The sequence below is a fragment of the Apibacter sp. wkB309 genome, from assembly GCF_002964915.1.
Taxonomy (GTDB): Bacteria; Bacteroidota; Bacteroidia; order Flavobacteriales; family Weeksellaceae; genus Apibacter.
Genome location: NZ_PSZL01000005.1, coordinates 57,672 through 115,342 on the forward strand (window position 1 = coordinate 57,672; position 57,671 = coordinate 115,342).

The 57,671-nt window shown below is 31.1% G+C and carries 48 protein-coding genes and 2 tRNA genes (2 of these 50 cut by a window edge); 13 read left to right on the forward strand and 37 right to left on the reverse strand.

What is annotated here, in order from left to right:
- Positions 1 to 947 carry the 3' portion of a YeiH family protein gene (locus C4S75_RS04555; protein ID WP_105297144.1) on the forward strand. The gene continues 40 nt to the left of window position 1, outside the view, so the window shows 947 of its 987 coding nt (coding positions 41–987); its start codon lies beyond the left edge, outside the window; its stop codon occupies positions 945 to 947.
- Here the strand turns inward: C4S75_RS04555 and argH are convergent.
- The 9 genes from argH to C4S75_RS04600 all read right to left on the reverse strand — a co-directional run bounded on the left by argH (position 944) and on the right by C4S75_RS04600 (position 10,256).
- Positions 944 to 2,230 (reverse strand): argininosuccinate lyase, encoded by a 1,287-nt coding sequence (gene argH, locus C4S75_RS04560; RefSeq protein ID WP_105297145.1) that lies wholly within the window; start codon positions 2,228 to 2,230, stop codon positions 944 to 946. The two genes, C4S75_RS04555 and argH, sit on opposite strands and share 4 nt — an antisense overlap.
- 30 nt (positions 2,231 to 2,260) lie before the next feature.
- A complete protein-coding gene (locus tag C4S75_RS04565; protein ID WP_105297146.1) occupies positions 2,261 to 3,337 on the reverse strand; it encodes a M20 family metallo-hydrolase in 1,077 nt (358 codons plus the stop codon).
- A 9-nt stretch (positions 3,338 to 3,346) separates the two neighbouring features.
- Positions 3,347 to 4,129, reverse strand: a complete 783-nt coding sequence (gene argB / locus C4S75_RS04570) for an acetylglutamate kinase (protein ID WP_105297147.1) — start codon at positions 4,127 to 4,129, stop codon at positions 3,347 to 3,349.
- A gap of 73 nt (positions 4,130 to 4,202) precedes the next feature.
- Positions 4,203 to 5,153, reverse strand: a complete 951-nt coding sequence (locus C4S75_RS04575; protein WP_105297148.1) for an N-acetylornithine carbamoyltransferase — start codon at positions 5,151 to 5,153, stop codon at positions 4,203 to 4,205.
- A 22-nt stretch (positions 5,154 to 5,175) separates the two neighbouring features.
- The gene (locus C4S75_RS04580; RefSeq protein WP_105297149.1) at positions 5,176 to 6,300 is read right to left on the reverse strand and encodes an aspartate aminotransferase family protein; all 1,125 of its coding nucleotides are present in this window, start codon (positions 6,298 to 6,300) and stop codon (positions 5,176 to 5,178) included.
- Positions 6,301 to 6,363: 63 nt separating this feature from the next.
- Entirely contained in the window at positions 6,364 to 7,158 is a 795-nt protein-coding gene (gene proC / locus C4S75_RS04585; protein WP_105297150.1) for a pyrroline-5-carboxylate reductase, read from the reverse strand.
- Between the two features lie 189 nt (positions 7,159 to 7,347).
- On the reverse strand, positions 7,348 to 8,328 hold the full coding sequence (gene argC, locus C4S75_RS04590; protein ID WP_105297151.1) for an N-acetyl-gamma-glutamyl-phosphate reductase: 981 nt from the start codon (positions 8,326 to 8,328) through the stop codon (positions 7,348 to 7,350).
- A 65-nt stretch (positions 8,329 to 8,393) separates the two neighbouring features.
- A complete protein-coding gene (argG, locus tag C4S75_RS04595) occupies positions 8,394 to 9,581 on the reverse strand; it encodes an argininosuccinate synthase (protein WP_185116736.1) in 1,188 nt (395 codons plus the stop codon).
- Between the two features lie 12 nt (positions 9,582 to 9,593).
- Positions 9,594 to 10,256, reverse strand: a complete 663-nt coding sequence (locus C4S75_RS04600) for a GNAT family N-acetyltransferase (RefSeq protein WP_105297152.1) — start codon at positions 10,254 to 10,256, stop codon at positions 9,594 to 9,596.
- Between the two features lie 432 nt (positions 10,257 to 10,688).
- Here C4S75_RS04600 and C4S75_RS04605 point away from each other — a divergent pair, with 432 nt between their 5' ends.
- Complete coding sequence (locus C4S75_RS04605) at positions 10,689 to 11,396, forward strand: histidine phosphatase family protein (protein ID WP_105297153.1); 708 nt, start codon at positions 10,689 to 10,691, stop codon at positions 11,394 to 11,396.
- A gap of 240 nt (positions 11,397 to 11,636) precedes the next feature.
- Positions 11,637 to 12,704, forward strand: coding sequence for a helix-hairpin-helix domain-containing protein (locus tag C4S75_RS04610; RefSeq protein WP_105297154.1), 1,068 nt, complete (start codon positions 11,637 to 11,639; stop codon positions 12,702 to 12,704).
- A gap of 47 nt (positions 12,705 to 12,751) precedes the next feature.
- Here C4S75_RS04610 and ribB read toward each other — a convergent pair whose 3' ends face one another.
- The 18 genes from ribB to C4S75_RS04700 all read right to left on the reverse strand — a co-directional run bounded on the left by ribB (position 12,752) and on the right by C4S75_RS04700 (position 36,147).
- Positions 12,752 to 13,876, reverse strand: a complete 1,125-nt coding sequence (gene ribB / locus C4S75_RS04615; protein WP_105297191.1) for a 3,4-dihydroxy-2-butanone-4-phosphate synthase — start codon at positions 13,874 to 13,876, stop codon at positions 12,752 to 12,754.
- Between the two features lie 2 nt (positions 13,877 to 13,878).
- Complete coding sequence (locus tag C4S75_RS04620) at positions 13,879 to 15,342, reverse strand: LptF/LptG family permease (RefSeq protein ID WP_105297155.1); 1,464 nt, start codon at positions 15,340 to 15,342, stop codon at positions 13,879 to 13,881.
- Between the two features lie 3 nt (positions 15,343 to 15,345).
- Positions 15,346 to 15,969 carry a hypothetical protein gene (locus C4S75_RS04625; protein ID WP_105297156.1) on the reverse strand — a complete coding sequence of 208 codons (624 nt, stop codon included), beginning with the start codon at positions 15,967 to 15,969 and terminating at the stop codon, positions 15,346 to 15,348.
- An 18-nt stretch (positions 15,970 to 15,987) separates the two neighbouring features.
- Positions 15,988 to 18,468 (reverse strand): DNA translocase FtsK, encoded by a 2,481-nt coding sequence (locus C4S75_RS04630; protein WP_105297157.1) that lies wholly within the window; start codon positions 18,466 to 18,468, stop codon positions 15,988 to 15,990.
- 149 nt (positions 18,469 to 18,617) lie between these two features.
- A complete protein-coding gene (locus tag C4S75_RS04635) occupies positions 18,618 to 19,349 on the reverse strand; it encodes a Bax inhibitor-1/YccA family protein (protein WP_105297158.1) in 732 nt (243 codons plus the stop codon).
- 109 nt (positions 19,350 to 19,458) lie between these two features.
- Positions 19,459 to 19,890, reverse strand: a complete 432-nt coding sequence (rpiB, locus tag C4S75_RS04640; protein WP_105297159.1) for a ribose 5-phosphate isomerase B — start codon at positions 19,888 to 19,890, stop codon at positions 19,459 to 19,461.
- Between the two features lie 12 nt (positions 19,891 to 19,902).
- Positions 19,903 to 21,411 carry a glutamate--tRNA ligase gene (gene gltX / locus C4S75_RS04645; protein WP_105297160.1) on the reverse strand — a complete coding sequence of 503 codons (1,509 nt, stop codon included), beginning with the start codon at positions 21,409 to 21,411 and terminating at the stop codon, positions 19,903 to 19,905.
- 68 nt (positions 21,412 to 21,479) lie between these two features.
- Positions 21,480 to 23,210 carry a hypothetical protein gene (locus C4S75_RS04650; protein WP_105297161.1) on the reverse strand — a complete coding sequence of 577 codons (1,731 nt, stop codon included), beginning with the start codon at positions 23,208 to 23,210 and terminating at the stop codon, positions 21,480 to 21,482.
- A 74-nt stretch (positions 23,211 to 23,284) separates the two neighbouring features.
- Positions 23,285 to 24,331 carry a ketol-acid reductoisomerase gene (gene ilvC / locus C4S75_RS04655; protein WP_105297162.1) on the reverse strand — a complete coding sequence of 349 codons (1,047 nt, stop codon included), beginning with the start codon at positions 24,329 to 24,331 and terminating at the stop codon, positions 23,285 to 23,287.
- A gap of 13 nt (positions 24,332 to 24,344) precedes the next feature.
- Entirely contained in the window at positions 24,345 to 24,899 is a 555-nt protein-coding gene (gene ilvN, locus C4S75_RS04660) for an acetolactate synthase small subunit (RefSeq protein WP_105297163.1), read from the reverse strand.
- 8 nt (positions 24,900 to 24,907) lie between these two features.
- Entirely contained in the window at positions 24,908 to 25,579 is a 672-nt protein-coding gene (locus C4S75_RS04665) for a class I SAM-dependent methyltransferase (RefSeq protein WP_105297164.1), read from the reverse strand.
- Positions 25,580 to 25,588: 9 nt separating this feature from the next.
- On the reverse strand, positions 25,589 to 27,295 hold the full coding sequence (gene ilvB, locus C4S75_RS04670; protein WP_105297165.1) for a biosynthetic-type acetolactate synthase large subunit: 1,707 nt from the start codon (positions 27,293 to 27,295) through the stop codon (positions 25,589 to 25,591).
- A gap of 26 nt (positions 27,296 to 27,321) precedes the next feature.
- A complete protein-coding gene (ilvD, locus tag C4S75_RS04675) occupies positions 27,322 to 29,151 on the reverse strand; it encodes a dihydroxy-acid dehydratase (RefSeq protein WP_105297166.1) in 1,830 nt (609 codons plus the stop codon).
- Between the two features lie 585 nt (positions 29,152 to 29,736).
- Complete coding sequence (leuB, locus tag C4S75_RS04680) at positions 29,737 to 30,807, reverse strand: 3-isopropylmalate dehydrogenase (protein WP_105297167.1); 1,071 nt, start codon at positions 30,805 to 30,807, stop codon at positions 29,737 to 29,739.
- A 210-nt stretch (positions 30,808 to 31,017) separates the two neighbouring features.
- Positions 31,018 to 32,529, reverse strand: coding sequence for an alpha-isopropylmalate synthase regulatory domain-containing protein (locus C4S75_RS04685; protein ID WP_105297168.1), 1,512 nt, complete (start codon positions 32,527 to 32,529; stop codon positions 31,018 to 31,020).
- Between the two features lie 81 nt (positions 32,530 to 32,610).
- Positions 32,611 to 33,207 carry a 3-isopropylmalate dehydratase small subunit gene (gene leuD, locus C4S75_RS04690; protein WP_105297169.1) on the reverse strand — a complete coding sequence of 199 codons (597 nt, stop codon included), beginning with the start codon at positions 33,205 to 33,207 and terminating at the stop codon, positions 32,611 to 32,613.
- A gap of 17 nt (positions 33,208 to 33,224) precedes the next feature.
- The gene (leuC, locus tag C4S75_RS04695) at positions 33,225 to 34,619 is read right to left on the reverse strand and encodes a 3-isopropylmalate dehydratase large subunit (protein ID WP_105297170.1); all 1,395 of its coding nucleotides are present in this window, start codon (positions 34,617 to 34,619) and stop codon (positions 33,225 to 33,227) included.
- Positions 34,620 to 34,656: 37 nt separating this feature from the next.
- The gene (locus tag C4S75_RS04700; protein ID WP_105297171.1) at positions 34,657 to 36,147 is read right to left on the reverse strand and encodes a 2-isopropylmalate synthase; all 1,491 of its coding nucleotides are present in this window, start codon (positions 36,145 to 36,147) and stop codon (positions 34,657 to 34,659) included.
- 520 nt (positions 36,148 to 36,667) lie between these two features.
- Here C4S75_RS04700 and C4S75_RS04705 point away from each other — a divergent pair.
- Positions 36,668 to 37,819, forward strand: a complete 1,152-nt coding sequence (locus C4S75_RS04705; protein ID WP_146105562.1) for a hypothetical protein — start codon at positions 36,668 to 36,670, stop codon at positions 37,817 to 37,819.
- Here the strand turns inward: C4S75_RS04705 and C4S75_RS04710 are convergent.
- On the reverse strand, positions 37,802 to 39,247 hold the full coding sequence (locus C4S75_RS04710; protein WP_105297173.1) for an ATP-binding cassette domain-containing protein: 1,446 nt from the start codon (positions 39,245 to 39,247) through the stop codon (positions 37,802 to 37,804). The genes C4S75_RS04705 and C4S75_RS04710 overlap by 18 nt on opposite strands.
- A 155-nt stretch (positions 39,248 to 39,402) precedes the next feature.
- Here C4S75_RS04710 and C4S75_RS04715 point away from each other — a divergent pair, with 155 nt between their 5' ends.
- The 4 genes from C4S75_RS04715 to C4S75_RS04730 are packed head-to-tail and all read left to right on the forward strand — an operon-like array spanning position 39,403 to position 43,192.
- Positions 39,403 to 40,374, forward strand: coding sequence for a polyprenyl synthetase family protein (locus tag C4S75_RS04715; protein ID WP_105297174.1), 972 nt, complete (start codon positions 39,403 to 39,405; stop codon positions 40,372 to 40,374).
- Between the two features lie 5 nt (positions 40,375 to 40,379).
- Complete coding sequence (locus C4S75_RS04720; RefSeq protein WP_105297175.1) at positions 40,380 to 41,375, forward strand: GSCFA domain-containing protein; 996 nt, start codon at positions 40,380 to 40,382, stop codon at positions 41,373 to 41,375.
- A gap of 29 nt (positions 41,376 to 41,404) precedes the next feature.
- The gene (locus C4S75_RS04725) at positions 41,405 to 42,175 is read left to right on the forward strand and encodes a TatD family hydrolase (protein ID WP_105297176.1); all 771 of its coding nucleotides are present in this window, start codon (positions 41,405 to 41,407) and stop codon (positions 42,173 to 42,175) included.
- A gap of 57 nt (positions 42,176 to 42,232) precedes the next feature.
- The gene (locus C4S75_RS04730; protein WP_146105563.1) at positions 42,233 to 43,192 is read left to right on the forward strand and encodes an acyltransferase family protein; all 960 of its coding nucleotides are present in this window, start codon (positions 42,233 to 42,235) and stop codon (positions 43,190 to 43,192) included.
- A 146-nt stretch (positions 43,193 to 43,338) separates the two neighbouring features.
- Here C4S75_RS04730 and rpmA read toward each other — a convergent pair whose 3' ends face one another.
- Entirely contained in the window at positions 43,339 to 43,608 is a 270-nt protein-coding gene (rpmA, locus tag C4S75_RS04735) for a 50S ribosomal protein L27 (RefSeq protein WP_105297178.1), read from the reverse strand.
- A 20-nt stretch (positions 43,609 to 43,628) separates the two neighbouring features.
- Complete coding sequence (rplU, locus tag C4S75_RS04740; RefSeq protein WP_105297179.1) at positions 43,629 to 44,021, reverse strand: 50S ribosomal protein L21; 393 nt, start codon at positions 44,019 to 44,021, stop codon at positions 43,629 to 43,631.
- Positions 44,022 to 44,169: 148 nt separating this feature from the next.
- Between rplU and fmt the strand changes: the two genes are divergently transcribed.
- From fmt to C4S75_RS04755, 3 genes are all read left to right on the forward strand, one after another.
- Positions 44,170 to 45,132, forward strand: coding sequence for a methionyl-tRNA formyltransferase (fmt, locus tag C4S75_RS04745; protein WP_105297180.1), 963 nt, complete (start codon positions 44,170 to 44,172; stop codon positions 45,130 to 45,132).
- Between the two features lie 8 nt (positions 45,133 to 45,140).
- On the forward strand, positions 45,141 to 45,950 hold the full coding sequence (locus C4S75_RS04750; RefSeq protein ID WP_105297181.1) for an HAD family hydrolase: 810 nt from the start codon (positions 45,141 to 45,143) through the stop codon (positions 45,948 to 45,950).
- Positions 45,951 to 46,142: 192 nt separating this feature from the next.
- Positions 46,143 to 46,862, forward strand: a complete 720-nt coding sequence (locus C4S75_RS04755; protein WP_105297182.1) for a hypothetical protein — start codon at positions 46,143 to 46,145, stop codon at positions 46,860 to 46,862.
- A 52-nt stretch (positions 46,863 to 46,914) separates the two neighbouring features.
- Here C4S75_RS04755 and C4S75_RS04760 read toward each other — a convergent pair whose 3' ends face one another.
- The 4 genes from C4S75_RS04760 to C4S75_RS04775 all read right to left on the reverse strand — a co-directional run bounded on the left by C4S75_RS04760 (position 46,915) and on the right by C4S75_RS04775 (position 52,140).
- The gene (locus C4S75_RS04760; RefSeq protein ID WP_105297183.1) at positions 46,915 to 48,684 is read right to left on the reverse strand and encodes a mechanosensitive ion channel family protein; all 1,770 of its coding nucleotides are present in this window, start codon (positions 48,682 to 48,684) and stop codon (positions 46,915 to 46,917) included.
- A 302-nt stretch (positions 48,685 to 48,986) separates the two neighbouring features.
- Positions 48,987 to 49,769, reverse strand: a complete 783-nt coding sequence (locus tag C4S75_RS04765; RefSeq protein ID WP_105297184.1) for a (Fe-S)-binding protein — start codon at positions 49,767 to 49,769, stop codon at positions 48,987 to 48,989.
- A 32-nt stretch (positions 49,770 to 49,801) separates the two neighbouring features.
- Positions 49,802 to 51,121 (reverse strand): (Fe-S)-binding protein, encoded by a 1,320-nt coding sequence (locus C4S75_RS04770; protein ID WP_105297185.1) that lies wholly within the window; start codon positions 51,119 to 51,121, stop codon positions 49,802 to 49,804.
- Positions 51,122 to 51,165: 44 nt separating this feature from the next.
- Positions 51,166 to 52,140 (reverse strand): MlaD family protein, encoded by a 975-nt coding sequence (locus tag C4S75_RS04775; protein ID WP_158254208.1) that lies wholly within the window; start codon positions 52,138 to 52,140, stop codon positions 51,166 to 51,168.
- 277 nt (positions 52,141 to 52,417) lie between these two features.
- Here C4S75_RS04775 and C4S75_RS04780 point away from each other — a divergent pair.
- Both C4S75_RS04780 and C4S75_RS04785 read left to right on the forward strand, forming a co-directional pair.
- Positions 52,418 to 52,490: transfer RNA gene (locus C4S75_RS04780), tRNA-Gly, on the forward strand.
- Positions 52,491 to 52,523: 33 nt separating this feature from the next.
- Positions 52,524 to 52,607, forward strand: a tRNA-Leu gene (locus tag C4S75_RS04785).
- A gap of 971 nt (positions 52,608 to 53,578) precedes the next feature.
- Here the strand turns inward: C4S75_RS04785 and C4S75_RS04790 are convergent.
- From C4S75_RS04790 to C4S75_RS04800, 3 genes are all read right to left on the reverse strand, one after another.
- Complete coding sequence (locus C4S75_RS04790) at positions 53,579 to 54,154, reverse strand: GNAT family N-acetyltransferase (RefSeq protein ID WP_105297187.1); 576 nt, start codon at positions 54,152 to 54,154, stop codon at positions 53,579 to 53,581.
- 571 nt (positions 54,155 to 54,725) lie between these two features.
- The gene (locus C4S75_RS04795) at positions 54,726 to 55,304 is read right to left on the reverse strand and encodes an N-acetyltransferase (RefSeq protein ID WP_105297188.1); all 579 of its coding nucleotides are present in this window, start codon (positions 55,302 to 55,304) and stop codon (positions 54,726 to 54,728) included.
- An 811-nt stretch (positions 55,305 to 56,115) separates the two neighbouring features.
- Positions 56,116 to 57,671 carry the final stretch of a leucine-rich repeat protein gene (locus tag C4S75_RS04800; protein ID WP_255410584.1) on the reverse strand. Its footprint extends 4,891 nt past the window's final position, so the window shows 1,556 of its 6,447 coding nt (coding positions 4,892–6,447); the start codon falls outside the window, past its right edge; its stop codon occupies positions 56,116 to 56,118.

Here is a 57,671-nt window from a genome sequence, read left to right on the forward strand (position 1 = left end):
ATCGGGTAAAAAAAATAATTTTTATTCTTTTAGGGTTACTTTGCCTGGTTGTATCTATAGACACCCCTCTAGCGTTATTGATGGGAATGTTATTTTCCTTTAGTTTTGGTAATCCTTATCCCGCCTATACTAAAAAAATAACGCGCTATCTTCTTCAACTTTCTGTTATAGGATTGGGATTTGGGATGAATTTAAATACAGCAATACAAGTTGGTAAAGAAGGATTATTATTAACGGTTGGATCAATTTTTCTTACCTTATTCATGGGAATATTGATAGGAAAATTTTTTAAAATTGACAGGAAAATAACCTTATTGATATCATCAGGAACCGCCATATGTGGAGGAAGTGCTATTGCTGCCATTGCTCCGCTTATCCATGCAGATGAAGAAGAAACAAGCCTGTCTTTAGCGACTATTTTTATTTTAAATTCCATTGCTTTATTTGTATTTCCGGCAATAGGACATCTAATACACCTTTCACAAGAACAATTCGGATATTGGTCTGCGTTGGCTATACATGATACAAGTTCTGTTGTTGGCGCTGCACAGCACTATGGTTCAAGAGCCTTAGAAATTGCGACGATGGTTAAGCTGGAAAGAGCCTTATGGATCATTCCCTTATCTTTTCTGATTATATTGACTTTTAAAGAAAATAAGGAAAATATACATAAAAAAATAAAACTACCTTACTTTATATTTTTATTTATTGCAGCCATGATAAGTAATACCTATTTACCCCAATACTTTCCTGTATTTAGTATTATCGACCATGAGTTGGTTCTGGCTGCTAAACGAGGACTAACCGTAACCTTATTTTTAATAGGAGCAGGATTAAGTTTACAAACCTTAAAAAAAATCGGTATAAAGCCTTTACTTTTGGGTGTTATCTTATGGACAAGTGTATCTTTTTTAACTTTGATTTTACTCGTATATAGGATGTATTAATCCATCCAATAATCATCCATTTTCTTTTTAATTTCCTCTAAACACAAATTGTTTATGCTTCCTTCATGCGTATGAGTAGTTTTTTTAGGAGATTGAAACGTTCCCAGTTCCACCTGTTGACCGATCATTTTATAAGCATCACGAAACGGAATTCCCTCTGCTACCAATTCATTGAGAGCATCTACGGTAAATAAATAATCGTATTTAGGATCATCGAGGATATTTTTATTAACTTGTATATCTTGAAGGGAATAATGAGCCATTTCTAAACATGCCTTACAATTTTGTATTCCCGGAATAATTCCTTCTTTTAATAACTGTAAATCTCTATGATATCCACTAGGAAGATTATTGGTTATCAAAGTCAACTCATAAGGTAAAGCTTGTATTTTATTGCATTTTCCTCGTATCAATTCAAAAACATCGGGATTTTTTTTATGAGGCATAATGCTGGAACCCGTTGTCAAATGGGTGGGAAGTGAAAGAAAGTTAAAATTTTGACTTAAATATAAAGTTACATCCATTGCTAACTTGGATAAAGTGCCGGCCAAGCTGCTAAGAGCATATGCCGTGCTTTTTTCCGATTTGCCTCGACTCATTTGTGCGGCAACGGAATTAAATTTTAATGTTTTAAAATCCAATTCCCGAGTAGTAAACGTTCGATCTATAGGAAAAGAACTACCATATCCCGCTGCTGATCCTAAAGGGTTTTGATCGACTATTTTTAAAGCTGCATTAAGTAAAATTACATCATCAATCAAACTTTCAGCATATGCAGAAAACCACATTCCGAAGGAAGAGGGCATAGCTATTTGAAAATGCGTATATCCGGGCAATAAAATGTTTTTATTTTTTTCTGCAAGAACCAGTAGAAGATCAAAAAGTTTACGAGTTTGATTTTTAATCATTTTTAATTCATCTTTCAGATATAAGTTCATATCAACTAAAACCTGATCATTGCGGGAACGAGCCGTATGAATCTTTTTACCGGCATCGCCCACTTTTTCAGTAAGTAAAAATTCTATTTTAGAATGAACATCTTCAAAATTCTCTTCAATTTTAAAAGTATTATTTTCTATATCTGTGAGAATTTCATTTAATGCTTGTAATAACTCTTTTTTTTCATTTTCCGTAATAAGCCCTACTTGATACAACATTTTAGTTTGAGCTAAAGAACCTAATACGTCATATTTAGCTAAAACAATATCTAATTCTCGATCATTACCTACGGTAAATAAATCAATTCTCTGATCAGTCGGTATACCTTTTTCCCAAAGTTTCATTTTTTAAAATTTAAAAGTTTCAATTATCTTTTATAAGATCGTTTGATTTAATAATTCTATATACAGAGGAATTGCTTCTACAATTTCCTCCCTAAAAATATACTCATCGGAAGTGTGAGATCGTAAAGAATTTCCCGGCCCCATTTTTAAAGAAGGGCATTGTAAGACGGCTTGATCTGAAAGGGTAGGAGACCCATAAGTTTCTCTCCCCAAAGCTATACCGGATATAACCAACGGATGAGTTTTGGGAATGGAAGAAGATTTAAGTTTCAATGATCGGGGAGTAATTATCACCCTTTCAGATGATAAATTTTTCTTTACTATTGATAGTATCTCTTCGTTTGTATAACAATCATTCACACGGATATCTACCACCAAGCGACACTCTTCAGGTACAAGATTGTGTTGTTTACCTGCTTCAATTTGAGAAACTGTCATTTTCATAGGTCCTAAAACTTCTGATATTTTTTCAAATGAGAAATTTTTAAACCATTCAATTACCTCAAAAGCATTATAAATGGAATTATCGGGATTATTATGAGCTGCGTGACTGGCAGTTCCTTTTATGAGAACGTCTAAAACAAGCAAGCCTTTTTCAGCAATGGCAAGTTGCATTTGAGTAGGTTCACCTATAATAGCACATTCCAATGGTGGCAAGTGAGCCAACACACTGTTTAGACCTTTTTTTCCACTATTTTCTTCTTCAGCGGAAGCCACCATAATTAAATTATATTTCATATTCTTATGTAAATAAAAATAAGTAAATGTGGCTAAAAGAGATACTAAACAACCTCCGGCATCATTCGAACCTAAACCGAATATTTTACCCTCTTTTTCAATGGCATCAAAAGGATTATGAGTATAGTCTTTGTTAGGAAAAACAGTATCTTGATGAGAATTCAGCAGTAAATAAGGTATGCTTTCATCCACATATTTATTATATGCCCATATATTATTATTCTCTCTTTCATAAGGAATTGAATGATGTCTGAACCAAGCTTCGATCAATAAAGCGGTATGATGTTCTTCTCCGGAAAATGAGGGCGTTGCAATTAATTTTTTTAACAGATCAATTGCCTCATATGTTAGTTGTTCAATGGTTTTCATAAGACTTAATTATAAGGTAATACAAGTATGAGAATGATTAAAGTTGTTAATTATTTCAGGGTTAGAAATAATAATATTTGTAACTCCCTGTTTCAATGCTTCAAAACAATTATCAAGTTTTGGGATCATACCCGAGTGAATAATATTATCCTTTTTTAATTGTTGATAGGAACTGTAATTTATTGTTTCAATAATACTATTTTCGTCTTCAATATCTTGTAAAACACCCTTTTTTTCAAAACAATACAATAAAGTGGTTTCATAAAAAGCGGATAGACCCACAGCCAGAGATTGTGCAATGGAATCAGCATTCGTGTTAAGCAGCTGACCTTTTTTATCGTGGGTAATTGCACAGAATACAGGAATCGTATCGGTATCGAGTAAAAATTTAATCCATTCGGAGTTAATTTCAATGATATCCCCTACATATCCATAATCATAGGTGCTATTTTCTCTCCTTTTCGAAACAATAGAATTTCCATCGGCACCGGTTAGCCCGATAGCAGAAGTTTGTGAACTTTGAAGTTGAGCAACAATTTTTTTATTGCAAAGCCCTGCATACGTCATTATTGCCACATCTAGCATTTCTTCGTTGGTTACTCTTCGTCCTTCAATCATGATCGATTCAACTCCCAATTTACCCGCTAATCTTGTAGCTGCTTTTCCCCCTCCGTGGACTAAAATTTTCGGTGTTTCCAATTTAGAAAAATCTTGTAAAAATTGAGTAAGGACTTTTTGATTATCAATTACATTTCCTCCTATTTTTATAACGGTTAATTTTTTCTTTTCCATATTCAACTTATTGGGTTGTTTGTTAGTAATTAGTTAAATACCTGTTTTTTACCAAAAATCAAATAATTAATATTTATGTGAGCCCTTCCAGAATTCGAGTAAGAATGGTTTGAGCAGAATACGTTCGATTATTTGCTTCAGGTATAACTATCGAGGCATCGCTGTCCAATATATCATCAGTTACAATCATATTTCTTCGTACCGGCAAACAATGCATGAATTTAGCGTGATTTGTCAATTCCATTTGTCTTTTTCCGATGGTCCAATGAGGGTCTTCATTTAGTATTTTACCATAATCGTTGTAATTACTCCAATTTTTAGCATATATAAAATCAGCATTTATAAATGCTTTTTCTTGATTATATTCAATGGGAACACCTTTGGTAATTTCAGGGTTCAATTCGTATCCTTCTGGATGAGTGATAACAAAATCCACCTCCATTTTTTTCATCATTTTCACGAATGAATTGGAAACAGATTGAGGAAGGGCTTTTGGGTGGGGAGCCCAACTCAACACTACTTTAGGACGTTCCGTTTTTTTGTATTCTTCAATAGTCAACGCATCAGCCAAAGCTTGTAGAGGATGTTCTGTAGCCCCTTCTAAACTGATGATCGGAACGGTGGCGTATTTAACGAAAGAAGAAATGACTGTTTCCGCTTCGTCTTTTTCCTTATCTTTTAAAGTGGGAAAGCTTCGAATGGCTATTATATCACAATAAACTGATATAACTTTAGCGGCTTCTTTTATATGTTCGGAAGCAGAACCATCCATTACCGTTCCATCTTTAAATTCTAATGTCCAGCCTTCTGTGTTTAAATTCATAACCATACAATCCATACCCAGATTGCGAGCTGCTTTTTGCGTGCTTAATCGCGTTCTTAAGCTCGGATTAAAAAATAAAAGCCCTAAAATTTTATTTTTTCCCAAAACTTGGTTGGCTAAAGGAGCAGCTTTAATCTTCTTAGCCAAGTTTAACATCTCGTTTAGGTCTGTAATATCATCGACAGAAGTATACTTTTTCATTATTTCTTATTTTATAAGGTTGTTAAAGACAAGACTGTAAACTGTCATAAAGCATATCAATTTCATTTTTGGAAATAGTTAACGGCGGAAGCACACGCAGTAGATTTTTATTATTGGAATTACCCGTAAAAATCTTTTTTTCATAGATTAATTTTTTACGGAGATCTGCGACTTCGAAATCAAATTCTAATCCCAGCATTAATCCTTTACCCTTAATTTTCTTAATTTGCGATAGAGAAGAAAATTTTTTAATTAAATATTCATATTGTTTTTGAACATTGTTTAAAATTTCTTCATCCTCCATTACTTCTAAAACCGCTAATGCTGCGGCACAAGCGAGATGGTTTCCGCCAAAAGTAGTTCCTAATAATCCAAAAGAAGAAGTAAATTCAGGAGAAATTAAGATCCCCCCGATAGGAAATCCGTTTCCCATCCCTTTCGCTACCGATATAATATCTGCTTTGATTCCATGATATTGATGGGCAAAAAATTTACCGGATCGTCCATATCCACATTGAATTTCATCCAAAATTAGAACTACCTTATTATTTTTACAAACTTTTTCCAATTCCCGAAAAAAATCAGTGCTTCCTTCATCCAATCCACCCACTCCTTGAATAGCTTCGATAATTACGGAAGATACATCCCCTTTAGCAATCTCTTTTTTAACACTTTCAATGTCGTTTAATTCGCAAAATACCACTTCCTGTTGAGCGTTGATAGGAGCAATAATTTTTGGATTATCGGTTACGGCAACCGCTGCGGAAGTACGTCCGTGGAAACTATTTTTAAAGGCTAAAACTTTTGATTTTCCGGTATGAAAGGAGGCTAATTTTAAAGCATTTTCATTAGCTTCAGCTCCTGAATTGCAGAGGAATAACGAATAGTCGGGATATCCGCAAATTTGAGGTAATAAATTACCCAGTTTTACCTGAACAGGATTGATAATTGAATTGGAATAAAAACCGATGGAATTGATTTGTTCAGTTACATGTTTTATATACGTTGGATGTGAATGACCGATGGAAATAACCCCATGCCCACCATAAAAGTCAAGGTAAGCATCTCCTTTATCATCCCATACGGTACAACCTGAGGCTTTAACAGGGGTTACAGAGTAGATAGGATATACATTGAATAGACTCATATTAGTATCCTTTATAAATTTTTATTATTGTTTTTTTGTGGTATTCATGTAATACTTTACTATTTATTTCTTAGTCAGCTGATTGATTTTAGTATAGGAAGCTAATAGCCCTTTAATAATGGCAGAGTTAACTCCTTGATGATCCATTTCATTAATTCCGGCTATGGTGCATCCGCCTGGAGTTGTGACCTTATCAATTTCTTGCTCGGGATGACTTTTTTTAGAATCAATTAATTGTGCCGCTCCCATACAAGTTTGAGTAATCATGGATAGAGCTTCTTGCGGTTCCAGTCCCATTTCTATAGCTCCCAACATATGTGCACGAATGATCCTCAGCCAAAAAGCTATACCGCTGGAACAAATAATTGTTGCCGCTTGCATTTGCTCTTCAGGAATTTCTACAGCATGTCCCAGTTGATTAAAGATTTCCAACGCGATATTGATTCGATCCTTTCCTTTTTTATTGGAACAAAGACAGGTCATGGATTTATTTACCGATATAGCAGTATTAGGCATGGCCTTAATAATTGGAAAATGACTGCCTATGATTTCTTCTAGTTTACTTAAATCAAATCCGGCAACTACTGATAGTAAAGTATGATGTTCCATAAATAAATGCCGGCATTCTTGTAAAACATTGGTTAAGACATTAGGCTGAACCGCAAATAGTATAATCTCTGAATTTTTAATTGCCTCTTTATTGTCTGAGGTAAGAACTATATTTTGTTTATTTTCCAGTTCATGTAAGGTTTTAATATTTCGCTTAGTAATGTATAATGATTCAGCAAAATTGCTGTTAATAATTCCTTTTGCGATTGCCAGTCCTAAATTTCCGGCTCCAATAATTGCTATTTTCATATTATAATTTTGTACTAATTATATAAATTTCTTTATTCATTAAAATCAGTAATTTATCCTTTTTTTAGTTAACATCTCTAAAAGAACCATAAGAACTTTCTAAATAAACTAAGGAAACTGATATTGTATTTTTAGTTTTTCTAGTTAATCATTTAAAGAGGAAATAGTGAATACATAACTCTAATTTTATCAAAATGCTACCGGTTTTAAATGTAAACCTTCCGATTCCTCAAATCCGAAAATAAGGTTCATGTTTTGTACGGCTTGACCCGAAGCACCTTTACTTAAATTATCAATCACCGAAGTGATTAATAGGGTATCTTTATGTTTTTGTATTTCTAACATACATTTATTTGTGTTGACTACTTGCTTTACAGATAGAGGAGTGTTAGAAACAAAGGTAAATGGATGATCCTGATAGTATTCACGATATAAAGAAAAAGCTTCCTCCTTTGTAATTTCACATTTTAAATATATGCCGGCAAGAATCCCTCGAGTAAAATTGCCACGCATAGGTAAAAAATATAGTTGATGTCGGTTGGTTCCTAACTGATGAATACTTTGTGAAATTTCTGCCTCATGCTGATGACTAAATTCTTTGTAAAAGGAAACATTATTATTTCTCCAACTGAAATGTGCAGTTGCTGAAAGTGATTGCCCCGCACCGGTTGAGCCGGTTACTGCGTTAATATGAATATTTTGGGACAATAAACTTTTCTTTGCTAAGGGAAGTAAAGCCAATTGTATGGCGGTGGCAAAACATCCGGGATTGGCAATATTTTTTGCCTTTTTTATTTCTTCTTTTTGTAATTCGGGAAGACCGTAAATATATGTCCTGTCTTGAAACACATGATGAGGTTTAACCCTGAAATCATTACTTAAATCTATGATTTTTGTGTTTTTAGAATATATATTTTTTGTCAAAAAATCCCTGGATTTACCATGTCCCAAACATAAAAAAACAACATCTGCCTCTTGATCAATGCGATCAGAAAAAATTAAATCGGTTTCCCCTATAAGGTCTTCATGGACCGTTGTGACAGGGTTTCCTGCATTGGAAGTGCTGTAAACGGATGTGAGTTCTATTTTTGGATGATTAATGAGGATTCGCAGTAATTCGCCTGCGGTATATCCTGCCCCTCCCACAATACTGGCTTTTATTTTGTTCATTGGTTTTTTAAACTAAACTATACTTTCAATTTTTATTTACTTTAATTCAAGATAAAGTTCGTAAATTATTCTAAATCATTGAAACTATGATGAATTTTTAATTGATTTCCAAAAATTTTAATGAATCCTCGGGCATCTCTACTGTCCCAAGCTTCATTTTCTTCACCGTAAGTAGCAACTTTTGATTGCATCATATCATAAGGAGATTTTATACCGATCATACGGAAATAATAGGGATACAACTGAATTTTTACGGTTCCGCTAACCCGTTTTTGAGAGGACGTAAGAAATGCTTCAATGTCGCGCATTACAGGGTCTAAATACTGAGCTTCATGCAATAAAGTACCATACCAATTGGCCAATGAATCTTTATGTAAAAGTTGCCAACGGGATAAGGTATGTTTTTCCAGCAGATGATGTGCTTTAATTAGTAACATAGGAGCAGGAGCTTCAAAACCTACTCTTCCTTTAATTCCTAAAATGGTATCTCCCACATGTATATCTCTTCCAATAGCGTATTTTCCTCCTATTTCATTCAGTTTTTGAATTAATGCCACCGGTTTCATTTTTTCTCCATTTAATCCGATAGGTTCTCCTTTAGAAAATTCAAGTTCAATTATGGAAGGAGTGGTTTCAGAGAGGGGAGTAGGGTAGGCCTCGTCCGGTAATGAAAGATCAGAGGAAAGTGTTTCAACACCCCCCACAGAAGTTCCCCATATTCCTTTATTGATGGAATATTTTGCTTTTTCCCAATTCATGTTTATTCCGTTTTTTTGTAAGTAGTCAACTTCTTCTTGACGAGAAATATTTTCATCACGAATCGGTGTTATTATTTTTGATTTAGGGGAAATGACTTCAAAGGCTACATCAAATCGGATTTGATCATTACCGGCTCCCGTGCTTCCATGAACTATATATTCCGCATTTATTTTTTTTGCGTATTCCGCTATAGCCAGTGACTGAAATATTCTTTCTGCACTCACTGATAAGGGATAGGTATTGTTTTTTAAAATGTTTCCATAAATGAGATAGCGTAAACAATTTTTATAAAATTTTTCAGTAATATCAATGGTTATATGATGATTGGAACCCAGCTCATATGCTCGTTTTTCAATTTGTTTTAATTCTTCTTCAGAAAATCCTCCGCTATTAACTATAACTGTATGAACTTCCATATCATGTTCTTTAGTAAGTTTAACCAAAGAATAGGAAGTATCTAGTCCTCCACTATATGCTAAAACTGCTTTTTTCATAATCAAGATTTTTTAGATGGTTTTAATTTGGGAATTATTACAATCCTTTTTAGATTTTAAGTGAAATACTTCTTTTATTTTATTGAGTTGAGTAATGACCTTTTTATCGAAACTATTTTTATGGGAGATATTCTTATCTTTTTTTTGATCTTTAGGATCGAATAACATTCCGGTACATAAGCACATTTTATTTTGTTTACTTTGTAGAATATTAAAATTCGTACACGTTTTACAGCCATTCCAAAAGTCAGGATCTTCAGTTAGTTCAGAAAAGGGTACCGGCTTATATCCTAATTCCGAATTAATTTTCATTACAGCCAAACCGGTAGTTATACCAAAAATTTTAGCTTCCGGAAATTTTTTGCGGGTATAATCAAAAATAAAATGTTTAATTTTTTTGGCTAAACCTATTCCTCTGTAGTCAGGATGAACAATTAATCCTGAATGGACGACGAATTCTCCGTTCTGCCATTTTTCGATATAACAAAAACCTGCAAATTTTGTGTTATCAAGAGCTAAAATCGCTTGTCTTTGATCCATTTTTTTTTGGATGTATTCAGGTGTTCTTTTAGCAATACCTGTACCCCTTACAATAGCCGATTGGTAAATAGTTTCGCATATTTCTTCAGCGTACTGATAATGTTCTTCTGTTGCAACAACAATATTAATATTCATCTTATGTATAAATAATATAGTAAATGGATAAATTGAAAAAACAGTAGTAGATAAATTACTGTATAAAAAACGGAAGTGTCGGCTTTGGAAAAATCGAAAATCAAAGCCTAACCTGCCTACTGAAGTAGATAGGGTAAGATAAAAGGGTAATTTTATTAACCGGCAATGTTAAATTGCGTAATAACATAACTAAGATTTTTAACTTTTAAAATCTAAATTAACATAACAAAAATAATAATTATTTTTTTATACGAATAAAATTTTTTAAAAATTATACGGTTAAAAATAATTATTTTATAGATATATTTTGTTTTTTAATTTTAAGTTTAATTAAATCAACAACATGAAATACTGGTTAACTATGATGATTATTCTGTACTTATAACAAACAAAATTTTCTAATTTTGTATTTAAAATGCTAATATTTTTTATATGGGATCTAAGATTACATTTTACATAGTACGTCATGGTAAGACAATTTTAAATACGTTAAACAAAGTTCAAGGTTGGAGTGATACACCGTTAACAAAAGAAGGGATTGAGGTAGCAGAAAATTTGGGTAAAGGATTGAAAGATGTTAAATTTTCTTCTGCTTTTTGCAGTGATTTACGGAGAACCAGAGAGACCATTAATATTATTTTAAAGAATTCAGATCAAAAAGAACTTCCGGTAACAGAAAAACCTGAATTAAGAGAAATCTGTTTTGGAGCGTATGAAACTGCCTTAGCTACGGAAATGTTTAAGGATGTTGCCTTATATCTACATTACACAAATGCTCAGGATTTATTTAATGATATCTTTGACAAGAATAAAGAAATTACTTATAAAGAAGCGGTCAATACCATAAGTATTTTAGATCCTATGAAAATGGCAGAAGATTTTAATACAGTTGAAAAAAGAACGCATAAAGCTTTATCGGATATTGTACAGCTCGAAAGTAAGAATAAGAAAAATAAAAACGTTCTGATTGTGTCTCACGGATTAAGTATAACTCTAATGCTTCATAATCTGGGAGGTAAAAGGTTATTTGTTAAGGATTTGGAAAACGCTTCAGTATGTAAAGTTATATTTGAAGATGGAAAATATATCATCGAATCGGTTAATGATATGAGCTATGCAGAAAAAGGAAAAAATAGCTAAATATTTAGACTTAAATTTTTCATATAATAGTTTTGTAAAGTATCCATTGAGTTCGCAATTTTAAAGAGATTGTTAACTTACTAAGAACTATTTTGAATTTTAGGTTATTATTTTACAGCGGTTTAAAAGAAGTAGTATTTCATTTTTTTAATATAAAAATATAATTTTTTTACGTTACCATAATAAATGGTAACATTTTAAAAATTAAGCTCTTGTAATTATATATTTATATTAACTTTTATGAATTTACGCCTTAAAATGATAAAAGAGCAACGAATAGGTGTTCTTTTGTTGCTCATAATTATATGTATTTTAGAATTATTAATTCATAGGAATGCTTTAATTTCCTCGATCTTTGAGACTAATAATGCTAACCCTTTTCATTTTGTTGAAGAAATTAATGATCAGAATTCTAAAGAAAAGGATAATAATGATAAACTTATAGAACCTTTTTATCCAACTGATTATAATACAGAAGACTGGCAGAGTTTAGGTTTCTCTAAAAAACAAGCAGAGGTAATTATTAACTATAAGGCTATGCTTGGAGGTAAATTTACTTCTAAAGAACAGCTTAAATCTTGCTATGTAATCTCCGAGGAAATGTATGCTAAAATATCTCCATTTCTGTTATTACCGGAGAACGGCTTTAATGAAACAACTACTAATTCTAGTAAAGTAAAGAAGTATCGGTTATTAACATTTGACCCGAATACATATAAAGTAAACGATTGGGTACAAATAGGTTTTTCAGAAAAACAAGCGGAAAGCATTATAAGATATAAAAATGCTATCGGTGGAAAGTTCGAATCCAAAGAGGATTTAAAAAAATGTTATGTGATATCAACTGTAAAATATCATGAATTGGAATCGTACATTAAGCTTCCTTCTCAAAATATTGAAAATACATCAAATATAAAAATACTACAAATCTCCAATGAAAAAAAGGATATTAATACTGCATCTTTTAACGATATAAATTCCGTAATTGAAAATGAAATCATAACTAAAAGAATATTGAGTTTTAGAAAAGGATTAGGTGGTTTTGTGTCGATGGAACAAATTAAAGATGTATATGATATAACTTCTGAAATGGTTTCAAAAATTTTTGATTCTTTCGTTTTAGATCCAACTCAAGTTCTTAAAATAAATTTACAAACAGCCTTAGAAGAAGATTTACACAAACATATTTATTTAAGGAAATATAAAAATAAAATTATAGAAGCAAGAAATAAGAAGCAAGATCCTTTACGTGTAATTACCGAATCAGATCCAAAATATCATTTTATAATTCAATACTTGGTTAAATAAAGAAGCTACTATATAGCTTCTTTATTTATAATTTATGAGAATGAAATTTAAATTTTAATTTCATTTACAATCTTAATTCCATATCCACTACTTAGAGGGAAATTTTTATTAGGATTGGTTGTTAAAACATTGATATTTTTAATTCCTAAATTTTTAATTATTTGTGCACCGATTCCTAAATCCCTTTCGTCGGATTGTATTCCAAAATCAGCTATTTCTCCCGATATGTATTTTTTGAGTTCGCTCAGATGATTTTCAATTACCTCTGTATTGGAAGGATTGTTTATAAAAATAATTACTCCTTTGCCATTTTCATTAATAAAATTAATAGATCTATTTACAATGGTTTCTTCTCCTTGAGCAAGAGTTTTGAAAAGATCCAAATATACATTATTAGCACAAACTTTTACGGGTACGATTTCATCTTCATTAATTTCACCTTTCACTAAGGCAAAATGAATTTGATCATTGGTTTTATCTTTATACGTTACAAATCGTAATTCACCATAATAGGTTTTGATTATTTCATCGTCGATTTTTTCAATCAAAGAATCATTTTTAAGACGATATGAAATTAAGTCTTTAATAGTTATAATTTTTAAATCAAATTTCTTAGCAACTTCCATTAATTGAGGCAAACGAGCCATTGTTCCATCCTCATTCATAATTTCAACTAAAACTCCGGTAGAAGGAAGTCCCGCTAATTGTAATAAATCGACGGTAGCTTCAGTATGTCCGTCTCTTTTAAGTACTCCTCCTTTTTTTGCAACTAAAGGAAAAATATGACCCGGACGGGCAAAATCACTTGGCTTGATATTTTCATCGACAAGGGCTTTAACGGTTTTGGATCGATCAGAAGCGGAAATACCTGTGGTAATCCCATGTCCTAGTAAATCTACTGAAACAGTGAAAGCCGTTTGCTTAGGATCAGTATTTTTTCCGACCATGTATTCCAAGTCCAGCTCTTCAGCTCTTTTTTGAGTTAAAGGCGTGCAAATCAAACCCCTTCCGTACTTAGTCATAAAATTTATAGTTTCTGGAGTCATAGTTGAAGCTGCAGCAACAAAATCACCCTCGTTTTCACGATCTTCATCATCAACAACTATAATTACCTTTCCCTGTCTTAATTCTTCAAGAGCTTCTGATATGGTATTCATTTTTAAGTCTGTAATAATCATTGGTATCTACTGTGTTCTAATTTTTTTTGTTTGATAAATTTACTAATAAATCTTTTAAAAGGTTTTAAATAATTATCCACGTCAAATAGTTCAGAATCTCTCATGGATTTTATGGTTAGAAAAATTCCAACAGGTAGAAATATAGCGTTAGGAATCCAAGAAGCCCAATAGGCGTTGATTACCTGATTTTTTGCCAAATTTTCCATATAAAGCCCTAAAATATAAAAAATGATAAATATTATTATGGCTACAACAACAGGCAAACCGACTCCCCCTTTTCTAATGATTGATCCTAGCGGAGCTCCTATCAAGAAAAATACAATACAGGTAACGGAATATGAAATGATATTTTTTTGCTGCCATAAAATCATTTTAGCTATAAATTTTTCTACCGCTTTCATTTCGGTAGCTTTTGAACCTAATTCATACTTAGACATAGTAACCTGATTTATGGCGGCTTTAACTAAATTATATTTAGTGTTTTCATCTAAGTTAGACAATTCAAACGGAAAATCTTCATTATAATGACTATAATCTAGGGAATCCAATGAATTTGTTTCTCCTAATAAAAGTTTCATGCCATTTTCTCCAAGCCCTTTAAAGTACACAGTATTGGAAGTCTTGATGGAATCTATATAAGTGCTTAATTCCGATACTGATTTATATCTGAAATTATCCCCTTCGGATTGTTTGTCTAGTGATTTTTTAATTATATCCGAAATATCGTAATATTGAGTTAAGGTGTCAAACTTAATGGAATTACCCGGTTGCTTTTTTAGTTCATTTAGATTTTTACCTTTAATGTTATCTTGATATATATATCCGTTATATAGTTCAATTTTTAAGTAATGGTTATCTTTGGAAATTATATTTCCTTTATCTGCTATAATGGTTTGTTGATCTTCAAAAGGGGAAGCATTTTTATGAATAAATACTTGATCCCATTCACTATCATTTTCACCACTTTTCCTGCCAATTTTAATGCTTAAAGGATTCATTTCCTTAATAAACCGTCCTTCTTCAAAGTTCAGAGCAGGTCTTGTTTGTGCAATATTGATGAGCATGTTACGCGCTCTTCGTTGGTTTTCGGGAAGTGTGGTGTTACAGAAATAAAATAACCAGATGGCCAGTAAGACTACAAGACTAAAAAGAGGATACATTATTCGGGCTAATGAAATTCCAGCTGATTTCATTGCAGCTAGTTCATATCGCTCTCCGAAACCACCAAATGTCATAATTGATGACAACAAGATAGTTAAAGGTAAAACGAGACGAATCACATCCAAGCCCAGATAATACAATAATTTAGATATGTCCCATAAGTTCAGTCCTTTACCTAAAAATTTATCCATTTGGTTAAAGGCAAACTGAACTACAAAGATGAACATTAAAACGCTAAATATAAATAAAAAAGGACCAAAAAAAGTGCGGATAATATACCAGTCTAACTTTTTAATCATCTTTTATAACTCTGTTAGTGTGTAATCTTTATAGTTATTTTTATCAAATGTAAGTAAAGATTTATTTACAATTAAATTTTCTTTAAAATCAATGATCATTAAAATTAAAGAACTTCCGTCGTTATAATTTTCAGATACTCTTATGATCTTATTATTAGAAAGAGCAAGAAGTATAGATTTTGATTTTTTGGTATCAATAGGAACCAATTTAATAACGGAACATTTAACATTATTAATAGTTGTATTTCCTTCAAAAGTAATATTAAAACCGCTTTTATAAAGACTTAAAATATTGGTAGGAGATAGGCTTTCACCGTCTTCTTTGTCAGAAGAAGTAATTTCTTTATCTTCCTTGGAAATAGTGTAAATCTTATTTCCGTCATAAATTTGGGTAATACTGGGTAGAATTAAATGATACTTTTCTTTAGCGGCATAAACCTGTCCAATTTCAGATATACTTTTTTGGCCGGGTATAGAATATAAATAATTGAATTTTATGTAAAATGTTGAATTTTGGCTGAGTTTAGCACTAGCTGTATCTAAAAGTCTTTTTGCTTCCGGATCAATTTTTTGAGCCCATATTAAAAATGAAGAACAAATAAATAAGAATGCAAATATCTTTTTCATATTATTAGGTAATGTTTTTTAGGGGTTTAAATTTTCCAATAATTGTTCCAAACTAACCAGGTCAGTAACCAGAACTTTACGTGCCTTACTTCCTTCGAAAGCCCCGACAATGCCGAACGCTTCAAGTTGATCCATTATTCTTCCGGCTCTATTATAACCCAATGATAATTTACGTTGAATCAAAGAGGTGGATCCTTGTTGAGCGGTTACAATTACTCGAGCAGCATCATTAAAAAGCTCATCTCTTTTTGCTTCAACCGCATCGTTTGAGCTTACACTTGAATTTTCTTCATAAAATTCCGGCAATAAATAAGCATCCGGATATCCTTGTTGAGAACCAATATATTCTGTTATTTTATCAACTTCGGGTGTATCAACAAAGGCACATTGCATACGTATCAGTTCATTACCGGTGGTAAACAACATATCTCCTTTCCCGATTAATTGATCGGCACCATTTCCGTCCAGAATAGTTCTTGAATCTATTTTTGAAGTTACGCGGAATGCAACACGAGCGGGGAAGTTGGCTTTAATCATTCCGGTAATAACATTTACGGAAGGCCTTTGTGTAGCTATAATAAGATGAATTCCTATGGCTCTGGCCAACTGAGCTAATCTGGCGATAGGAAGCTCTACTTCTTTTCCGGCGGTCATAATTAAATCAGCAAATTCATCAATAACCAAAACAATATACGGCAAGAATCGATGACCTTTTTCAGGATTTAATTTACGTTCCTTAAATTTTTGATTATATTCTTTGATGGTTCTTACATAAGCTGATTGGAGAAGTTTGTAACGATTATCCATTTCCACACAAAGTGAATTCAAAGTATTAATCACTTTAGTCGTATCGGTAATAATGGCTTCATCCGTATCCGGTAATTTTGCAAGAAAATGACGTTCAATTTTGTTGTATAAGGTAAGTTCCACCTTTTTAGGATCTACAAACACGAATTTTAATTCACTAGGATGTTTTTTGTATAACAGAGAAGTTATAATGGCGTTTAATCCCACCGATTTACCCTGTCCCGTAGCCCCGGCCATGAGCATGTGAGGCATTTTAGCTAAATCTGTAACGAAAGTTTCATTAGATATGGTTTTTCCGAAAACAATAGGTAATTCCATATCGATTTTTTGAAATTTTTGAGAAGCGATAACCGAACGCATGGAAACCATCGTTGCGGTACTATTGGGTACTTCAATACCAATAGTTCCTTTTCCGGGTATCGGAGCAATAATACGAATACCTAAAGCTGCGAGACTAAGGGCTATATCATCTTCCAAATTTTTAATTTTGGAAATACGGATACCTGCTTCAGGAATAATTTCATATAAAGTTACTGTTGGGCCGACCGTTGCTTTGATACTTGAAATTCCAATGCCATAATTTGCAAGTGTTGTTACAATTTTATTTTTATTTTCCTCTAACTCTTCACTGTTTATCGTAATATTATTATTCGTATTATAATTAGTTAAAAGATCAAGAGTAGGGTATTTATATTTAGGTAAATCTAATTTAGGATCATATGGTCCGAATTGGTCATATATATTTTTATTAGGCTCATTTTCAGATAAAATTTCTTCTTTTTTAGTTTCTTCTATAGTCAATGAAATATCATCTTCAACCGTTTCTTCTGTAGTAGGAATATCAATTTCTAATTCTGTAGAATGAGTGGTTGTGTCAGGATGGGAAGATTCTTCTATCAGAATATTGGTATTGGATAAATTTATAGGATTACTTTCCTCTTCTATTAGTGACTCGACTTGTTGTATACCTGTTAAATTTTCTTCTTGAATTTCATTTTTTGTTTGAACTTTTGCGATAACAGTCTCAGATTGAACGGTTTTAGGGTCTTTTATTTTCTCATAAATTTGGTCTTCTTCAAAAGGTTCTTTTAAAACATCCTTTTCTTTTTCTTTTTTAGACGGTTTGAAAGAAGGTGTTGAATGCAATTTAGATTTTACATGATCCACGCTCAAATTAAATTCAAGGATAAAATATATTGACAGGGTCAGCAACAATATAATACCTGTACCCACACTGCCCAATAATGATTTTAAATAATCATATACTTCATAGCCTATCAATCCGGAAAGCAACCATTTAGATCCGAAGACCATGGCTAGAAATATAGGAGTCCAAATAATAAAGAAAATCCCATGAGAGAGAAGTTTCCATATTTTTAGAATTTCTTTATTAAATAATACTTTAAAAGATAAAATAAATAAGAAGAACGGAATAAAAAATGCAATAACTCCTACACCATCAAAAATAAATATTTCCCCTAAGTAAGCGCCCGTTTTACCGATTATATTTTGCGCTGTAACATTTTTATTTAGATAAGAAGTTAATTGGCTTTGATCTTCTTTCCAATTAAAGTAAAATGAGAGGAATGAAATAAATAAGATGATGGAAAAGCTAAATAAAACTAAACCAAGGATTGTTTTTAATAAGGGCTTTTTTTTATTATTTTTATTATCTTGTGGATTGTTCTCCATATTTATTTATAAATAAATTTAAAATTACAAATTTTATAGTTTCTATTAGATTTATATTTTGTTTTAATAATGGTATTTTATTATATATAAATAGGTGAATAAAAGCTTTATTCACCTATAAACTATTTTAACGTTTTCAAAAAGTAAATTTATCTTCTTGAACCAAGAAATCTAAGTAAAAATAAGAAAAGGTTAATAAAATCTAAATAGAGAGACAAGGCACCTTGAATCGCTATTTTAGAATAACTTTCTCCATCTTCAGAGTTTATTTGTGATCCTATATTTTTCAGAGTTTGAGTATCATAAGCAATTAATCCCACAAATATTAAAACTCCAACCACTGAAATAATTAAATCCAACATGGAGTTATTTAAGAAAATATTGACAACTATGGCTAATAGTACACCTAGTAAAGCCATGGATAGAATTCTTCCAAATTTTGTAAGATCTGTTTTGGTAAAATAACCATATAAACTCATTATAGCAAATGTACCGGCAGTAATAAAAAATGTGGTAGCTATAGATGAAAAGGTATAAGCCAAAAAAATCATAGCCAAAGTCATTCCGTTTAAAAAAGAATAAAACAAAAAGACTGCCGATGCTAATCCTAAAGTCATTTTATGGATTGCTCCGCTTAAAGCAAATACTAATCCTAATTCGCCTAAAATTAAAGCATAATATAAGAAAGTAGGGCCGGTAGTACCAAACATTAAGCTTAATAATCCCGGAGAATTAGCTGTAAAATAAGCAGTAAAACCACTTATAAATAAAGCCAAGCTCATCCACATATATACTTTAGATATAAATGTAGCTTGCTGTTTAGCTATGGCATTTTTTTGAAACGATGGTTCAAGAGTGTTTCCGTAATCTTTATAATCCATTTGCTTAGTTATTTATTATTTCAAATATACAATATTTTGTATTACATAAAAAGTCAATATCTATTCCAAAAATTATTTATGAAATTTTGTCATATTTATAAAATTCGCTTTACCATTTGGATATCTTATCTACACGCATTTGATGTCTTCCCCCTTCAAATTGAGTGGATAAAAAAGTATCAATTATATCCTGAGCTAATTCTTTGGCAATGAAACGCGCAGGAATGGAAAGCACATTCGCATTGTTATGTTGTCTGGCTAAACGGGCAATATCTGTTTGCCAACAAAGGGCACAACGTATTCCGGAATGTTTATTTGCGGTTATGGATACCCCTTCGCCGCTGCCGCAGAAAAGTATGCCGAAATCAAATTCATTTTTCTCAACAGCAATAGCTAAAGGATGTACAAAATCCGGATAGTCTACACTTTCTCCCGAATAGGTTCCAAAGTCATGTACCTGATTTCCTTTTTCAGTGAGATATTTAAATATATAATTTTTATATTCAAATCCTGCATGATCTGAAGCTAATGCGATTTTCATGACCTATTATTTTTAAATTTTTGATTCTAAATTTTTTAAACGTTGTAAGCTTTCTTTTTTTCCTATTATTTCCATAATAACCGGAATATCCGGTCCTTTAAGATCACCAACTAGAGCTAAACGTAAGGGTTGCATTACTTTTCCAAATCCCAATCCTGAGTTTTCCACAAATTCATGAATCTTGTCATGTAATTCTTTTTCGATGAATGAAACAGACTCCAGATTAGAAATTAGTTGAGTAAGAATTGCTTTTGTATCGTCTTTAACAACCTTTTTATAGCTTTTTTCTTGATAAGTTGAAGGCGTAATCCAGAAAAAAGAACCTACTTCCCATATTTCTTTTACAAAATTAACTCTTTCTTTTAATAGTTCGATGATTCGAATATCTTTAGTGTCTTCTGTCTTAATACCTTTTTCTTTCAAAATTTTTTGAAATTCAGGGAGTAAGTCAGAGGCTTTGGATTTAATAATATATTCATGATTAAACCATTTTGCTTTATCAGGATTGAAACGAGCTCCTGCTTTATGGACTTTCTCCAATTCAAACTCTTGGATCATTTCGTTCAGAGATAGTATTTCCTTATCATTGGAAGGTGACCATCCTAGTAATGCCAACATATTTATAAAAGCTTCAGGCAGGTAACCTTCTTCTCTGTATCCTATGGAAGAAGTACCTTCTTTTTCGTTTTTCCAAGCAAGAGGAAATACAGGAAATCCGTATTTATCCCCATCTCGTTTGCTCAATTTACCCTTACCTTCCGGTTTTAAAATCAAAGGCAAATGGGCAAATTCCGGTGATTCCCATCCAAATGCTTCATAGAGCAAAACATGTAAGGCCAGGGACGGAAGCCATTCTTCTCCTCTTATCACATGGGTAATTTCCATGGTATGGTCATCTACTATATTGGCAAAATGATAGGTAGGCATTCCGTCAGTCTTTACTAAAACTTTATCATCTAAAATAGATGTATCGATGGAAAAGTTGCCTCGAATAATATCTTTTAAAACCAAAGTTCTGTGTGGTGGTATTTTAAATCGGATCACATAAGGAACACCCTCGTTTAATTTTTTTTGAACTTCATCGGGCGATAGAGAGAGACTATTATTGAGTTGATTTCTAATTTCATGGTTGTAAGAAAATACTTTGCCTTGTTCCTCATACTCTTTTCGTAACTTTTCTAATTCTTCCGGCGTGTCAAAAGCCAGGTATGCGAAATCTGTTTTAAGTATTTCTTCGATATATTTTTTATAGATGTCTTTTCTTTCAGATTGTTTATATGGAGCATAGGGTCCTCCTTTTTCAGGACTTTCATCCAATTCTAAGCCACACCATTTTAACGATTCGCTTATGTATTTTTCGGCATCTTCAACATAGCGGTTTTGATCGGTATCTTCAATGCGCAAGATAAATTTTCCCTTATTTTTTTTTGCGAAGAGATAATTATATAAAGCGGTTCTTACTCCTCCAATATGTAAATATCCGGTAGGACTGGGTGCAAATCGAACTCTGATTTCTGACATTTTCTATATTTTTCTACGCAAAAGTAACAAAGAAAAAATATATATTATAGAGAATTGAAACTTAAATTTCACTTAATCTTTTTATAAGATTGATAGTAATTGAAAATCTTATTATGTTGATTATCTAAATATCGTAATAAAATACTTTTATCTTTTTCATTAAATTCAGCTATAAATCGGGTCGTATTTTTTCCTTTAACACCAAAGAATTGTAGATTTTTATCATCTTCTGAATAAGGAATCTCTGTCACTTTATAAGTAATGTCATTTTCTTCCAATCTAGTTACGTTTGATTTAAAAAAATAATCGATAAGAATAGGGGATTTATACCTAAGCTTTTTCAATTGAGAAATTTGATAATGGGTATTTAAACTAAGATAAAAATTTAAAGTAAGTGAAATTATGATAAACATTAATGTATTAATGCTAATAAATAATAGAGTTATAAAAGTTCCGAATTTTAGATATTTAGAATTTATTGATTTATATTCCATTAGTAAAAGAATTAAAATAGGGCATAAGTAAAGTTGCGGAACCATTCTAGCGAACCAAAAATCTGGAAATGATAAAATACTCGCAATAACACCTAAAATTAAATAGTACAATCCGGAAGGAGCTTTAGAAGAAATAAAAAATGAAATAATGAAAAGAAGAGTCGATAGAATAACAATTCCTCCAAAGAAAGGTCCAAATCCCCCATATGTTATAGATACTTCATTAAGTACTTTGATCTCTGATAATTTTAATGAAAAAGGTATTTTTAAGTTAGTTGTTTTTTTACTGTCACCGGTATAAGAAAAATATGATATTAAGGCTTTTTCAATTCTATTTTTTTTGTAAAAATCATAACTTACATGAGAAGATAGTAAGTTTTCTATTTTTTCTTTTCCAAATGCAGGGTGAAAAATATGATAATCATTTTTTAAATTGGTGAAATAAGGATTTATATTAGTTAATGGAAAGATAATTATTCCGGATATTAAAAATGGAAATAGGTACTTAAATTTAAATTTATGCTCTTTCCATAAGTATATAAAAGAAAATAATACAAATATAAAAACTAATAAAATTGATGTAAATTTCAGCGATGAGAAAATTGATAATGTAAATATAAAAGTCACTAAATCAATTTTGTTATATCTTTTCAATAGGCAACTAAAAGAACAAAATAGTATGATTAAGCAAGAATACATGAAACCGTCTAAATAATAAGTAAATAGTTCAGTAACTACTATTGGATTTATACAGATAAGAAACGTATATAGATATCTCTTTAACTTGCTTAACTGAGTTTGTTTAAGCAATTTAAAAACATATATAAGAGAAGCTATCAGAACAATTATATTGATAAGCTTTCCTGATTCTACTTTTTGAGTAAAAGCATAAATAGAAGCGGCTATAATTTCATATCCTTTTGGATAGGATTGAACATATATTTGTGCAACATTAGTTTTTGATATTTCATAGATTGGATTCCATCCATTCTTTAGATTTATAATACTTTCTAAATGATACCATTGTCCATCAGCAGATAGATCATAGAAAAATATACTAAGTGAGTATGATATAAGGTAAAATAAAAGAGTTAAAAACCATTCATAACAATGAGGTTTTCTTGTTAAGAAAAAAAGGATGAAATAAGATAATATAAACGAAAAAAGTATTGTAAATACATAGAGGCTGATTTTACATATAAATAATAGATTTGATAAAAATAATGTTATGAAAAGGGGAGATAGTAAAAGAAAAATTAAAGCGGATAAATTTAGACGAGTAAATTTTTTAGTAGTTATAAACATTTAAATGGAATTTTAATTTGTAAATATAAAAAAGGAATATGTATTTTGCATATTCCTTTTTTATATAATACTAATTAATTATTTTCCGGTCGTAATTCTCTAACAACAGCTCCGGCCTTCCACATTTCGCTTTCACGAAGAGCCTTAAGTTCTTCTTCCAATTTTTCGCGATAATCAGGCTTAGAGTTGGTGTCGATTGATCTTTGTGCTTCATTTCCTGAAGCTACTTCTGCATATAATTTAGCAAATACAGGTTTAGTGGCATCATGAAAAGGAGTCATCCAATCTAATGCACCTCTTTGTGCAGTAGTAGAACAGTTTGCATACATCCAGTCCATACCTTTTTCAGCAAAAAGAGGCATTAAAGATTGTGTAAGTTCTTCTACTGTTTCATTGAAAGCTTCAGATGGAGTATGTCCGTTTTCACGTAACACTTCATATTGAGCTAATAAAATTCCTTGAATAGCACCCATTAAAGTACCTCTTTCTCCTGTTAGATCAGAATAAACTTCACGTTTAAAGTCAGTTTCAAATAAATACCCTGAGCCAACACCAATACCTAAAGCGATAGTTCTGTCTTTAGCTTTACCGGTAGCATCCTGGAAAATTGCATAACTGGAGTTTAACCCTCTTCCTTCCAAGAACATACGTCTAAGGCTGGTTCCTGATCCTTTAGGTGCAACTAAAATTACATCAATATCTTTAGGAGGTATAATTCCGGTGCGGTCGTTAAAAGTAATACCGAAACCATGAGAAAAATATAAAGCTTTACCGGCTGTTAAATGAGGTTTTAATTTAGGCCAAACTTCAATTTGAGCGGCATCTGACAATAAATATTGAATAATAGTTCCTTTTGATGCTGCTTCTTCTATATCAAATAAAGTTTCACCCGGAACCCAACCGTCTGCAATAGCCTTATCCCAAGTTTTACCTCCTTTACGTTGTCCAACGATTACATTGAAGCCGTTATCTCTTAAATTTAATGCTTGTCCGGGACCTTGTACTCCATATCCAATAACAGCAATGGTTTCATCTTTTAATGTTTCCCTAGCTTTTTCTAAAGGAAACTCATCACGAGTAATTACATTTTCAATTACTCCACCAAAATTCATTTGTGCCATCTTGTTAGTATTTTTAATTTTTTATTAAAGATTCTTTTATTTTTAATTCACTTAACATATCACTTAAGCGTTCTATTTTTGAAGTATTTACAGCTATTCTTCCGGAACGAATAAATTGCAATACTTTAATATTTTCACTCAATTCTTGAAACAAAGCTTGCGTATCGGTGTAATGCCCTGTTTTTTGAATGACAACACAAATCTCGTTAATTTCAAGTATCTGAGCATTATATTTTCTAATTAAATTTTCCACCGAACCTATTTTTAAAAATTCAGGAGTGGGTAATTTATACAAAGCAATTTCCTGATGAATTAATTCATCATCGGTATTATAGTAAGATTTCAACACATCTACGCATTTGTCGATTTGTTTTACTACTTTTTCAATCATTTCTTTATCACAAAGTACCGTAATTGTAAATTTATGTATACCTTCAATAGCTGACGGCGATACCGATAAAGTTTCAATATTTAAAAATCTTCTGGTAAAAACACTGGTTACTTGACCTAAAAGTCCTACAGTGTTTTCAGAAAATATAGTTACAGTATATAACGTTTTATTTTTCATGGTTATTTCTACTTTTTAGCATATAAAACAGCAAAGTCATAATATTTATAAAGACAATCAACATGTTTAAAGCCTGCATCTTTCAGCCATTTTAATTGGGAAAGTATGGGACTTCTTTTGTCTAATTTAATTCTTTCATACGAAGCATTAATTTCATCAGCGGTAAGTCCGCTGTTTTCAATTTGATATCTCCAACGGGTATCATAAAATTTTGAAAAATAATCATCTTCACCGCAAACTTGCTCTGCATTTATAAATGTTCCCTCTTCTTTAAGATAAGAAAAAATGGAATTATATAGTTTAATTTTATCCGAGTCTTCCAAGTGATGAATAGCCAATGAGGACACGACGGCATCAAATGGTTGTGTCGATGTATATTTGGTAAAATCTTGTCGAATTATATGGATACAGGTATTAGTTTCAAACCTATTTTTAGCGACCTCTAACATTTTTTCTGACAGATCAACCAAAGTAATTTGAGCATTTGGATATTTTTGAAGAACAAATTCGGATAATAATCCGGTACCGGCCCCTAAATCTAGAATTTTAGGAGAAGATGATGAAAGGTTTATATTTTCAACCGCTATTTTATAAAAATCTTGAAAACAGGGAATTAATTTTCTTCGTTGTTTATCGTATTGTTGAGCGACAGAATTAAATTGAGTTTCAATAGTTTCCATAACATAGATTTATATTTGGTTAGTTTCTCCTAATAAAATGTTAGTTACACACGAACCTGCCGGAATCATCGGATATACCATACCCTGTATTTCAACCTGAACATCTAACAAGTAAGATCCCTTATGATTAATCATTTCTTCAATTGCCTGATCCAGCTCTTCTCTTTTGCTTATGGTTTTAGATTTAATATTATAGGCTTTAGCAATAGCTTCAAAATTCGGGTTTTTCATAAGAGTTTCAGAATATCTTTTGTCAAAAAACAATTCTTGCCATTGACGCACCATACCTAGAAAATGGTTGTTTAATATGATAATTTTTACATCAATGTCATATTGCATGATCGTTCCCAATTCTTGAATGGTCATTTGAATTCCGCCATCGCCCACAAATAAACAAACGGTTCGATCAGGAGCACCAATTTTTGCACCAATGGCAGCCGGCAAACCAAATCCCATTGTACCAAGTCCTCCGGAAGTAATAACACTTCGGCTTTGTTTATATTTAAAATACCGAACGCCCATCATTTGGTTTTGTCCAACATCGGTAACTAAAATACCTTCATGATGGGTAGCTTCAGATACTTTTCTTACTACTTCTCCCATCTTTAAGCTTCCGGATTCAGGATACAATTCTTTTTCAATTACAGCATCGTATTCTTTTTCGTAATATTCTTTAAAACTGTCTAACCATTCGGTGTGTTTATTTTCGTTTACTAATTTGGTTACCTCAGCTAAAGTTGCTTTAGCATCACCTAAAACTTTTACATGAGTTTTAACATTTTTATCAATTTCGGAAGGATCAATATCAAAATGAATAATTTTTGCCTGTTTAGCATACGTTTTTAAATCACCGGTTACCCGATCATCAAATCGCATACCTATAGCTATTAAAACATCGCATTCATTAGTTTTCACATTTGGGGCAACATTACCATGCATACCTAAAAGTCCCACATTTAAAGGGTGGTCAGTAGGAATGGCCGATAAACCTAACATCGTGGATGCGGCGGGAATATCAGCTTTTTCCAAAAACTTTTTAAGTTCTTCTTCCGCTCCGCTTAAGATAACTCCTTGACCGATTAATGCCAACGGTTTTTTAGCTTCATTAATAAGTTTGGCTGCTTCACGGATTTCTTCCGGTTTTAAATCCGGAATGGGTTGATAACTTCTTATAAAATTGATTTTTGCGGGGGCATATTCGATTTGTCCTTGCAAAGCATCTTTGGTTATGTCTAAAACTACCGGACCTTTACGACCATTACTGGCTATATAAAAAGCTCTGGCTACAGCCCAGGGAATATCTTCTGCATTTCGTATCTGATACGTCCATTTGCTGATCGGCTTAGTTATCCCTACTACATCAGCTTCTTGAAAAGCATCACTTCCCAGTAAACCGGAAAATACTTGTCCCGAAATTACTACCAGGGGAGTACTGTCAATCATGGCATCTGCTATCCCGGTTACAGTGTTAGTGGCACCCGGACCGGAAGTTACCAAAACGATTCCGGGTTTGCCTTTTGCACGGGCATAGCCTTGTGCAGCATGAGCCGCAGCCTGTTCATGACGTACAAGAATATGATTGATTTTATCTTTATAATCGTATAAAGCATCGAATACCGGCATAATAGCGCCTCCCGGATATCCGAATATGGTATCTACCCCTTCTTTAAGCAAGGATTGTATTAAAGCCTCACTTCCTGAAATATTAGTATTCATAGTCTTTATTCTTATTGTTTAGTCATTTATTTTATTATTCTTACTGCACCTAAATCAGCAGAGCTAACCATACTAGCATAAGCCTTTAAAGCTTTCGAAATTTTTCGATCTCTTTGCGGTTTAAATGCATTTGATCCTTTGGAAATTTCTTGTTCTCTTCGGAATTTCAATTCTTCATCGGATATTTTAACATTAATGGTTCGATTAGGAATATCGATTTCTATGATATCTCCGTCTTCAACCAAACCAATGGCTCCTCCAGCTGCAGCTTCGGGCGAAACGTGCCCTATAGATAAACCGGAAGTTCCTCCAGAAAATCTACCATCTGTAATTAAGGCGCATTCTTTTCCTAAGTGCTTAGATTTTATGTATGAAGTAGGATAGAGCATTTCTTGCATGCCGGGTCCCCCTTTAGGTCCTTCATAAGTAATAATTACTACATCACCTGATTGAACTTTTCCCGATAAAATCCCTTCACAAGCGGCATCTTGAGATTGAAATACTTTGGCAGTTCCTGTAAACTTAAATATACTTTCGTCCACACCTGCTGTTTTAACTACACAACCGTTTAGAGCTATGTTTCCTTTTAATATAGCTAAACCACCATCTTTAGTATAGGCATGATTCCAATCTCGAATACATCCTTCGGAACGATCGGTATCCAGAGTAGAATAGGTTGAATTTTGCGATCCCATTACTAAATTAAATTTATTCCCCGGTGCCGATTGGTATAAATCTAATGCTTCTTTAGTAGGGTTTGATTTAGTAATATCGTATACATCTATTGCTTCTTTTAAAGTATAACCATCGATACGGTGGGTAGATGTATCTATTAAATCAGCTTTAGCCAATTCTCCTAAAATACCCATAATTCCTCCCGCTCTATTTACATCTTGTATATGATATTTAGTTGTATTAGGAGCAACTTTACAAAGACATGGTGTTTTTCTTGATAATGCATCAATATCATCCATAGTGAAATCTACTTCAGCTTCATTGGCGATAGCTAATAAATGAAGAATAGTGTTTGTTGAACCACCCATTGCTATATCTAGCGCCATTGAATTTAAAAAAGCTTGTTTAGTTGCAATATTTCTAGGTAAAACCGATTCGTCTCCCTCTTGATAATATCTATAAGCGTTTTTAACAATTAGGGCGGCTGCATCCTTAAATAATTTTTTTCTGTTTGCGTGAGTGGCTACTATAGTTCCATTTCCGGGAAGTGCTAATCCTATTGCTTCGTTTAAACAATTCATAGAATTTGCCGTAAACATGCCGGAACATGATCCGCAAGTTGGACAGGCAGATCGTTCAATGGCATTCACCTCTTTATCTGAAACCGTTGAGTCTGCAGATTTAATCATAGCATCGATTAAATCTAAATGTTGATTATTTAATTCTCCGGCTTCCATAGGACCTCCGGAAACAAATATAGTCGGTATGTTAAGGCGCATGGAGGCCATTAGCATACCCGGAGTAATTTTATCACAGTTACTTATGCAAATCATGGCATCTGCTTTATGCGCATTTACCATATATTCAACACTATCGGCAATTAAGTCTCTGGAAGGAAGAGAATATAACATTCCATCGTGTCCCATGGCTATTCCGTCGTCTATGGCAATGGTATTGAATTCGGCAGCAAAACAGCCTAAAGCTTCTATTTCTGATTTTACAAATTGACCTATTTGATGCAAGTGCACGTGTCCGGGTACAAATTGGGTAAAAGAATTTACAATTGCGATTAAAGGCTTCCCCATTTGTTCCTCGCGCATACCGTTAGCTCTCCATAGAGCTCTGGCTCCAGCCATTCTTCGACCATGTGTACTGGTGTGACTTCTTAACTGGTATTTCATTATTTTAGTTTATTTTATTTTTTATAAAATTTAAGCCCTTTCCTTAATAAGAGAAAGGGCTTATGAATATTTTTAATAACTACAATTGATTTTACGTATATCCCTTTCTCTGATTAATATATATTGACCAGAACGAGAAGAAGTAATAGTATGTAGTTATGTTGATACATTGGTTTTAAGTATAAATTTTATAATAATGGGACAAAATTAAGATTGTTTTTTGTTATGTCCAAATATTATTTGTAAATAAAATAATATTTGATGAAATTAAATTATAATTTAATGTTAAAAACATAAATTAAAGTTTGCTATTTATATTGTATTGATTTATTCAATGATGATTTTTTTTGTATTTTGGATATACTCTGAAATTTATGAATCTTTTTATAATAATTAATTAAAAAACAAGTAACCTAAATAATTTTATTTATCTAATTAGTAATGTAAAAAGGTAATTTATTAATTGAAAAAGAAAGTTATTCTTTTAAGTAGAATTTCTTTTGCTTATAATTAGATTTTAAAGTTTTATAAATCAAATAAGAAATAAAAGGACCTCATTATATGAAAGCCCTTTTATTAACTAAACTATGAATTTTTAATATATTCTACAATCCAATTACCAACTTCAGAAGTTGAATAAGCTTTACCATCGAATGCGATATCCTCAGTAACTATTTTTTGTTCCATTGAAGCATCCACCGCTTTTCTGATTAGTGCTCCTTCTTCTTTTAAATCAAAAGCATATTCAAACATTAATGCCGCAGAAAGTATGGTAGCTAGTGGATTTGCTATATTTTTTCCGGCAGCTTGCGGGTAGGAACCATGTATAGGTTCAAAAACGGAAGTATGAATACCGATTGAGGCAGAAGGTAACATTCCTAAAGATCCGGTTATAACGGAAGCTTCATCAGTAAGGATATCTCCGAAAAGATTTTCTGTAACTAAAACATCAAAACGCTTAGGCCATTGAATAATCTGCATCGCAGCATTATCTACAAACATATATTCAGTTTCGATATCGGGAAATTCTTTTTCAATTTCTTGAGATACCTGTCTCCATAAACGAGAAGAGCAAAGTACATTTGCTTTATCAACTATAGTCAGTTTTTTATTTCTTTGTCCTGCTAGTTTATAAGCTAGCCTAACAATTCTTTCAATTTCTTCTCTGGTATATACACAAGTGTCGTAAGCGGTATTACCATCTTCACTTCTTCCTTGAGGACGACCAAAATATAAACCTCCGGTTAATTCTCTTACGCACATAAAATCTGCACCATCCACAAGATCAGGACGAAGCGGAGATTTATGTAATAAGGATGGAAAGGTATTTATCGGACGAAGGTTTGCGTATAACCCAAGCTCTTTTCTCATTTTTAATAGACCTTGTTCCGGACGAACTTTAGCAGATGGATTGTTGTCATATTTAGGATCTCCGATAGCTCCAAATAAGACGGCATCAGAATCCATACATAAATCATGGGTTTCCTGAGGGTATGGATTTCCGGTTTTGTCTATAGCTATTGCTCCTACTAAAGCTTCTTTATAAGTAAGCTCATGATTAAATTTTGCGCATATAGCTTTAGTTACTTCTAAGGCTTGAGTTATGATTTCAGGGCCTATCCCGTCTCCGGGTAATACGGCTATATTTAATTTCATTTTATATATTCTTTATATTTATATTCTTTATTTGTTATGCATTTTTAAACCTTATACCGGTTTAGGTTTAAAAAATTTTCATCTTACCTGAATTTTAAGCGTTAGTACATTTTAGTTTGGAAATAATTTCCGCATCAAAATTATATAAACGATTAAAATTTTTTAAATTAAATAAGTTGAAAACCTGATTTACTTAAATAATTACCAATTTTAATGAAGGTTTTCAATTATATTCAGCATTTTTTCAGTCGCTTTTATTGCAGCTTCTGTTTGGTCAGCATCCAGTCCTCTGGTTTTAAATTCGTAATCATTTAACTTCCAAGATATGACCGTTTGTACAAGCGCGTCCGTTTGTCCCCCGGGTGGAATAATTACTTTATAGTTAGTAAGGATAGGTTTAGCCTTGTTCAATTTTTCATAAATGAGACTGATAGCTTCAGAGAATGCATCATATTGTCCATCACCTGAAGCTGTTTGTTCATACATTTTTCCGTCAATTTCCATACGGATGGATGCTGTTGGATGCAAACCTTTACTTAAAACTAAAGCATAAGAAAGTATTTTTACTTTCTTTTCATTTTCATTAGTATTTAAAACATCCGAAATGATGAATGGGAGGTCTTCTTGTGTAATAATTTCTTTTCTGTCTCCTAATTCAATAACTCGGTTGGTTACTTTAACCATATCTTTTTCATCCAATTCGATTCCTAAAGCTTCAATATTTTTTTTAATATTAGCTTTTCCGGATAATTTACCCAGGGCATATTCTCGAACTCTACCGAATCGATCCGGGTGTAAATCATTGTAATACAAATTGTTTTTGTTGTCCCCGTCGGCATGTATTCCGGCTGTTTGGGTAAAAACATTTTCTCCGATTACCGGTTGATTGGATGAAATATTTAGTCCTGAGTAGGTTTCTACCACACGACTTACTTTATTTAACATATATTCTTTTACGGAAGTCTTTATCTTCATCTGATCATGGAGAACAGCAATTACACTGGGTAATGGAGCGTTTCCTGCTCTTTCTCCTAATCCGTTCATGGTAACATGAATTCCTTGAATTCCGGAATCTACTGCGGCCATTACATTGGCAACAGCCAAATCATAATCATTATGTGCATGAAAATCAAAGTGAATATTCGGGTAACGATGAACTATTTCCGTACAAAAAAGTTTTGTGTTAAGGGGGTTAAGAATTCCTAAAGTATCAGGAAGCATAAAACGTTGGATAGGAAGGTCTTTCAATTGATCTATCATAAAAAAAACATAGTCTTTTGAATGAATCATACCATTAGACCAATCTTCCAAATATATGTTCACCGAAATCCCCATGGATTCAGCAAGTGAAATATCATGCTTGATATCTTTTACATGTTGTTCGGGTGTTTTACGTAATTGTTCTGTTACGTGTTTAAGAGACCCTTTGGTTAATAAATTGATTGTTTTGCAACCGGTTCTTTTTATCCAATCTAAAGACACCCCTTTGTCAACAAATCCTAATATTTCTAACTTATCTAAGTGTCCGGCGTTCTCTGCCCAAGAGGCTATTTTCTGAACAGTTAAAAATTCTCCTTCAGAAACTTTAGCAGAAGCAATTTCCAATCTATTTAATCCCATATCTATGAGTAGACGGGCAACGCTTAGCTTTTCCTGCATGGAAAATGAAACCCCGGAAGTTTGCTCTCCATCGCGGAGAGTGGTATCCATAATTTCTATCATACTATTGTTTTTATTAATGATACGTGATAGACCCAATGGGACCTTTACTTAGAAAAATGAGATGATAATTTTTTATCTAATTTAGTATTGAAAAACACGGTTTTTTTCATATTCTTCAATTTTATCTTTTTTAGATAATAAGTAATCTATATCATCAAGCCCTTGAAGAAGGCACTCTTTTTTATAAGAGTTAATGTCAAAAATTTCCGTTTTTCCCGTCTTATTATTGGTGATTGTTTGCTTTTCCAGATCAATTGTAATAGTATTGTTAGGATCAGAATGTACATTTTCGAAAAGATCCGATAAAAATTCGGGACTTACTACTACCGGAAGTAATCCGTTATTAAGGGAATTATTTTTAAAAATATCAGCAAAATAGCTGGAAACTACTGCACGGAAGCCATATCCGGATACTGCCCAAGCAGCATGTTCTCTACTGGAACCGCTACCGAAATTCTTTCCTGCAACTAATATGTTACCGCTGTATGTTGAATTATTCAATACAAAATCCGGTTTTGGATTTCCATTTTTATCATATCTCCAATCAGCGAATAAATTATCTCCAAAACCTTCTTTATTAGTAGCTTTTAAGAAACGTGCGGGTATGATTTGGTCTGTATCCACATTTTCAATTGGTAGTGGAACATAGGTTGATGTTATCGTTTTAAATTTTTCCATTTTGTTTTTTTAGAGGATTAGTTTAGTTTTCTAGGATCGGTTATTTTTCCGGTTACAGCAGCAGCAGCAGCTACCAAAGGGCTAGCCAAAATTGTTCTGGCTCCGGGACCTTGTCTTCCTTCAAAGTTTCGGTTAGTGGTGGAAACGGCATATTTTCCGGCCGGAACTTTATCATCGTTCATAGCAAGACAAGCAGAACAACCGGGTTGACGAATTTCGAATCCTGCTTCTTCTAATATTTTATATAATCCTTCGTCGATAAGTTGTTGAGCTACACGATGACTTCCGGGAACTAACCAAGCGGTTACATTTTCTGCTTTTTTCTTGCCTTTTACAAAATTTGCAAAGGTTCTAAAATCTTCAATTCTTCCGTTGGTACAACTTCCAATAAATACATAGTCAATAGGTTTTCCTTCCATTTTTTCTCCCGGATTAAAGCCCATGTAATCCAATGATTTTTTGAAAGATATTTTACCGGTTTCATCCAATCCGTCTAAAGTAGGTATGGATCCGGTTATAGATACTCCCATACCCGGGTTAGTACCGTAGGTAACCATAGGTTCAATCTTAGTAGCGTCAAAAGTATATTCTTTATCGAATTGGGCTCCTTCGTCGGTTTTCAACGTTTTCCAGTATTCTACTGCTTCCTTCCATTTATCTCCTTTAGGAGCAAAGTCTTTACCTTTAAGATATTCAAATGTAGTTTCATCCGGTGCAATTAATCCGCCTCGTGCACCCATTTCAATACTTAAATTACAAAGAGTCATACGTTGTTCCATATTTAGATTTCGAATAGCTTCTCCTGCATATTCAACAAAATAACCGGTAGCTCCTCCAGTGGTAAGGGTTGATATCATATATAATGCTAAATCCTTAGCCGTTACTCCTTCACTTAGGGCTCCGTTAAAATTAATTCTCATTGTTTTGGGTCTGCTTTGAAGAATACATTGAGTGGCCAAAACCATTTCAACCTCACTGGTTCCGATTCCAAATGCAATAGCTCCGAAGGCACCGTGTGTAGAAGTGTGACTATCTCCACAAACGATGGTCATTCCCGGTTGGGTATAGCCGTTTTCAGGACCAATAATGTGAACCACTCCGTTTCTCTCATTTCCAAGAGCATAAAGGGTAAGACCAAATTCTTCCGCATTTTTAGAAAGAGTATCTAATTGTTTTTTGGATACAGGATCTTTTACCGGTTGATCTTGATTACAAGTGGGTGTATTGTGGTCGGCAGTTAACGTTGTTTGAGAGGGCCTAAAAACTTTTAATCCTCTTTCTCTTAGTCCGTTAAAGGCTTGGGGGCTGGTTACTTCATGGCAAAAATGCCTATCTATATATAATTGGGTGGGCCCATCTTGTATAGACGTAACCGTATGAGCATCCCAAATTTTGTCAAAAAGTGTTTTCATGGTATATTCTCTTTTTTAATTGGTTTTGTATATAGTGTTAAACGGTGAATTTATTTATTGCATCAAGATAAGCCTCAACGGAAGCAGTTACAATGTCGGTATTTGCTGAAAATCCGTAATAATTTTTACCCTTATATTCAACTTGCATGTGAACTTTTCCTAAGTCGTCACTTCCTTTGTTTATAGCCTGAATTAAAAACTCATGAATAGTCATTTGTTTTTTAAGGATGTCTCTTACGGTGTTAATTGCTGCATCTACAGGTCCGTTTCCGAAAGAAGTGGAAGTGAATTTTTCACCGGCTATATTTAGGGTAACAATTGCAGCATTTTTAATTCCTTTTCCGGAAGTAACTTGTAAGTAATCGAGTTTTATACGGTTGCTTTCATTAGGTTCTTTTCCTACTAATATTAAAAGATCATCGTCATTAATATCTTTCTTTTTATCAGCAAGTTCTAAAAATCGTTCGTAAATATTGGCTAATTCATTCGCTTCTACTTTAATTCCTAGTAAGTTCAGTCTGCTTTTAAGGGCATGACGACCACTACGGGCGGTAAGCACTATAGCATTGTCATCTATCCCAACTTCTTTAGGATCAATGATTTCGTAAGTTGAGAGATTTTTTAATACTCCGTCTTGATGAATTCCGGAAGAATGGGCAAAAGCATTTCTACCTACTATTGCTTTATTAGGTTGAACAGGCATATTCATTAAGCTGGAAACCATTTTGCTTACCGGGTATATTTTCTTTGTATTAATATTTGTGTCAATAGATAATTCTTTATGACTTTTTATAGCCATAACAACTTCTTCAAGTGATGTATTTCCTGCTCTCTCACCAATTCCGTTAATGGTTACCTCCACTTGTCTGGCGCCATTGATAACTCCCATAAGTGAGTTGGCTGTTGCCATTCCTAAATCTTGATGGCAATGAGTAGATAAGATGGCATTTTTCATATCTACATGGTCAATTAAGTATTTTATTTTTTCGCCATATTCTGTAGGTAGACAATATCCTGTAGTATCAGGGATATTGATAACTGTTGCTCCTGCATTTACAACTGCCTGGACCACTTGGGCTAAGTATTCATTGTCAGTTCTTCCCGCATCTTCAGCATAGAACTCAACATCTTCAACGAATTTTTTTGCATATGCAGTTGCGGCAACGGCTCTTTTTATGATTTCTTCTCTGGTAGAGTTAAATTTATATTTTATGTGGAAATCAGAAGTTCCGATTCCTGTATGTATTCTTTTTTTCTTGGCATATTTGAGAGCATCGGCAGCTACTTCTATATCTTTTTCTACAGCACGGGTTAGAGCGCAGATGGTAGGGTTTGTTACAGCTTTGGAAATAGCTTCTACAGAAGTGAAATCTCCCGGACTTGAAATGGGAAAACCGGCTTCTATAACATCCACCCCTAATTCTTCTAGTGCTTTAGCAATTTCAATTTTTTCAATTGTATTTAATTGACACCCCGGGACCTGTTCTCCATCCCTTAAAGTAGTGTCGAAAATGAATAATTTATCCATCCTTGGTATCGTTTTCTTTTTGTGATTAAAAAACATTAAAAAGCCTTTCTCCTTAGAGTGAGAAAGGCTTTTTATATTTTGTATAATTTACAACACAAGCATTACTCACCCTGAGCTTGACCCAGAATCAGAATAATGCTAATTATGTTAGTAAACAATGACATTCTTTGTATTAATTATAATTGGACGCTAAATTATGATAATTTTTTTAATTGCCAAAATAAATTTAATAAAAAATATTTTTACTTTATATTGATTTGTGTATTTTTTTAAGACATTACTTTTTGGGTTTGTGAAATTATAAATCTGAAATTTATCAAAATGTAATAAAAAATGAGTTCATATCTTATTGTTTTATCCATTATTCAAAATACTATTAAACTAATAATCGTATAATATTTTTTAATTAATTATTGAAATTTAGTGAACAATAAATATATATATATTGTATTTTTACTTTAAATAAATTATATTTATAGTTGTTTTTGTTCATTTATGTAATTAATTTAAAAATATGAATATGATAAAGAAAATTCTTTTATTAGTATATTTTATCATTTTAATTGAAGTTATACTAAAGTTTATAGGTTATTATTCCAATGAATGGTTAATTATTAAAGGGTTTTATATAAATTATGAAGCAGGTTTTATTAGAAGGGGATTATTCGGGAGTATTTTATTTTTTTTAGCTAATAATACACCTATTGAACCTTTTAAATTTCAACTTATTTTTGAAATTATACTTATAATTCTTTTGGTGTTTTTTATAATAAAAGAATTTTACTTAAATAAGTTAGAGCCTTATATTTTATTTGGAAGCTTTATGCTTATTAATGTAATTGCATATAAAATGTTTTTTACATTAGATGTTTTGTTGATTGTTTATTTTCTTTTCCAATTATATGTTATTAACAAAATAAAATCTTTTAATTTAAAAATTGTAATATGTAATTTGATGAGCATATTTATGATTCTTATACATGAAGCTTATTTTGTTTTTACTTTTTTTCCAATCCTTTATTGTCTCAATATTACTAATTTAAATAGTGTATCTATTAAGAAAATTTCATTATTAATCCCCTCTTTTTTTGTTTTTTTATTGGTAGGAATTTGTTTTAATGGCAGCAATAGGGATATAAATATAATTATAAACAGTTGGAATAAATTTGGAACAGATCATTTGAATAGCATTAAAGAGCTTTATTGGGTCTTTAATTCAACAGATGAGGTAATTATGTGGAAAATCCCTATTTTTAAAAAACATCCAATTTATCTCTTAGGCTTTTTTTTAAATACTTGTTTAATTTTTTTAAGCATGTATATTTATTTGAAAAAAAATTTTCGTTTAAAATCAAATAATATATTTTTATTTTTAACATGTCAATATATAGCTATTCTTTTGATATGCTTGATTGCTGTTGATTATGTTAGATGGTTTTGGCTTTCTAATATAATAACTTTGTTTACCTTAGTACAGGTAAATTCATCTAACAGTTTTTTTAAATCTATAAATATATCAATACCTGCTAAGGTTTGCGCATTAAATAAATATATTATCTTATTTATTGGGTTGCCCTTAGGCGGGAGCTGGTCCCCAACACAATTTATACATACCATGCCTATAAAACACCTTTTTGATTTTGGAAATAGAATTTTATTGTATTTTAGTTAGGGACAGTTCGTGATTTATTAAAGAAGGTAATTCTTCTTTATAATGGGTCACGTAGATCAAAGCTTTGCTTGAATCGCAAAATTTTTCGATAATTTGCAAAACACGAAATTTATTATTCATATCCAGTCCATGAAGGGGTTCATCAAGAATAACGAGCGAAGGATTTTTTACAAATACACGAGCTAATAAAACTAAACGTTGTTCTCCTGTCGATATAGAGAGAAAAGAAGAATTTTTAAGTTTTTCAATTCCCAAAATTTCCATCCATTGCAAGGATACTTTTATTTGATCTTGATCACATTTTCTGTATAAACCAATAGTATCAAAAAATCCTGATTCAACTACTTCCAAGCATGTTACATTTTTTTGATAATATAAATGCATTTCGGGTGATATATATCCCATATGCTTTTTGATATCCCAAATACTTTCTCCTGTTCCTCTTTTTTTATCAAAAAGGAGAATGTCATTGGCATACGCTTGAGGATTATCGGCAGCAATTACACTCAATAAAGTTGATTTTCCGGAGCCATTAGGACCGGATAATGCCCATTTTTCACCTTTTTTAACTTTCCAAGATATGTTTTTCAAAATGGTTCGGTTGCCATATCGGATATTTATATTATTTAATTGTAAAGCATAGTTATAACTAATTTCCTTTGGTTGATTAGAGGGGTATGGAAGTTTTTTTAATTCATAATTAAAATGAGGAAACAATTCATTTTGCAGTTTTTTATCTTCAAAAAATTCTTGAGAGGTTTTACTTGGGAATAATGTTTTGTTTTTAATGGGTAAAACGTGAGTAATAATTGGAGAAATATCAGCAATGTTTGAGATGAGTACTATTACCTGTAAATTTTGTAGATTTTTAAGATCGAGTAAAACCTGATCTAAAACTTGTCTGGCTTTAGTATCTAAGCCAATATACGGATTGTCTAATATTAGAACCTCGGGTTTAGTGGATAAAGATTGAATAATTAAAAATTTTCTGAGTTCTCCGCTCGAAAGGAGATCAATATTTTTCTCCATGAAGTCTTCAATTCCTACTAAGGAAATGAGATATTCCATCCATTGTAAATCAGTATTCTTGAATAATAGATCCTTAACTTGGGGTGTTTCATCTTCCAACCCTTTGTTCCACCTTTGTTGGTAATAGCTGTTTTGAGTCTTGGATAGAGCATGAATATTCTTAAAAGCGACTATTTTTATAAAATCAGAGAGGTGATTAAATTTTTTATTATAACTAATTTTACCTTCTTGTAAAGCATATTTGCCTAATAAAATATCAATTAATAAAGACTTTCCTGCTCCATTTGGTCCAATGACAGCCCAATGTTGGGCTGGTGTTATTGTCCAGTTTATAGGAGTAGAAAATTTAGCAAATTCTTTCTTTGGGATTATGTTATCCAATTCTACCATAGTGTTCATTTTAAAAATACCTTTTTATTTATATTTATAATCTATAAAAAAATAGTTATTCCTATCAAATGTAAAATATTGATAGTAAATTTATTCACAAGGGTAGGAAGAATATTTTACAAAACCTTATCTTTGTAACAATATATATAGGAAAATACGAAAAAATGCCTTTTTTAGATAAATATAGATCAATCATTAGAGATGCTATAAATAAACATAAATTAACAAATCCTCCCCATCAACTTTATGAACCCATCAATTATATTTTATCAATAGGAGGAAAACAACTACGTCCTATATTTTTATTAATGTCATGTGATCTGTTTAAAGGAAATATTGAAAGAGCCGTAAAACCCGCTTTAGGAATAGAGTATTTTCACAATTTCTCTTTGATGCATGACGATATTATGGATAAAGCCACTTTACGCAGAGGCAAAGAAACTGTTCATGTTAAATATGATGAAAATGTTGCAATTCTGTCCGGGGATGCGTTGATGGTTAAGTCTTTTCAAATGTTAGAGGACTTAGAACCTCAATTATTTAAAAAATGTTTTCATTTGTTTTCCCAAACTGCTTTAGAAGTTTGTGAAGGACAACAGTATGATATGAATTTTGAAAAACAATCGAATGTGTCATATAAAGAATACATACACATGATTACCGGGAAAACGGCTGTATTGTGTGCTTGTGCTTTTCAAATGGGCGCATTATTAGCAGAAGCAGATGAAGAGGACTCAAAAAATATGTATGAATTTGGCAAATCATTGGGAATTGCTTTTCAATTGATGGATGATTATTTGGATGTATTTGGAAATCAAGAATCCGTAGGAAAAAAACATGCAGGAGATATTGTTGAAAATAAGAAAACGATTTTATACATCTTAGCTCGACAAAAAGCAAATGATGAACAGAGACAAAAATTAAATCGTTGGTATACAATTACAGGAGAAAATATAGACAAAGTAAACGAAGTTTTAGCTATTTTTAATGATTTGAATGTAGGAGATTCATGTTTAGAATTAATTAAAACCTATTCAGATCAAGCAAAAAACTATTTAGATAAAGTTACAGCAGATGCTACCAAAAAACAGTCTTTTTATAAACTGATCGATTATTTATTAGTTAGGGAAAGTTAATAAAGATGATATTTAGAACAGAATTACCATATAATCCAAATTCAATTAAACTTGATTACAAAAGTAAAATATTTACTATAGGTTCCTGTTTCGCTACCGAAATTTCCAATAAATTATCTCAGTATAAGTTTTCAGTATTTCATAATCCTTTTGGTGTTATATTTCATCCTTTAGCTGTTGAAAATGCAATCATGAGAATTTATTCCCAGGAAGAATATCAATCATCAGAGCTTTTCAAATATGAAGAATTATATTTAAGTTGGGATCATCATTCTTCTTTTAATGATATATCTAAAGATAGGGTGTTATCTCATATCAATCAGAATATAAATTTAGCTAATAAGTTTCTACAAGAGACCGATATGGTTATAATTACTTTAGGAACTTCATTTGTATACAAATTAAATCAATTTGATATAATTGTAGCTAATTGTCATAAAATTCCGAATACACACTTTTCTAAATTATTATTGGCAGAACATCAAATAAAAACTTCTTTGAAAAACATCATTGAAATGTTGACGGATATGGGAAAGAAAAACATGAAAATTTTTTTTACATTAAGTCCGGTAAGACATAGTAAAGATGGTTTGGTTGAAAATAATATAAGTAAATCCAAGCTTTTATGTGCCATCCATTCGGTGGTCGAATCGTACGATAATTGTGAATATTTCCCATCGTATGAATTTATGATGGATGATTTACGGGATTATCGTTTTTATAAAGAAGATTTAATTCATCCAAATGATGTAGCCATAAAATATATATGGGAGAAATTTAAAAACGCTCATATTTCACCTGATGAATTTTCAACCATGCAAATGGTGAAAAAAGTAAACACTTCTTTACAACACAAAATTCAAAATACCCATACGATAGCCTATAAAAAATTTTTATATAGCATCGTAAAAAATATTCAGAATTTAGAGCCTCTTTTACCACCGGGTGCTTTTAAAGAAGAATATCAGGAATTAAGAAAAAAAATGAATGATTCTTATTAAGATAAGTTAAAAAATACCCAAATTAAACAATGCTATTAATAGATAGTCATACTCATTTATATTCCGAACAGTTTGATCACGATAGAGAAGAAGTGATTCAAAGAGCCCTGGATCATGGAGTACAACGTTTTTACTTACCTTCCATAAATTCATCTTATTACCCTAAGATGGAAGAACTTAAAAATAAATATCCTGAAAACATGTTTTTAATGATGGGGCTTCATCCTTGCGATGTAAAATTAGATTCATACGAAAAAGAATTAGCCTTTATTGAAAATAAACTTTCCGAGGAAAAGTTTGCAGCCGTTGGAGAAATAGGATTGGATTTATTTTGGGATACTTCAACTTTGGAAATTCAAAAGTATGCTTTTGTAAAACAAATACAATTAGCTAAACAATATAAGCTTCCGATCGTTATTCATGTTAGAGAGGCTTTTAATGAAGTATTGGAAATTGTAAGAAAAGAAAAAGATGCGGATTTGCATGGCATAATTCATTGTTTTACGGGTAACTTAGAACAGGCAAAAGAGTTCATAGATTTAGGCTTTTATTTGGGAATCGGAGGAGTTGTTACTTTTAAAAATGGAAAAATTGATCAATTTTTAAAAGAAATTCCTATTGAAAAGATTGTTTTGGAAACAGATTCTCCATATTTGGCACCTTCTCCTTTTCGTGGCAAAAGAAATGAATCATCCTATTTAAAAATTATTGCCGATAAACTTTCGGATATCTATGAGATGTTGCCTGAAAAAATAGGGGCTATAACTTCTGAAAATACCGGAAAAATTTTTAAATTATAAAAATAAATAAAACTACTGCTAATTCAGCTCTGGTTACTAAAAGATAATAACATTCTTATGAAAAGAAATAAGCTCTTTGATTCGTTAAAATTCGGATTAATTTTCTTAATGGTTTATGGACATACCTTGCAATTTAATAGCGGGCATATAAGGGATACAATCTTTGGTTTTATTTATACCTTTCATATGCCATTATTTATCTTTATTTCCGGTTATTTTTCAAAAAATATTACCTGGGAAAAATATAAGAAATCTTTTATATCATTAATAATTACTTTTACCATATTCCAATTTATTTATTCACTTCCTCTAATTTTTACAGGATTTAAAAATTGGATAATTTTTTTTATTAAACCCAAAGGATGGTATATCATCGGATTATTAGTATGGCGTTTTTTATTTTTAATCGCAAAAGATAAGGTTTCAAATGTTTCTTTTTTATCAATCTCTTTTTTATTCCCTTTGGTCATAGGATTTTTAGATTCCGAAATTTTCATGTTCAGAATACTTACCTTTTTCCCTTATTTTTTACTCGGTGCCTTTTGTAAGGAAGTCAGTATTGTAAGGATAAGGAATATCAATAAATTATATACAATAGTTTTTTTGGTTATAGTATTTATTAGTATTTACTTCATTGTAAATAAAGAATTTTTGATTTCTTTATTCGGGGAAGATCCTTACATAAAAAATTATAATACCCGATATGAAGGGTTCTTATATAGGATTTTAGCGTATGTTTTAGCAATAACGGTTTCAATTGGAATCATAAATGTAATACCGGATACCCTGGGTAAATATGGTTCTAAAACTTTGGAAATTTACTTGATGCATCACATTATTTTAAATTTCTTTTTTGTTGGCTTATTTCCTCTATTGAATTTTAACCCAAACTTACTCTTAAATTTAGGTGTTACAGCTCTAATTGTCATTACTTGTTTATATCTAGCAACATTTAAAATTGTTAAATTCATAATGTCCCCATTAGATTATTTAAAAAAAATCATAGTACATAGATAACTAAATTAAAAAGGGTATGCCATAGTTTTTAGTTGTTGTTGATTTAATTAAACCAATAAAGTCGATTTTTATTTAAAAGTTAATAAATAAAAAAATCCGGTAGTTACTACCGGATTTTCATATTTTTAATATAATCGTATTAAATTTTAAGCTTGAGCTTCAGTACAAGGTTGTATTGAAACATAAGAACGATTATTTTGTTTTTTTCTAAAAACTACTACCCCATCTGTAAGAGCAAACAAAGTATGGTCTTTACCCATTCCAACATTATCACCTGGGTGATGAGTTGTTCCTCTTTGTCTCACTAAGATGTTACCTGCTTTGGCGTCTTGACCACCGAAAATCTTTACTCCTAATCTTTTGGAATGTGATTCTCTACCGTTTTTGGAGCTACCAACTCCTTTCTTGTGTGCCATGCTTTAATTACTTTATTAAATTAATCTTCTGCTTTAACTTCTTTAACTTCCGCTTCTTTTTCTTTTTTAGGAGCTGCTTTTTTTGCTGCCTTTTTAGGAGCTTCTGCACCACCTATGGAAACAATTTGAATTTGAGTAAACTGTTGTCTGTGACCGTTTTTTACTTTGTAACCTTTTCTTCTTTTCTTTTTGAAAACAATTACTTTGTCTCCTTTTACTTGATCTAAAACTTTAGCGACTACTGTCACTCCATTAATAACCGGGGCGCCAACTGTTACAGAACCGTTATCAGTAAGCAATACTTTGTCAAAAGTAACTTCGTCGTCAATATTTGCTTTTAAACGGTTTACGAACAATTTTTGGTCTTGCTCAACTTTGTATTGAAGCCCTGCTATCTCTACAATTGCATACATAAAATTTTCGTTTTTTTGAACTGCAAATATAATGATTTTTTTCAGAACAAAAATGTAAATTGTATAAATATAAAAAAGAGATAAATGTATAATACAAAAAATACAATGTTTACCTTTGTATTATACAAAATTTATACGCGTATTTTACATGACAAAAAAAGCTCTAAGAATAGTCTACATGGGAACTCCGGAGTTTGCTGTAGCTCCTTTAGAAGAAATAATAAAATCCGGATATGAAGTAGTAGGAGTAGTAACTACTCCTGATAAACCGGCAGGAAGAGGACAAAAAATGGCTGAATCAGCCGTTAAAAAATATGCAGTAAGTCAAAATTTGACCTTGTTCCAACCCGAAAAAATGAAAGATCCCGAATTTATAAATCAGCTTCAACAATTAAATCCGGATGTAATCGTTATTGTAGCTTTTCGTTTATTGCCTAAAGAAGTTTGGTCTATTCCAAAATTAGGAACTTTTAATTTACATGCATCCTTATTGCCTCAGTACAGAGGAGCTTCACCTATTAACTTTGCTATTATCAACGGGGATAAAGAATCAGGGGTTACCACATTTTTTATTGATGATAAAATTGATACCGGTGAAATTTTGTTGCAAGCTAAGACAGAAATTGAGGATTCCGATGACGCCGGAATTTTACATGATAAACTAAAAAATTTAGGAAAACAATTAGTAGTAAAAACTCTTGAAGGCCTTTCAGAAGGAACATTAAAACCTCAAAAACAAATTTTAAAAGAGGGGGTTGAATATAAATATGCTCCTAAATTATTTAAAGAAGATTGTCAAATACATTGGGATGCACCTTTAGAAAATATACACAATTTAATAAGAGGTTTAAGTCCTTATCCTGCTGCTTTTACCCATTTGTCGATAAATGGAGAGTCTAAAATATTAAAAATTTATAAGGGGCATTATAAAATTGAAAAACATATTCTAGATATTGGAACTGTATGTATTGAAGGCAAAAAAACATTTAAAATTGCAGCCGCCGATGGATTCTATTTTTTAACTGAAGTTCAATTAGAAGGAAAGAAAAGAATGGGGATTTCAGATTTTATAAACGGATTAACAATAAAACATAATTTAAAAGCTAACTAAAATAATATATGGACTATAGTAAGTTAAAACTGGTAGTTACAGATATGGATGGAACACTGCTTCATTCAGATTATACACTCAATCAAGAGTTCTTTACAATATATGAAAAACTGAAAAAGTTGGATATAAAATTTGTCGTAGCAAGTGGAAGACAATATGAAAGTCTCTTAGGGGTTTTTGAAAAAATTAAGAACGAAATATATTTTATTGCTGAAAATGGAGGAAATGTAGTACACAGAGGAAAGCAGTTATTTATCCATGAATTGGATCAAAATGTTATCCATGAAGTAGCCCAATTGATACGTCCCTTACCTAATACTCAAATGCTTTTATGCGGTATAAAAAGTGCATATATTGAAGAAGGATTTTCGGAATTTGAAAAACAAATAGCTCCCTATTATCCTAAAAGGAAAATTATTCCGAGCTTTCAGGAGCCTATTGATGATCAGATTGTTAAAATGGCGATATACAACAGTGTAGGTTCGGAAGAAAATATTTTACCTTATGTGAAACACCTTAGTGAAAATTACCAAGTAGTTGTATCAGGTAAATTATGGCTGGATATTTCTGTTAAAAATGCCGATAAAGGATTTGCTTTAAAAGAAGTTCAAGAAATATTAAACATATCTAAAGCAGAAACTATGGCTTTTGGAGATTTTTTAAACGATATAGGAATGATGCAGGAAAGCCATTTTAGTTACGCAATGAAAAATGCACATCCTAAATTACAGGAAATTTCCAAATTTAAAACAGATTCCAATGATGAAGATGGGGTTTTAAATATTTTAAAGGAGGTAATAGCACAAAGAGAAAGATAGTACATGTAAGCCTAAGTCTCTAAATGTTCAGAATATTTTAAAATAGGATCATTATTTATGAATAATTCTGAAAAGAAATTATGAATAAGAAAACAGTTAAATATACCGGCTGAATTCAATGGTTGTTTTATTAATAACTCTGTAAATTATCAATTTTTAATAATACATATTAATTCTTTAAATAATAAAAAAATGAAAAGAAAAATACTTACCTTATTACTGGTTATTTCTTTTATATCGAAAGCAAATGTAGTAGCTGGTACTCATTTTACTCTCTTATCCAAAGAGATTGAAAAAGAACCAACGTTGGAATCCGTTTTAAATCATTATTACGTTGCTGTTGCCGGCAGTAAAGAAAAATTACAACAAATAAACACTTTGATTTCTGAGGGCAAAATAACATTTGCTCAGTTGCCGGAACCTGCTGATTTAGAAATTAAATACAAAGCACCTAATAAATTTGTATCTAAAATATCAATCATGGGTCAAACTATTATTAAAGGTTTTGACGGGAAAAAATTATTTTCAAATTTACCCGTAACCGGTGAAAAAGATGAATTAAATGAAATGAAAGTTAAGAAAGGGATTTTTTCAGAATTGTATATAACCAAAGATAATGCGGTGTTAGAAGGTAAGAAAAACTTAGACGGTAAAGAAGTTTATAAAATTACGGTTAAAGAAGGAACCATTAAAACTATTCTTTATTTCGATGTAAAAACGGGATTTAAAGTAAAAGAAGAAACTATAAAAGAAAATGAAGTTGTATCAAAAGAATATTCAGATTACAAAGATTTTGAAGGATATAAGTTCTCCACCAAAATAAAAACCAAAGTACCCGGTCAAACAGCGGTTCAAACGATAACCAGCTATAAAATAAATCCTAAACTAGACGATTCCCAATTTAAACTATAAATATAAAAGAAGAAAAGGCCTTTTTAGGCCTTTTTTATTATATTGTATCAATTCAATCATTGGATTGGTGTTTGTATTGGGAGGGCATTACAATTTCATTACCATCGCGTTCTGCATAAAAATGAGGCGATAAAATTTCAATTCCTTCTTCATGAAAACGATCCATAATATTTTTATGAAGATTTGAATAAACTTTAGGCATAGCCAAATCCCGATCTGTATAAGCGTTAATCTGATAACAGCAATAGAAATCTTCCAATTCTTTCACCAATACAAATGGAGCAGGATTTTTTAAGACTCCTTCTGCATTAGTAGCCGCTTCAATAAGTAAATCTTCTACTTGTTTGCGAGGAATATCATAACCCACCGTAATATCTGAGTATATTATTATCCCGTAATTTCTTGCCGAAGCGCTATAATTAACTGTTTGAGAAGAAAGAATAAAGGAATTAGGAATAGTAATCAATTCATTTTTTGAAGTTCTAACTCTCGTTACAAAAGGTGTTTTTTCTACTACATTACCAATCGTATCATTCAGCTTAATCTGATCTCCGATTTTAAATGCACGCATATAAGTAATAACTAATCCGGACATTAAGTTTCCTATTACGGTAGTAGATCCTAACGATATAATAAGACCGATAAATACGGAAATCCCTTGAAAGGCGGGAGAATTAGAATTAGGAAGTAAAGGCCAAATCATAATAAACATAAAAGAATAAAGTAAAAATCGAAGTATGTTGAACGTTGAATGCGCCCAATCCGGATAGAAACCTTTGATTTTAATTCTTTCTTCAGCTATTTCTCCTGAAAAATACTTTAATATTTTTATTATGTATTTGAAAATTAGGTATATAAAAATTATCTTAACTAAATTGGGAATATAATGTATAATGGTATTTCCCATGTCTTTGGCAAGATTTCCCATAAAAGTAAACATGTGATATACATATTTTTCTGTTTCAGGGAAAATTGAAAATATGATAAATATAGATATAATTAATTGGACAATGATAAATGAATATTTGGTAACTTTTGTTATAGAAACCAATAAAACTTCCTGTCGATCATTCGTTAGGAATTTATTCGCTTTGAATTTCTCATTAATTATCTTCTTGAGGCGACTTTTAATTCTTATAAATAATTTTTGGGTAAAATATATGGCAATTATTTGAGCAATAATGACTAAAAATAAAATTAAAAATGACTTAATTTTTTGTTGAAGACCATATTTGGAGTGTAATTCAGATATTTTTTTGGAAATAATTGCTGTATATTTTTTGGCAAGATCTTGACGAGTGGTATTTTGCCATAAACCATCTTGATCCGATAAAGTAATTATAACCTTATCTCCGGACATAATATCTGTAACGTATTCGGTTTCAAACATATATATGGAATCGGGTTTAAGCTTTAGTTTTTTTCCTTCCGCTATTATCACCTCCTTTACCTTACTTGCCCGGTCTGCGGGCATTACGCCGCCTCTCCGAGCATATAAATTAAATAAAGTATCATTATCAATTACAACAGGATACCCTTTGGTGATCGCCCGTAATGAATCAATTTGTTTTTTTTGTAATGCTTTTTTTAGGGAATCGGTTTTTCCCATATTTTTCTTTTCATTCAGAAGGGCAATTTGGCTTAATTTTAATTCCTGAACTTGCATTTTAAGTTCTTGAATCTTAAGCGAATCTTTTTTTTCTTTAGATAATAGGGAATCTTCGTGTATGTTATTCTTTTCATTAATATGTTGAGCATATATACCTATCGCTGTAAATAAATATAGGATAACAAAATATATTTTTCGGTTAGTTTTTCTCATGAGGTGGTTTTTGTTGGCTTGGTGTATGTAATTAATTTTAAATGATTTATGATAAATTTAAAGAAATTGATCTACTAAAGATTACTATTCAAGAACTATAATTTTAATACAATATAATAGTTTTTTTCTAATTTGATATATAATATAAATAGTAATTAATGGAATAAATATTTTATTTTAAAGCAAATAAACTAATAATATTTCAAAATAAAAAATAAATATTTAAGATAGATTATGATATATTTAACTGAATAAGATACAGTTTAAAAAAAAAAAATTATAAGTATGAGAGGTGGATAAGATTAGCTTAAATTTTCATTCAATAACTCTGCTAAATCTTTAACATAGATTTGAGAGCTTTTATTTTTTGATTGAAGACCGTCTGTAAGCATCGTATTGCAGAAAGGACATCCCGTTGCTATTATTTCGGGATTAAGTTGTAAAGCTTCTTCAGTTCGCTCAACATTGATATCTTTGGTACCTGGTTCTGGTTCTTTAAACATTTGTGCTCCACCCGCACCGCAACATAAACCGTTTTGTTTACATCTTTTCATCTCTAACAAATTAACTTCCAATTGGGCTAACAATTCTCTAGGAGTTTCGTACACATCATTAGCTCTTCCCAAATAACAGGGATCATGGAAAGTTATCTTTTTTCCTTTATAAATTCCTCCCTTAACTTTTATTCTTCCTTCTTTTAAGAGAGAAAGTAAAAACTGTGTATGATGTAAAACTTCATATGTGCCTCCTAATTGAGGATATTCATTTTTTAATGTATTAAAACAATGAGGACAAGCGGTAACAATTTTTTTTATTTCATATGAATTTAAAACTTCAATATTCATCAAGGCCTGCATTTGAAATAGAAATTCATTTCCGGCTCTTTTAGCCGGATCTCCGGTACAACCTTCTTCCTGTCCTAAAATAGCAAATTCAATATTGGCCTTTTGAAGTAAAGAAGCAAATGATCTTGTTATTTTTTTGGCTCGATCATCAAAACTTCCGGCACATCCTACCCAAAAAAGTATTTCAGGGGATTTTCCTTCTGCCTTAAATTCTGCCATAGTTTTAATAGGTCGATCCATATTTTACGTTTATTTATATAAATAAATTAAAATTATTCTTTAGTCCAATTGGCTCTATCATTTTGACTAAATTGCCAAGGGGCATTATTATTTTCAATATTGCTCATCATAGAATTTAATTCGCTAGGAGCAGCTGTTTTCTCCATTACTAAATATCTGCGCAAATCGATTAGTATGGAAAGTGGGTTTATCAATAATGGACAAGCCTCCACACAAGCATTACAAGTTGTACAAGCCCAAATCTCTTCAGGAGTAATATAATTACCTAAAAGTTGTTTTCCGTCATCTAAAAAATTCCCGTTCTTATCAATATTTCTACCGATTTCCTCGATACGATCTCGAACATCCATCATGATTTTTCTTGGAGATAATTTTTTTCCGGTTAAGTTTGCTGGACAACTTGATGTACACCTTCCACACTCAGTGCAGGTATATGCATTCAATAATTGAATCCAAGATAAATCAGTAGCGTCACTGACTCCGAATTTTTCAGGTACTGATTCTTCCGTTGATGCTTGATAAGGATCAGCATTGGGATCTAATAATAATTTTACTTCTTTAGTTACAGAGTCCAAATCATTAAGTTGACCTTGTTTGTTAAGGTTAGCAAAATAAGTATTTGGAAAAGCAAATAGGATATGTAAGTGTTTGGAAAAATATAAGTAATTTAAAAAAAAGAGAACTCCGAGGTAATGAAACCACCAGGCTGATTTTTGCAGTATATACAAACTTTCAACTGAAAAGGTCGAAAATACATTATTAAATATGAAATTGCTTACAGGAAAAAATCCGCAAGAATATAAAATACCTTTTTTTTGAAGAGTAAAATCGGCAGCATTCATAATGAGCAAAGAAAGCATCATTAAGAACTCAATAATCAAAATAAGATTTCCGTCAATATGCGGCCAACCCAGCAAATCTTTGGAATCAAGCCTTGGAACTTTGATTATATTTCTCCGTATAAAAAATAGGGTTACCGCAATTAAAACAGAAAATGATAGAATATCTACCGTTCCGGTTGTCAAATTATAAAGAGGAGAGGGGAGAATTTTTCCGAAATACCGATGGGTTCCCCAAATACCATCTACAAATATTTCAATTAATTCTATATTTATAATGACAAATCCTATATATACAACAAGATGTAATATTCCGGCAACCGGACGGGCTATCATTTTCCCTTGTCCAACGGCAATACGTAAAACTAATTTCCATCTTTTGGAGGGATTATCCGAACGGTTTTCTGCTTTACCTAATAATATATTTCTTTTTATTTTAAGGATATTACGAACAAACAATCCAATTCCTGCAAATGCAAGAAGTAAGAATATGATGCTCTGTATGTAATCCATAAATAGTGTATTAGTGGATATTCAACCCTTATAACATACTATAATTATTTGGCTGTTCCTTCTTGTTTACTCTTTTTTCCGCCACCTCCGAAAATTGAAAAGTGAACATATCTTTTTGGATTGGTTTTTAAATCATCCAATAAAACACTTAAATTTTTAGAAGCTTGAGTTAAGTTAGTATATAAACCGGGATCATTCATTAGTTTGCCTATTGAGCCTTCTCCCGAATTTATTTTACCGGATATTTCGTTAAGATTATTTAAAGTTGATTCTAATTTTTTAACGGCAACATCTAAATCTGCTTTATTGATCTTATCAGCCATCATTCCATATTTTTCAACCGTAGTATTGGTTGTTACCATCATTTTATTGGCATTATCAATAGCTAAATTAATTTTTGAAGAATTATTAGCCAGTAATTGGTTCGCCCCTTTACCTAACTTATTGAATTCTGCAATAGCTTGATTTAAATTTGCTAAGGAGGATTCTATATTTTGTCTATTTTTTTCATTAAGAAGTTTATTAGTTGAAGCTAGAGTAGAATCCAATCTTAATAAAACTTTATTGGCATTATCACTAATTGGTTTTATCTTTTCTTCGGCTAAATCCATTAGGCCCGGCAATAAACTTCCTTTCAAAGTATCTCCTGTTTTTGCTATTTCTGCTTGATCTTCAGCCAGAACTAAGTTAATTTCTGCACCGTTCATAAAACTGGTAACTATTTGAGCTACAGAATTTTTGGAAAATTGATAATCTTTATCAACATTTATTGCTACAATAAAGCTTATATTTTTAGTTTTGGTAGGTACAGGAATTATAGATTCCACCATTCCGACTTTTAAGCCGTTTATATTTACATTTTTGGATTTAGATAAGCCTTCTACTTTATTATATTTTACATAATAGGTGTTTTGATTTGTAAAAACGTTTTGCGCTTTTAAAAATTTAAACAACCACCAAAAGGCTAATAAAGTTACAATTACTATTATTCCCGCTGTAAATTCCTTTCTTGCTTTCACTTTTAAATTTTGAATAACTTTTCGACAAATATAAACAATTAATAAAAATTCTATTCTTTTTTTTAAGTTGAAGATGCATAAATCAGATATAAATAGAAGTTTTGAAACCTTTTTAGCCTAAGCATTACTAAATTAGTAATTTTTTAATAGATTGAGTGTTAATGGTATAAATAATTTGAGATTAAAAATAGTTTAAAAAATGAAAAAAAAGTTTGCAGATAAGAAAAATCAATTCTATATTTGCAAACCAATTTACAAGAAAGACGTTAATTGAAGCGCGAAAATAGCTCAGCTGGTAGAGCACGACCTTGCCAAGGTCGGGGTCGCGGGTTCGAGTCCCGTTTTTCGCTCAGGTTTGATAATTAAAATACTAAAATACTAATGCCCCGGTGGTGGAATTGGTAGACACGCAGGACTTAAAATCCTGTGGCCATTAGGCTGTACGGGTTCAAGTCCCGTCTGGGGTACTCAAAGACCGTTAATCATTTTGAAATTCAAAAGATTAGCGGTTTTTTTATTTTTAATATTTCCCATATATCCCCCAAAATAGTTTAATATTATCAGTTTCTAAATTAATCATTTTTTTATTTCTCTCCATTTATAATTATTTTATCATATTTAAAAGCTTTAACATCTACAAACGAACCAAATTTAGAGTAGATGCATTTGATATATTTATATCTTTTCAATTGATTTATTGTACTATATTTTGACCATAATCAAAAATAATACAGGATGTTTTGTGAAAGTAAAATGAGTGTTTTTAGAATTTTATCTGTAATAGTTGTGATAGGAAGAATAACCTGATAAGTATTATCAATACTAATAGATTAGCTGCTTCTTGTATTTCAAAAGCTTTAATTAATGCTCTTCTACCAAAAATAGCACTAATAAAAGGTAGAGTTATAATTAAGAGACTTCCAGTCCTTTTTATTTTGTTGTTAATTCTTGTATGATTTTATCAGATAGTTTTACTACTGCTATTTTTTTAATTCCTGATAACTGGTATTAAAGAAAATTATAATAATAATTAGTGGAATTATCAAAAATATTTTCCCGGATAAAACAAGAGTATTTAAATAGTATAGGAAAGTATAAAAAGAAGCATTATACTAAGACTTGAAACTATTAGTATAAAATAGATATTTATAAATTTAATGACTTTAATATCATATTCAGTGTATATATAATAAAAAAAATATATTGTTGTGCTTGATACTATAACATATGCCCTTATATTCTGGGAAAGGATATTTATTTTCAAATTATTATCGGGTAGAAGTCCCGATGATAAATTATTTAATAGGATACATACTGATAGTATCAAAAAAATTATATGATATTTCTTATGGTTCTTTTAATAATACAGGAAATAATTTAATAAAGGCGATACATATATAAATGAATGTAATAAAATGAATTTCTGTTCCGAATATTATTAATATCTATATATAAAAAAATAAAAATCAAATCCAAAATCTTCTTTATTCACACAATATATTTCAAACCCATTTTTTTTATAAAATTGAATATTTTTTACTGTTGATGTCTCTAATACAATAGCTTCTTTTTTTCCTTTATAATATTCTATAAGCTCTTGTAGAAAATCAGAACCTTTCCCTTTTCCCTGCTGTAAAACATCAACCCCCAGAAACCATAGTTGAATAAAATCAATGCTTTGAGGCAGTGTTTCATGAGTAATCCTTTCTTTTTTCATTACTTTATAGGCATTTTTTAATCCACTCACGCAACAGGCAAATTTAATATCTCGAATAAGGGTTCCCAATGTAGTTTTCTTTTTTTTGTGATCTATGAGTATTGCACAGGCTGTTTCTTTTTCATTTAAAAATATATCCCCAAATTTTTTACCCATATATAGAGAATAATCCATCAATTTTGAAATATATTTTTCATTTTTTTGTTTTAAAACAAAATTTACAGATTTATTATTTACAAAAGCTTTTGTTAGTATGAGGTTAATTTTAGTATAATTTTCACTTACTGCTTTTTTCATAAAGCAAATTTTATTAAATGATAAGAATAATATAAGAGACTAATTTAAGATAAATTTTATTTTTTTTGAATTATATTTTTATTAATAAGTTTATTGATGGGTTTTAGTAAAAATCTAAGGAAGTTAATATTTCTAAAGTTATGAGTATAGTGATATCTATACCTCTCTTTCCATTTTGACCTTATGGGTAAAACTGTATTTTAAAATCCAATGATGGATGGATTAAAACCAATCATTCAACATTGTCTAATAATTGATAATAAGCTTAATTTCTTGCACTAACAATAAACTTTGTTATTTGATAGGTATAGTCTAAGGGTTCAGCTCTTAATTTGGTTGCGTCTTTGTAATTTTATTTAGCCAGTCCTTTAAAAATACTTTTTTTGTCTGCTTCATTGTGGCTAGGTCGTTGAAAAAATAAATTAATTTTTTCCTTCAGTATTATCTTTATTAACAACATCAAAAAAATATAGGTTTTTAAATTTTGGAGCTTAGAATTTATCCCTGCATAATTTTTAAATAAATATATAGTTAGTATACTTGACTTGAACTGGAAAGTATAATGAAAAAATTATATTTGATTTCTTAATTTGAGGAAATAAAGTGGATAATTGAGCTCATGTGTTTCATGGAAAATGGTAAATCCTAAATTTTTATAAAATTTTATATTTTGGGGAATAGTTGTTTCCACATAAATTAAATCTCCTTTATATCTTTTAAGGGTTTCATTGATTAATTTGCTTCCTATCCCTTTGCCTTGAAATTTTGGTCGAACTCCCATTAACCATAAATGCTTAAAAGGTTCTTTAGGATGATACCTTTTTAAAAGATTTTCCCTTTTCAGGGTTTTAAAAGTATTCTCAATACCTATACATTTAAAAAGAAGTTCAATTTCCCAACTAATCTTTTGTAAACTGGAATATATTTTATCGATATATAATACACAGCCATCTTTGTCATTACTAATAAAAACTTCTCCATATTTCATTGACATTTTAAATTGATAATCCATTAGAGCCATTAATCTTTCATGCCTCTTACAGTCTTTTTTTATCGTGAAGTTGATTGAATTTGGAATAAGTACATTAAAGAAAGCACTATGTAATATTTCAAGAACTATGTCTTTTTCTTGTTTTGTTGCTTTTATCATTCTATTAAAACAGCAATAAAATTAATTTTTAATGAAAACAAATTATTATTTATAAACATAATAGCTAATTTAAGATAAAAAATAAAAATGAATCAAACATTCATATGAGTTTATTTTAGTTTTTACAAATTTTATGAATATATAGTTTCATAAAAATATAAGAAATAGTAAGCCCAAAATCTCATGTTTCAATTTCTATGGGTATATAAAACAATGATGTTCAATTAAATGGAGGATAAAATGTTGGCTTTATTTTTAAAATAATAAATTTTAACATAATTTTTATTTAATATAAATAATGTCAATTTTATACTTATTGATATTTATTATTTTTTTCTATTTATTTTTTAAGAGATAAAAAATAATATAAGATATATATTGTGAATAATTTATCTATTTTGCGATAATTATTTTAATTATGAAATTACGGTAACAGCCAAAGGTTAAATTTCTTACATTTGATGTAATAAATTCGTAATCAGGGTTTATTAACACTAAAATTTTATAATAATTTATTTAATCAAAAAGAGTAAATAAATTTCAAATGCCAAAAAAATACTTTTTTTGGCATTTGTTTTTTTAATGACTATTATAGTTGATTTTACAATTAACGTAGCTAAATCAATAAATTTTAATTATCCTTTTTAAGTCATATTGTATATTTTATATATCTTTCTATTCATAGATAAAAATAATTCAAAACATATTATAAATTTAATATGAGTAATAAATATAACGGGGAGAATGATAATTCTCCCCGTGATTTAAAGTATAATATAAAAATAAAATACTTAAAAATATATTAAAAGAGTTAAATTTTTATAAATCTTTTAACTGCGATTAATTTATTGTTACTGTCATAAATGAAAATCAAATAAATTCCTTTATTCCAAGAATTATTGGTTTTAATAATAGCCTTGTAAGTATGATCCGGGAATGTTTGGTAAAATTCAGATTTACCAAAAAGAGAAACAATATGATACCACTTAAAAGGAATATTAGATTCAAGAGTAAGGTTATATAATACTGGATTTGGATATAACTTAATGCTAGCATTAGCAGGATATACCATCCATTTTTCAGAATGATTATCCTTCCCTTTGTTGCCATTGGTATCCGTAACTTTAGACAGGTCTATAACTAATGTGTAGTTACCATCCATATAATTATATTGTTTTAAGCCTTGAACAGTAAAAATAGTTTTATCTTCACTATTGGTTATAGTTACATTATCTAGAAGTATTGTTTCAGAATTACCTTTTCTAAGATAAATGACCTCCTTAGTAAAATTCACCGGCATATTAAATTGAATAGTTACTTTATCCACAGGCTGTCCATCATTAAGAATACCTGAAACGTTAATTACATTAATTTGAGGAGATTGAGTCCAACAGGCTTCTTTACCTGTTGACCCTTTATTTCCGTTTGCATCTTCAATATCATTGGTTAATACACGGAATCTGTAATACCCAAACTTCATAGTTTTAGATCGTATAAACACGCGATAGTTTCTTTCATCGATTTTATTTATTGTTATGCCGGAGTCGATTAAATTTTTACCCCCCTGGCAAGACAAATAAAGATCTTTGTAAGTAAAAGTTGCAGGATTAATAGGAGTATTGAATCTGACATCAACATAATTCAAGCTTTCATAGATAATTTTATCAGGAACATGAGTAATAGCCTCGACCTTAACCGCATTATTTTTATTGATTTCCCAATAAACGGTGTAGATAGCACTATGTATAGATTCAAATTTATCGATGACATGTAACTTATTTTCATAAACAGGATCCGCATTATCATGTAGTGTACATTGGGTTAACCAGAAGTTATCCAATGGAATAATCACACCATCATTACGAACAATCTTAGTAATCACATATTTGCCGTTCCAAGGATCATTAATTAAACCATAATTCCATCCTTCTTTAGAAGGGACAATCTCAATTTGAGATACAAAAGTATCGGGATTTTTTTCTTTAATTACGATATCTTTAGTACGGAAAACTGGCTCAGTTCCACCGTTAGATAAGAATAATGAGTCAGGGAAATCTCTTATATCTTGATTATCATTAACTAAAAAGTCATTAATGCCATCATCCTGATTACCATATACACGGACACTTTTGATCAGTTCATGAATTTTAATACCACCTACTAAGCTAAGGTCCGGATTACCAAAACTGTTAGAATGAGAAATTTTTGCTTCGAAATCTATAAAATGACCTAAAAGAGAGCTGGTAAACCACCATTGTCCTACCGCAGTTTTACCACCTTCTATAGTTCCGAAATCGATATTGGTTATTCCCAATTGACGTTTTTTACCGTTTAAGTTGGAACCAATAATATCAAAATCAATAGCTA

What these genes read in the sequence shown, in the direction of transcription:
- C4S75_RS04620 (WP_105297155.1), bottom strand. Translation starts at nt 15,342, where the DNA reads ATGATTAAAAAGTTAGACTGGTATATTATCCGCACTTTTTTTGGTCCT.
- rpmA (WP_105297178.1), bottom strand. Translation starts at nt 43,608, where the DNA reads ATGGCACACAAGAAAGGAGTTGGTAGCTCCAAAAACGGTAGAGAATCA.
- C4S75_RS04565 (WP_105297146.1), bottom strand. Translation starts at nt 3,337, where the DNA reads ATGAAAACCATTGAACAACTAACATATGAGGCAATTGATCTGTTAAAA.
- C4S75_RS04705 (WP_146105562.1), top strand. Translation starts at nt 36,668, where the DNA reads ATGATAAAGAAAATTCTTTTATTAGTATATTTTATCATTTTAATTGAA.
- rpiB (WP_105297159.1), bottom strand. Translation starts at nt 19,890, where the DNA reads ATGAAAATCGCATTAGCTTCAGATCATGCAGGATTTGAATATAAAAAT.
- C4S75_RS04580 (WP_105297149.1), bottom strand. Translation starts at nt 6,300, where the DNA reads ATGAGTCTATTCAATGTATATCCTATCTACTCTGTAACCCCTGTTAAA.
- C4S75_RS04770 (WP_105297185.1), bottom strand. Translation starts at nt 51,121, where the DNA reads ATGGATTACATACAGAGCATCATATTCTTACTTCTTGCATTTGCAGGA.
- C4S75_RS04635 (WP_105297158.1), bottom strand. Translation starts at nt 19,349, where the DNA reads ATGGATTATAAAGATTACGGAAACACTCTTGAACCATCGTTTCAAAAA.
- C4S75_RS04750 (WP_105297181.1), top strand. Translation starts at nt 45,141, where the DNA reads ATGGACTATAGTAAGTTAAAACTGGTAGTTACAGATATGGATGGAACA.
- C4S75_RS04760 (WP_105297183.1), bottom strand. Translation starts at nt 48,684, where the DNA reads ATGAGAAAAACTAACCGAAAAATATATTTTGTTATCCTATATTTATTT.
- C4S75_RS04710 (WP_105297173.1), bottom strand. Translation starts at nt 39,247, where the DNA reads ATGAACACTATGGTAGAATTGGATAACATAATCCCAAAGAAAGAATTT.
- C4S75_RS04730 (WP_146105563.1), top strand. Translation starts at nt 42,233, where the DNA reads ATGAAAAGAAATAAGCTCTTTGATTCGTTAAAATTCGGATTAATTTTC.
- leuC (WP_105297170.1), bottom strand. Translation starts at nt 34,619, where the DNA reads ATGAAAACACTTTTTGACAAAATTTGGGATGCTCATACGGTTACGTCT.
- argH (WP_105297145.1), bottom strand. Translation starts at nt 2,230, where the DNA reads ATGAAACTTTGGGAAAAAGGTATACCGACTGATCAGAGAATTGATTTA.
- C4S75_RS04665 (WP_105297164.1), bottom strand. Translation starts at nt 25,579, where the DNA reads ATGGAAACTATTGAAACTCAATTTAATTCTGTCGCTCAACAATACGAT.
- ilvD (WP_105297166.1), bottom strand. Translation starts at nt 29,151, where the DNA reads ATGAAATACCAGTTAAGAAGTCACACCAGTACACATGGTCGAAGAATG.
- leuD (WP_105297169.1), bottom strand. Translation starts at nt 33,207, where the DNA reads ATGGAAAAATTTAAAACGATAACATCAACCTATGTTCCACTACCAATT.
- argB (WP_105297147.1), bottom strand. Translation starts at nt 4,129, where the DNA reads ATGGAAAAGAAAAAATTAACCGTTATAAAAATAGGAGGAAATGTAATT.
- C4S75_RS04575 (WP_105297148.1), bottom strand. Translation starts at nt 5,153, where the DNA reads ATGAAAAAGTATACTTCTGTCGATGATATTACAGACCTAAACGAGATG.
- C4S75_RS04765 (WP_105297184.1), bottom strand. Translation starts at nt 49,769, where the DNA reads ATGGATCGACCTATTAAAACTATGGCAGAATTTAAGGCAGAAGGAAAA.
- rplU (WP_105297179.1), bottom strand. Translation starts at nt 44,021, where the DNA reads ATGTATGCAATTGTAGAGATAGCAGGGCTTCAATACAAAGTTGAGCAA.
- ilvC (WP_105297162.1), bottom strand. Translation starts at nt 24,331, where the DNA reads ATGGCACAAATGAATTTTGGTGGAGTAATTGAAAATGTAATTACTCGT.
- fmt (WP_105297180.1), top strand. Translation starts at nt 44,170, where the DNA reads ATGACAAAAAAAGCTCTAAGAATAGTCTACATGGGAACTCCGGAGTTT.
- C4S75_RS04625 (WP_105297156.1), bottom strand. Translation starts at nt 15,969, where the DNA reads ATGAAAAAGATATTTGCATTCTTATTTATTTGTTCTTCATTTTTAATA.
- gltX (WP_105297160.1), bottom strand. Translation starts at nt 21,411, where the DNA reads ATGTCAGAAATCAGAGTTCGATTTGCACCCAGTCCTACCGGATATTTA.
- ilvB (WP_105297165.1), bottom strand. Translation starts at nt 27,295, where the DNA reads ATGAATACTAATATTTCAGGAAGTGAGGCTTTAATACAATCCTTGCTT.
- C4S75_RS04605 (WP_105297153.1), top strand. Translation starts at nt 10,689, where the DNA reads ATGGGATCTAAGATTACATTTTACATAGTACGTCATGGTAAGACAATT.
- C4S75_RS04755 (WP_105297182.1), top strand. Translation starts at nt 46,143, where the DNA reads ATGAAAAGAAAAATACTTACCTTATTACTGGTTATTTCTTTTATATCG.
- proC (WP_105297150.1), bottom strand. Translation starts at nt 7,158, where the DNA reads ATGAAAATAGCAATTATTGGAGCCGGAAATTTAGGACTGGCAATCGCA.
- C4S75_RS04715 (WP_105297174.1), top strand. Translation starts at nt 39,403, where the DNA reads ATGCCTTTTTTAGATAAATATAGATCAATCATTAGAGATGCTATAAAT.
- C4S75_RS04630 (WP_105297157.1), bottom strand. Translation starts at nt 18,468, where the DNA reads ATGGAGAACAATCCACAAGATAATAAAAATAATAAAAAAAAGCCCTTA.
- C4S75_RS04610 (WP_105297154.1), top strand. Translation starts at nt 11,637, where the DNA reads ATGAATTTACGCCTTAAAATGATAAAAGAGCAACGAATAGGTGTTCTT.
- leuB (WP_105297167.1), bottom strand. Translation starts at nt 30,807, where the DNA reads ATGAAATTAAATATAGCCGTATTACCCGGAGACGGGATAGGCCCTGAA.
- C4S75_RS04725 (WP_105297176.1), top strand. Translation starts at nt 41,405, where the DNA reads ATGCTATTAATAGATAGTCATACTCATTTATATTCCGAACAGTTTGAT.
- C4S75_RS04650 (WP_105297161.1), bottom strand. Translation starts at nt 23,210, where the DNA reads ATGTTTATAACTACTAAAAAATTTACTCGTCTAAATTTATCCGCTTTA.
- C4S75_RS04790 (WP_105297187.1), bottom strand. Translation starts at nt 54,154, where the DNA reads ATGAAAAAAGCAGTAAGTGAAAATTATACTAAAATTAACCTCATACTA.
- argC (WP_105297151.1), bottom strand. Translation starts at nt 8,328, where the DNA reads ATGAACAAAATAAAAGCCAGTATTGTGGGAGGGGCAGGATATACCGCA.
- C4S75_RS04600 (WP_105297152.1), bottom strand. Translation starts at nt 10,256, where the DNA reads ATGAATATTAATATTGTTGTTGCAACAGAAGAACATTATCAGTACGCT.
- argG (WP_185116736.1), bottom strand. Translation starts at nt 9,581, where the DNA reads ATGAAAAAAGCAGTTTTAGCATATAGTGGAGGACTAGATACTTCCTAT.
- C4S75_RS04795 (WP_105297188.1), bottom strand. Translation starts at nt 55,304, where the DNA reads ATGATAAAAGCAACAAAACAAGAAAAAGACATAGTTCTTGAAATATTA.
- C4S75_RS04720 (WP_105297175.1), top strand. Translation starts at nt 40,380, where the DNA reads ATGATATTTAGAACAGAATTACCATATAATCCAAATTCAATTAAACTT.
- C4S75_RS04700 (WP_105297171.1), bottom strand. Translation starts at nt 36,147, where the DNA reads ATGGATAAATTATTCATTTTCGACACTACTTTAAGGGATGGAGAACAG.
- ilvN (WP_105297163.1), bottom strand. Translation starts at nt 24,899, where the DNA reads ATGAAAAATAAAACGTTATATACTGTAACTATATTTTCTGAAAACACT.
- C4S75_RS04685 (WP_105297168.1), bottom strand. Translation starts at nt 32,529, where the DNA reads ATGATAGAAATTATGGATACCACTCTCCGCGATGGAGAGCAAACTTCC.